The following is a 56,621-nucleotide window of genomic DNA, read 5'->3' on the forward strand; positions in this document are numbered from 1 at the left end:
AGCCTCTTTTTTTGATATAATCAAGAGGCATTGATTTCGTCCCTTTATCAATTTGATAAAAAGCGATCAAGTCTTTGGCAGGCAGAAGGTAGGTTTCCTTAAGCGTCGAGAAGTGAAGTAGCACGAAGCAGATCCCATCTTGACTGATGACCTGAGACATGTGCTCAATTTGATGCGCATGAAAGTTTTTCATAGGCATGGATGTCTTTTGTCGTGTCTCTTTGGCTTCAAAATCAATGTAGTATCCTTTGTAAACACCAGAGTAGTCGGTAGTAGAGGCTTGTCTAAAGTAAGCTTCTACAATCTTTGCTCGTGAGCGTTTGGGATAATCGACTTTGACAATTTGAACAGGAGTGGGTTTTTTATGAATAACGGCTAAACCACGCGACAAATAGTAATCATTAGTCGCGTTAATAGCAGATTCAAAGCTCATCCCCCGATTGGCAAAGTCAACTCTATTTGATCTTTTAGGACGTACTTGTGCTATCTTACGAGATATCTGATGGGGATAGTTTACCATTTCTTTCCCTTCTTCTTTATAAGATATGCATAAAGACTATTTTATTATACCATAAAATGAACGAGGAAAACAATAATGACATCACTACTGGTAACTGGTTATAAGAGCTTTGAACTCGGTATTTTTAAAGACAAGGACCCTAAAGTAACCATTATCAAGAAAGCAATTAAACGTGATTTTAAGCGTTTCTTGGATGATGGTGTAGATTGGATGATTTTTACCGGCAACCTCGGCTTTGAATTTTGGGCACTAGAAGTAGCCAAAGAACTTCAGCAAGACTATCCTTTGAAGTTAGCGACACTCTTCCCTTTTGAAACTCATGGTCAGAATTGGAATGAAGCGAATCAAACGAAACTAGCAGCCTTTAAGCAGGTTGATTTTGTCAAGTATAGCTTCCCCGCTTACCAATCTCCAGCACAGTTTAAACAATTTAATCAGTTTCTCATTGACAATACAGATCAGGCTTATTTATTTTATGAACCTGAAAATGAAACAAATCTGAAATATTTTTACGGTATGATGATAGAGGCAAGGGATTATCCCGTATTTCGACTGACTTTTGATGACCTCAATGAGGTCATGTCGGAATAGGATATAATTGAGTTTTAAACTTGCATTTTTATCTTTTTTTCTGTATCATAAAAATATTAGACAGTAAAGTATTAGTAAGTTAGATAAGACAAGTATTGGAGAATAAAAATGGCTAAGATTAATTTAACGCCCAAGAAAATCTACGAACAAGAATTTAAAACAAGCATGCGTGGCTACGATAAAAAAGAAGTTGATGAGTTTTTAGATGATGTAATCAAAGATTACGGTGTCTATATTGCTCTAGTTAAGGAATTGCAAGAAGAAAATGCAAAACTTAAGGCTAAAGCTTCATCAGCTCCTGCAAGTCGCCCAGCATACGCAAGCGCGACAAGTGAGCCATCACGTGCGAATGCCAATGTTGCTTCGGCTTCAAACTATGATATCTTAAAACGTATCAGTCGTTTGGAAAAAGAGGTCTTTGGAAAACAAATCGTCGAATAAAACTGGTTTGTGCAATTTTTGGATAATCGCATGGTTGCTAGTCTTCCATGAGGAAAGTCCATGCTAGCACTGGCTGTGATGCCAGTAGTGTTTGTGCTAGGTGAATTAATAAGCCTAGGGACTTGATTTTCAAGTTACGGCGAGTGAACTGGCTAAGTCTTCGGATAGGTTTTAGTAGCTCTGAAAGTGCCACAGTGACGGAGTTTTTAGGGAAACCTAAAAAGTGGAACGCGGTAAACCCCTCAAGCTAGCAACCCAAACTTTGGTAGGGGCATGGGATGGCTGGAAACGAACGGACCATCCTGACTGCTTTGCAGTAGACAGATGATTATCGAAGGAAGTGGTACCTAGTCACTTCTGGAACAAAACATGGCTTATAGAAAATTGCATATAGGTGAGGCTGGGACACATGTCTCAGCCTTCTTTTAGCAAGAATTCTCTCTTTTACAACTATATCTTCTAAAGAAAAGAGTGGAAAAATAAGCCATCAGTTAAAAAAGTTTGTACTCGTAACAATGAGATAAAAGGATGACAATGAAAGAAACATTTACATTAGTAGCAACTGCTGCAGCAGGTCTTGAGGCTGTGGTTGGACGTGAATTACGTGAGTTAGGTTATGACACTCAGGTTGAAAATGGTAAGGTGCGTTTCCAAGGCGGTGTTCGTGCAATTGCTGAGACCAACCTTTGGTTGAGAGCAGCAGACCGTATCAAGATTGTAGTGGGTGAATTTCCAGCACGTACCTTTGAGGAACTCTTTCAGGGAGTTTTTGCCTTAGACTGGGAAAATTATCTTCCGCTAGGTGCAAAGTTCCCAATTTCTAAAGCTAAATGTGTGAAATCAAAGCTTCATAATGAGCCATCTGTTCAGGCGATTTCCAAAAAAGCTGTCGTTAAGAAATTGCAGAAATATTTCCACCGTCCAGAAGGAGTGCCTCTTCAAGAAACAGGAGCAGAATTTAAGATTGAAGTTTCTATTTTAAAGGATAAGGCTACAGTTTTGATTGATACCACAGGTGCTAGTCTCTTTAAGCGTGGCTATCGTACTGATAAAGGTGGGGCACCTATTAAGGAAAATATGGCGGCTGCTATCCTTGAACTTAGTAACTGGTATCCGGATAAACCGTTGATTGACCCGACTTGTGGTTCAGGGACCTTCTGTATTGAGGCTGCAATGATTGGTATGAACATTGCACCAGGATTTAATCGTGATTTTGCCTTTGAAGCATGGAATTGGGTAGATAAAGATTTAGTACAGTCGGTACGTGATGAAGCAGATAGCAAGGCAAACTATGATGTTGAATTAGATATTATGGGTTGTGATATTGATGGCCGTATGGTTGAGATTGCAAAAGCCAATGCTCGTGAGGCAGGTCTTGAAGATGTTATTAAATTGAAACAAATGCGTTTACAGGACCTGAAAACAGATAAAATCAATGGTGTCATTATTTCAAACCCTCCTTATGGTGAGCGTTTGTTGGATGACAAGGCTGTGGATATCTTGTATAATGAAATGGGTCAAACTTTTGCGCCACTTAAAACTTGGAGCAAGTTTATCTTGACCAGCGATGAACAATTTGAAAGCAAATACGGTATGAAAGCCGATAAAAAACGTAAGCTTTATAACGGGACACTCCGTGTTGATTTGTATCAATATTTTGGTGAGCGTGTTCGCCGTTCTGAGGCTAGAAAGGTAAATTAAACGTGTCAGAAGATAAAACACAAAATGGCTATGAAGGTAGCCAAGAGCTAGATTTCCAAGATGCCAAGGAAATGACAGTCGGTGAGGCTGTCCGCAAAGAAGCTGAGATTAATGCTGGTGTAACAGAAACAGATAGCATTTTGGATAAGTATATCAAGCAACACCGCGAAGAAGTTGCCTCACAAAAATTTTCAAAGAAAATTGAAGCTGATGGCGACACATCACCTTTGGATGCTTTTATTCAAAAGCAACGTCAGGAGTTTGCGGATTCAGGTTTGATTGGTCAATCAATGGCTAATGAGTCAATCAACTCAACAGTAGCTACTGAAGAAGTAACACCAGTCACATTTGGTTTTGGTGCTACAGATAACAAGGTTGATGAAACTCAATCTCATATTGACAAGCAGTTGCCGAATGCTCCTGTTGAACCTGAGGTTATTGCAGAACCAGAAAGTCAAAGTTCTGAAGTCATCATTACGTCAACGAATGCTGATCGTTTCATCACGTCAGAAACAGAAAAATTTGACCTGGGTGATGCACTAGCAGATTCAGCTACTTCAACTAATCAGCCAGCGCCAGCCTATAACGATGCATTGGTAGATAATATTGATGATAACAATCCTTTGATTGCTAACATCGATGATCCAGAACCACAAAATCCTGTTGTTGCCAATGTTGACGATACTGAGCCGCAAGCTTCAAAACCATTGTTGGATGATGTTGCTATCTCAGACACTATCGATTTGGCGGCTATTGCCTCAACAGTGGCAGGGGTAACTGGAGCAAAAGCTGACGAAGAAAAGACAACACCAAAAGTGTCTATGGCAGTTAATCGCCCATCTGCAGAAGACAGAATCTCTTCAGAGTCTATTTCACCATCGCATAAGAGTGCCTTTGATGGTGATATTCCAGTTTACCGTCGTAAAGGTGTTGTTATCGGTGCTCTAGCAGTTCTTGCTTTAGCTATTATTGGTGGTAGCTATGCTCTTTATAAAGGAACACATAGCCAATCGGCAAAAACAACAAGCACAGCTTCTTCAGCAGTGACGTCAACATCAAGCAAGGACACGGCAGCTGCTGATAATAAGGCCTTCGAAGAAATGTATAAGAATTTCTTCACAGATGATGAGCAAACAAAACTCGCTAATGATCAATTTGGTAAGCTATCAGATTTGGAAAAACTGCTCAAGAAATTGGAGAAAACCAAGTATTATGATGCAGCTAAGAAAAAATATGATAACTTGAAGAAACAAATTGAAGCTGTACAAAAGATTAACAGTCAGTTTGAGTCAGATGCTCTGGTAGATGGTAGCTATAATGCCTCTATCGCTGTTAAATCCGATGCCAACTTTAATAATCTGCCAGAAAGTGTAACAACAACTGGAAATGCGAGTCTTGATAGCACTATCCAAGAAGCGATTAAGGGTGGTAAGACTCAGCTTGAAGAAAAAGCTAAGGCTGCGAGCGCAACATCTGCAGCGACAGCTGCTGATAGCGCCAATACTGCTAGTCCTGCTGCACCTTCAGGTGATAACACGTCTGGAGCAGCTTCTACTGGTGGTGGTGCGGCTGCATCAAATACATCTGGAGCGCAAAATGGAGCAGCTAACTCAGCAGGTTCAACAGGTTTAGCTGGTGCGACTGGAGGAACTACTGGTGGCTCAGCTGCAGCTTCAACAGTTGTAACACGCGGAATCACAAATTATAACCCATCAATCCTTCAACGTGACCGCTCACGTGTGCCTTATAATGCAAACGTAGTAGCAGATACAAGTAACCCAGCTTGGACTTGGGCTGATGGTGTTCTTGATAAGATTATTGAAACATCACACTCACGTGGTTACTTCTCAGGAGATAACTTCATCCTTGAACCAGTTAACATCATCAATGGTAATGGTTACTACAACTTGTACCTTCCAGATGGAACTTACCTCTTCAGTATCAACTGTAAGACAGGTTATTATGTTGGTAATGGTTCAGGTCACTCAGATAAACTTGATTATTAATAATAATCTGCGACACTCCTTCGGGAGTGTTTTTTGTTTTATCTTGGTGAAGGCCTAGTTTATAAGGATTTTGTGCTATAATAGAGGGATAAGATAGGGGTGAATACTATGGCAAAATTGATGCCGGGTAGAGTCCGTAATGAGGGTATTGAACTTTTTGAAAAGGATCTCATTACCATTCATCAGGTCTCAGAAACTCAGTTGGATACAACAGTTGACCAACATCATTTAATTTATGCACTCAATGATTCTGAAATCACGTGTGACTGTGATTATTTCGCTCAAAAAGGCTATTGTCCCCATTTGGCAGCGGTTGAGTATTATCTAAAAAATGATAAAGAAGGCCAGCGTCTCTTGGCAGAACTGGAAGAGGAACAAGAATCCTCTCAAGGCCAAGAGCGAGGTCACTCTTTTGGTGGTTTATTTTTAGAAGGGCTTTCCCTGAATGAAGATGATACCGTTAGATATAGCTTGATGGTAGAGGGAGAGGAATCTACCTTTGGTTCAGAGATTTGGTGGAGTATACGTTTACGTCGCTTACCAGATGAACGTTCTTATGTTATTCGAGATATTCCTGCCTTCCTCAAACTTGTAGAGGCTGAAGGTTATTATCAGATAGGTAAGAACTACTATGAACCCCTATCACTTATTCAATTTGACCAGGCTTCACAGGCATTTTTAGACTTCCTAGGACGGATGATTCCAGATGAAGCCAAGACTAATTTAGACTTTATTTTACCGAATAATGCACGTCACCTTTGTCTCCCTTACGGTTTTTTTGAGGAAGGTTTGAGACGGATGCAAGATTTGGATGGCTTTAGGTTTGAATGGGAAGGAACCGAATATCGCCAACTTTTGGTCGAGGATTTGACTGCTGATGCTCAGCTCTTCTCGTTTGATATTTGTGTCGAGCCTAAGATGATTGAATTGACTGTCGCTGAGAAGAATAGTCAGGCCTTTTTTAATAATCGTATTCTCTTTTATCAAGGTGTTTTTTATCGTCTGAATCGAAAACAACAAAAACTTTTGGTTGGCTTACGCTCTCTTCCAATCGGAAGCGATTTGAATAAGCACGTCAGCTTTAATCTCGATGAACAAGCCATCTTGGCTGCTAGTCTTTTTGATTTTAGGACTATGGGGCCAGTTAAGGCACCAAAAGCTTTTAATATCAAGGATTTCACACCGAGATTTCGCTTTGATCTGAAAGGTGACAGTGAGATTATTCTTACATTAGCCTTTGATTTTGATGGTTTCTTGGTACATGATCGCCAAGAGTTGAGTCATTTAGGATTTACCAGTAACTATCGTCATGAGCAGGCTGTTTTTCGTTTGATGTCTAAGCATGGATTCACCCCTGATTTTCAGTCATCTAAACGATTAAGTAGCAGTCAAGAGCTCTATGATTTCTTTACAAATACTCTACCAGATTTTGAAAATGCAGGAACGGCTCTGATTGGACAGGAGTTACGTGACTTACGGGTTGAGCAGAGTCCACAGGTTCAGGTAGAGCGTCAGGGAAATTTATTAGATATTTCCTTTGATTTTTCAAGTCTTGACGACGAAGATGTGGATCATGCTTTAGCAGCCTTGATGGAAAGCTCGCCCTATTTTATCAATCGTAGTGGTCAGTTGATTGTTTTTGACGAAGCGACGCATCGTATTAGTGAGAGTCTCAAAACTCTAAGAGCTCGTTACTCAGGAAAAGGTCACCTAGAACTCAATCAATTAACTGCCTATCAATTGATGGATGCTCTTTCAGAAAGTGATTCTGTTCGTTTTTCAAAAGATTTCCAACTCTTAACGCAACATTTGAGTAAGCCAGAGACCTTTGATTTGCCAACCTATAAGGTAGAAGCTGGCCTTCGTCCCTACCAGGAAAGAGGTGTTCAGTGGCTATCGATGTTGCATCACTATGGTTTTGGCGGTATCTTGGCCGATGATATGGGGTTGGGGAAAACTTTGCAAACTATTGCCTATCTCTCTGCACATTTAGAAGAAGGACAACGAGTTTTGGTTTTGTCACCATCAAGCCTGATTTACAATTGGCAGGATGAGTTTAAAAAGTTTGCCCCTCAGTTAGATGTAGCGGTTTCTTATGGACTCAAGCCAAAACGTGATGACATCATTGCTGAAGACCACCAGATTATTATTACAAGCTACGCTTCCTTCCGTCAGGATTTTGATGCCTACAAGGCTGGTAAATATGACTATCTCATTCTCGATGAGGCTCAGGTCATGAAGAATACACAGACAAAGATTGCCCAATATCTACGTGATTTTTCTGTTCCACATTGCTTAGCACTATCTGGAACGCCTATTGAAAATCATTTGTTGGAGATTTGGTCTATTTTCCAGATTATTCTACCAGGACTTTTACCAGCTAAGAAAACGTTTCTTAAGTTAACACCTAAGGAAGTGGCTAGGTATATTTCCCCCTTTATTCTAAGACGTAAAAAAGAGGAGGTCCTTCCTGATCTCCCAGATTTGATTGAAATCACTCATCAAAGTGAATTGTCAGATGCTCAAAAGGCTATCTATTTAGCACAATTGCAACAGATGCAACAAGGATTAATTTCGGCAAGTGATCAGGAAATCAACCGTCGTAAGGTGGAAATCTTGTCAGGAATTACCCGCTTACGACAAATCTGTGATACCCCAGCTCTCTTTATGGACTATGCGGGAGATAGCGGAAAATTAGATAGCCTTAGAGAGTTGCTTAGCCAAATTAAGGAGTCAGACCATCGTGTCCTTATCTTTTCACAATTTCGTGGGATGTTAGATATTACAGAGGGGCTCTTACAAGAATTAGGAATTTCCTCATATAAGCTAACAGGGTCAACACCATCTGATAGTCGTCAGGAGATGACCAGAGCCTTCAATCAAGGAAGTCGAGATGCCTTTTTGATTTCTCTGAAAGCAGGAGGAGTGGGACTGAATCTAACTGGTGCTGATACGGTTATTCTGATTGACCTTTGGTGGAATCCAGCGGTAGAAATGCAGGCTATTAGTCGTGCGCATCGTATAGGTCAGGAACAAAATGTCGAAGTTTACCGTTTGATTACAAGAGGGACTATTGAAGAGAAAATTCTTGAGCTTCAAGAAGGCAAGAAAAACCTGGTAACAACCGTCTTGGATGGCAATGAAAGCCGTGCCAGCATGACCGTTGAGGATATTAAAGAAATTCTTGGTATTGCAATATCTTAATTTGTTATATTTGATATTGGAATACTAAGAGGTGAAAATGCTACTAGGCAAATCTTTTGAATTAGGTTATAATAGAATATTGCAAGACGTATCTTCCCATTCCCGATTATTTATATTAAGATACGCATCATCTCGAAAATGAAAGGAAGTCTTTTATGCATCGCCAAAGACGACAATTTCCGCTGATTCCAGACGGGGAACCTTGCTTGCAAGAACCGGTCTCTATGCGCCTATACGAAAATGAAGATTTAATCACAAATATCCGTGGCCCTTACCAAGATAAGGACTACAATGATTTGTTGCCGAACTATGATTTCTTGTCAGCTAAGCCTAGCAATCGTAAGCAGGCTCCAAAACGAGTGGAGACACAAGAAGCTGGCATGACTTATGCTGAGGAAGCCCGTGAAAAGGCTAAGCGTGATGTACGTGAGAAACGCCAAAAATTCCTCCGCCAAGAAGTTCAACAAACCAAGCATACTAATAGCCGTCAACTGACTACTAAGCCTAAGGTAGAAGCTAAACCAAGCTTTGAGGCTACTGTTGAACCAGCTGCTGTAACAACGGATAAAGGACCAGTGACAGCTTCTATCTTGGGAGCTCCTGTAAGTGCTATCAAGCGAACTTTAGCACCTAATGGGAAGCACTCAAAGATCCATCACTTGGCAAATCGTCTGCAACAAGATTCTTACATCTTGGCAGAAGTGGCCCCAACCTATCAACAGCCTAGTAACCCATCTCGTAAGAACGTCAAGAAAAATAGCTATGACTTCTTGAAACGTAGCCAGGTTTATAATTACCCAGAACGTCAAACTTACCGTGAACACCGAGTTGCTCAAGAATTAAATTTGACGCATTTAGAAGACGCAAACTAATCGCAGTGCGATTGTAAGGAGAAACTATGTCAAAAACTTATCATTTTATTGGAATTAAAGGATCTGGTATGTCAGCTTTGGCTTTGATGCTCCACCAAATGGGACACAAGGTTCAAGGTTCAGATGTGGAAAAATATTACTTCACTCAACGTGGTCTTGAGCAAGCAGGTATCCCTATTCTTCCTTTCGATGAAAAAAACATCACAGAAGATGTTGAATTGATTGCTGGAAATGCCTTTCGTGAAGATAACAACGTTGAAGTTGCTTATGCGATTAAAAATGGCTACAGCTTTAAGCGTTACCACGAGTTCTTGGGTCACTTCATGGATCAATTCACTAGCTTTGGTGTGGCAGGTGCACATGGTAAGACTTCTACAACAGGTCTCTTGTCACATGTTATGAAAAATATCACAGACACGTCATATCTTATTGGTGACGGAACTGGGCGAGGTTCTGCTAATGCGCAATACTTTGTCTTTGAGTCTGATGAATATGAACGTCATTTCATGCCATACCACCCAGCATACTCAATCATCACTAACATTGACTTTGACCATCCTGATTACTTTACAAGTATCGATGATGTGTTCTCTGCCTTTGATGACTATGCTAAGCAAGTGCAAAAAGGACTCTTTGTTTACGGTGAGGATCCACACCTTCGTAAGATTACAGCCAATGCGCCAATCTATTACTATGGTTTCGAAGAAAATGATGACTTTATAGCAACAGACATTGTGCGTACAACGACAGGGTCTAATTTTAAGGTGAAACATGATGGACAAATCCTTGGAGAATTCCATGTGCCAGCCTATGGTCGTCACAATATCTTGAATGCAACTGCGGTTATTGGGAACCTCTATGTAGCCGGTTTTGACATGGGCTTGGTTGCGGAACACCTTAAAACCTTCTCAGGTGTTAAACGCCGTTTCACAGAGAAAATTATCAGTGGTACTGTTGTCATCGATGACTTTGCCCACCATCCAACTGAAATTATTGCAACGCTTGATGCAGCACGTCAAAAGTACCCATCTAAAGAGATTGTTGCTATTTTCCAACCACATACCTTCACACGTACCATCGCCCTTCTTGATGAATTTGCTGAAGCTTTGAACGAAGCAGATGCTGTTTATTTGGCACAAATTTACGGTTCAGCGCGTGAGGTTGACCATGGTGATGTTAAGGTTGAAGATCTTGCTGCTAAGATCAATAAACCTGCCAAAGTGGTTACAGTTGAAAATGTCTCACCTCTCCTTGACCATGACAATGCTGTCTATGTCTTTATGGGAGCTGGAGATATCCAACTTTACGAACGCTCGTTTGAAGAGCTCCTAGCAAGCTTGCAAACACACATGTAATATATTAAGGGCTGTAGCGATTTCGCTCAGCTCTTTCTCTTAATAGAAAGGAATTTGATATGCTTATTCGACATGCCCGAAAGGATGATTGGGCTGATGTTGTTCGTATCGAACAAGAAAATTTTTCGCCTGAAGAGGCTGCAACTCCAGAGGCTATTGCAGAGCGTTTAGAGACGATTTGTGATACCTTTCTAATTGCTGAAATTGATGGCGTTGTAGTTGGTTACATCGAAGGACCTGTGATTGCGGAACGTTATCTCACAGATGACCTGTTCCATAAGGTGGCTCCTAATGCTAGTCAAGGAGGTTTTATTGCAGTTACTAGTTTGTCTATCTCCAAAGATTTTAAAGGGCAAGGTATTGGAACAGCCTTGATTGCAGCGCTTAAAGATCTGGCTATTGCTCAAAAACGCCAAGGTATTAGCTTGACTTGTCATGATTACTTGATTGCCTACTATGAGATGAATGGTTTTACTGATGAGGGAGAATCAGAATCAAAGCATGGTGGAAGCTCTTGGTATAATATGGTCTGGGAGAACCCAGAAACCCATTGATTTCAGTGTTACGTTACTGTGACAAAGGACCAATTGATTTGCATTAACTGACTTTTTAAGATATAATGGCGTTTGTTACTATAGAGGAGGTATGCCTTGACGGACAAGTTTAATGAACACTCGGAAGCTTCTGAAGATAGCCTAAGCTTCAAAGATCAGATTCTCCGAGACTTACAAGAAGCGACACGGCTCCGTTCTCTTCGTGAGGAGGAGCATAATAAAAGTGCAACTATGCCCGAGACACCACTTTCAACGTCAGCTGAGAGCGCTACAACTCGTAGTGATTCAGCGTCTAATAAAGTAAGTAACCAAGATTTTAGTTCACATTCTGTTTCACACAGTGCCTTTGCTAAATCTATGACTTCTGAGACAGCCCAAGATTCTCAACAAGATAGTCTTGGCTTGTTTTCAGATTCTCAAGAGGAGTCTTTAGTATCTGATGCTCATTCAAACCTAGCGTCTATTCCTAAAGAGCCAATTGAGGAGGAGACAAAGGTAAATATTCCTCAGGAGACTGAAACGTCGAAACGTCGTTTTAAACGTCCAGTTTGGGAAACTAGCCTTAACGAAGCATCTGAAGAGGAGTATATTCCTGCAGATGTTGCCAAGGAGCTCATTGAAGCTAAGTCTAACGAAGCTATTTATACAGATCCTAAAGAATTGGAGGCCAAATTGACCTCAGAACGTCAAAAAGAAGCATTCTTGCAGGAACATCATGCAACAAGTGACCAAGCGTCGCAAGAAAAGGTTCAATCAGAGCTAGTAGCTGATGGTAATGAGGATGATGAGAGTATTTCTCTAGAACCCTCTGGAAAACCTAAGAAAAAGAAAGGCAAGAAAGTGAAGAAGAAAAAGTCTTCGCCAAAAGATGGTAAACAGGCTGACATTGTCGACGAAGAGCCGATTTTACGTTCTAACCGAAATCACAAACGCAATAAAAATAACCGTCGTGCTGGTAAAATTGCAAGAAACATTATCATCTTCTTGCTACTTATCTTGTCAGTAGCTACATTCTTTGGTTATCGCTATGTTAGTGATGCTGTTGGCGCAAAAGATGTTAATTCAACTAAGTTTGTTAGTGTTGAAATTCCTGAAAATTCAGGTAGCAGTTATATCGGCCAACTCTTGGAATCAGCTGGTGTTATTAAGTCTGGTAAGGTCTTTAATTACTATACCAAGTTTAAAAACATCTCAAATCTGAAAAGTGGTTACTACAACCTTCAGGCTAGCATGACCATGGATGAAATTATTGAGGCACTTCAGAAAAAAGGAAGTGATAAACCTCAGGAGCCATCTCTTGGTACGGTCTTAGTCAAAGAAGGATATACCATTGATCAAATTGCCAAGGCAGTTGAAGTTAATTCTTCAGCTAAAAAAGGCAAAAAATCATCAACTGGACTTAAGGCGAAAGATTTCTTGAAATTGATGAAGGATGATGCTTTCATTACAAAGATGAAAGCGAAGTACCCAACCTTGTTGGCAAACCTTCCAAATTCTACGGATGCTAAGTATGTCCTAGAGGGTTATCTGTTCCCAGCGACTTATAACATTCATGATGATACGACGGTGGAGTCTTTGGCAGAGGAAATGTTGTCAACGATGGATACCTACCTATCACCTTACTATGCGACGATTTCATCTAGTGGACACAATGTTAATGAGATTTTGACCCTAGCTTCTCTTGTTGAAAAAGAAGGAGCTACAGATGACGACCGTAAAAATATTGCTAGCGTCTTCTATAATCGTCTAAACTCAGACATGGCTCTACAAAGTAATATCGCAGTTCTTTATGCTCTTGGAAAACTAGGTCAGGAAACGACCTTGAAAGAAGATGCAACTATTGACACAAACATTGACTCCCCTTATAATGATTATGTTCATAAGGGGTTGATACCAGGTCCTGTGGATAGTCCTAGTCTGTCTGCGATTGAAGCGGTTATCAATCCATCATCTACCAAGTACATGTACTTTGTGGCAGATGTAACCACTGGTAATGTCTATTTTGCTGAAAGCTATGAAGAGCATCAGCATAACGTTGAAACTTACATTAACAGTAAACTAAAAGATAAATAGTCTGATTGGTTCATTAAAATCAAGCAAACGAATAGTGGTTTTGATGATACAGCCAACGGCTCAAAAAATAGAAAAGAGAAAAAAATGGCAGAAAAAACATATGTAATGACACAAGCAGAGAAAGAACAACTTGAAGCGGAATTGGAGGAGTACAAACTCGTCCGTCGTCCAGAAGTTGTAGAACGTATTAAGATTGCACGTTCTTATGGTGACCTTTCAGAAAACTCTGAGTATGAAGCAGCCAAAGACGAGCAAGCCTTTGTTGAAGGACAAATTCAGATTCTTGAAACAAAAATTCGTTATGCAGAAATCGTTGATAGTGATGCTGTTGCTAATGACGAGGTTGCAATTGGTAAAACAGTTGTTGTTCAAGAAGTTGGTACAAACGACAAAGATACTTATCATATCGTTGGTGCAGCCGGTGCTGATATCTTCTCAGGTAAAATTTCAAATGAAAGCCCAATTGCTCAAGCCTTGATTGGTAAGAAAGTTGGCGACAAAGTCGCTATCGAATCACCAGCAGGTAGCTACTCTGTAGAAATCCTTAGTGTAGAAAAAACAGCCTAAGTGACTGTTGGCATTAAGGTGTCCAATATTTGAAACTAGTGGGAGTGAGACAAAACAGTTGTTCTGTCTCACTCCCTTTTTGCTTACCGGCGCTATTAGGAGTTAGGCTGGTCTGAATTAATCTATAAGAAAAGCACTCTTGGCATTTGCCAAGAGTGCTTTGTAGCTTATTTACGATTTTGCTTACCGGCATTACGGTTTTTCTTTGGTTTACTTGCAATTGCTTGAGTATTTTTTGGTGTTACATCTTTACGCTTGATTGGTGTAGTACGAGGTGCTTTTGGAGGGTTCTTTTTGAACTCTTCAGCAACTTTTTCTTTCAAGCGAGGTTTGATGATGTAGTTGGTAATCAACTGTTGGATAATAGAGAAGATACCACCAACGAACCAGTAGAGGATTACGGCTGCAGGTGAGCTAATACCAAAGAAAATCATCATGATTGGCATACTGTACATCGTCGCTGCCATTTGTTTACGTTGCTCTTCAGGAACTTGTTGAATAGACAACCAAGATTGGAAGTAGTAAAGAGCTGCGATGATGATAATCAATGGGAAGTCACGGTGACCAAGGTTAAACCAGAGGAAGTTATCTTGGAGTACACCAGGAGTGTAACGTGCTGCGTAGTAGAGTGCTGAGAAGAATGGGAACTGAATCAATAGAGGAAGACAGCCGACACCACCCATCAAGCTTAGACCGTTTTCACGCTGAGCTTGCATGAGTTCAGACTGGGCAGCCATTTTTTCCTCTTGAGTTTCGGCGTTACGCAAACGTTCGTTGATTGGTTCCAAGATAGGCGCAAGGTACTCACGTTTTGCTGATTGGTAGGCTGCGCTACGAGATTGGTGAAGACCAAGTGGCAAGATAATCAAACGAACAATGATGGTAACAAAGATAATACCAAGACCAAAGCCGAGACCAAGATTATCAGCGAAGTAGGTGATGACGTGGCTCATAGGGCGACCAAGGAGGTTCCAGACCCAACCAGTAGGATTACCAGACTTATCAAGGCTCACACATCCTGATAGGAAGAAAAGCATGCTGGCAGCAAGCCCCATCAGGGCTAGACGTTTTTGATTTTTATTCACAATATCATTCCTTTTGTTTTTTAGTTATACTTGTCTATTTTACCTTTTTTTAAGAAAGAGAACAAGCTAAAAACGGTGGCTTCCTCTTAATTAGCCATCCGAAAATCGCTGTAATTTGAGAAGTTTGCCATGGTCACATCGACATAGGTTACTTTAGACCATTTTGAAGGTCCTTTTCGAACTTCTTGAATAAATTTAGCTAACTTAGCAGGATTGTCTGACTGAGCTAGGATTTCAACAGTTCCGTCGTCATTATTCCAAACCCGACCGTATATATCTCCAATATCTAGTGCTAGAGCATAGGTTGAATAACGAAAACCAACACCTTGGACTCTTCCTGAGACTAATAATCGTACTTTTTGCATGATCCACGACCTCCTTTTGAAAGCTCTTTCTTTTAGTATAATCCTTGCTATAAAGTCGGTCAAGTCCAAGATTTATCAAGGAATTTCTGCTATAATGAGTGTATGGAAATCATTCAATCAAAGCAAAATGCTAGCATTAAGTCTGCTAGAAAATTATTGCAGCGCAAGCACCGTAAAACTAGTTATCTTTTAGAAGGATGGCATCTTTTTGAGGAAGCAAAGGCAAGTGGTGCTGAGATTCTTCAAGTTTTCGTGCTTGAGGAAATGGCTGATTGTGTGGCTAATATGGCTAAGGTGAAGTTGGTTAGTCCAGAGGTGCTCAAGGAGCTCTGTGAAACTCAGACCCCCCAAGGGATTGTGGCAGAAGTTGCTAAACAATCTCAAGCCTTGCCAGAGTCTCTCTCAGGTAAGTACCTTCTCTTGGAGGATGTTCAGGATCCTGGCAATGTAGGAACAATGATTCGCACAGCGGATGCCGCAGGTTACGATGGAGTTTTTTTGTCAGACAGATCAGCTGATATTTATAATCAGAAGACCTTGCGTTCTATGCAGGGAAGTCATTTCCATCTTCCAATCTATCGTGGACCTATTCTTGACATGGTTGAGGCTTGCAGAAAGCAAGGGGTACCCGTCTTGGCAACGACTCTCTCAGATGTCTCGGTTGACTATAAAGCAGTTAAGACAGATGGTAATTTTGCCTTAGTGATGGGAAATGAAGGTCAAGGAATTAGTCAGGAAATGGCTGAGTCTGCTGATCAACTTGTACATATTAGCATGCCAGGTCAGGCGGAGAGTCTGAATGTTGCTGTGGCAGCAGGAATTCTCATGTTTAGTCTCTAGGTCTCAAGGATGATTTTAGGAGAAAACAACTGACTTTTAAAGTAATTTTAAGCACTAGTGGTATAATGAAGAAGCATTAGAAACATTAATGAGGTATTATTATGAAACGACCAGAAGATGATAAAGAATTCATGGAAGTTGTGGGACATTTGATTTCACACCCACGTTTTCAAAAATTGGATGGGATTGTACAACACCATCATTCGACACGTTTAGAACACTCGGTTAATGTTAGTTACACCAGCTATAAGATTGCTAAAAAATTTGGCTGGGATGCCAAGAGTACTGCTCGAGGCGGTCTCTTACATGACTTTTTCTATTATGATTGGCGAGTGACTAAATTTAATAAGAGTCATGCTTGGGTACACCCACGTATTGCTGTTCGTAATGCTAGAAAGCTTGTTAATCTAAATAAAAAAGAAGAGGATATTATCCTCAAGCATATGTGGGGAGCAACGATTGCACCGCCGAAGTATAAGGAATCTTATATTGTTACTATGGTGGATAAGTATTGGGCGGTTAAAGAAGCGGCGACACCCTTACGAAACCGAATTAAAAATCGTAAGTTTTTCCGTCGTAAGACCCTACAAAGCCACCACCAATAATTCATTATTTTTAGGAGATAACTATGGAATCAAATGCAATTTATACGACTAGTGATGCGGGCTTAAGCCGCTTTTTCGGAAAGATTTATGGCCTTGTTGGTATGGGAGTGGGACTTTCAGCAGTCATTTCTTATCTGATGCTCTTCCCTCTCTCGCATGTTTTTGTCAATATTCTCATGAATTATTCTTGGGTTTACATGGCAGCCCTCTTTTTAGAGTTTGGTTTGGTCTTTTTGGCTAGCGGTGCTGCACGAAGAAATACACCTGCAGCCCTACCTTTATTTTTGGTTTATTCCGCTTTGAATGGATTTACACTTAGTTTTATCATCGTTCAATACACGCAAGCTATAGTTTTTCAAGCTTTCCTTAGCACTGCCATTGTTTTCTTTATCATGGCCCTTATCGGAGTTAGTATTAAGCGAGATCTATCAGGCATGGCTAAGTTCCTTATGGCAGCCTTGATTGGGATTATTGTGGCTAGCTTGATTAATATTTTCTTTGCAAGTAGCATGATGAGTTTTGTGATTAGTATTGTATCAATTCTTATTTTCTCTGGTTTAATTGCCTATGATAACCAGATGATTAAAAAGGTTTACTACGGTACCAATGGTCAGGTCACAGATGGATGGGCAGTTTCTATGGCACTTAGTCTTTACTTGGATTTCATTAACTTATTCTTGAATATCTTGCGACTCTTTGCTAGACGTAATTAGTAAAAAGAATCAGCCACCTGGCTGATTTTTTAATGTCTAATAGTTTTTTGTAAGTGTCCCTTGCTGGCCTGTGTAAGCGTAGAAGAGTGGGTAGTATTCCCATTTTCCGACATAGCTATCTTTATCTGGGAAGGCCCACTTGTCGTCTTTTTTAGTAAGTTCGACTGAGTAATTATCAAAGATATTTGTTCCTTCTGTCTTTGGTGCTGATGGGCTTACTTCTTTGATTGAATTCGGTAGGTAAGTTTCCATGTAGTATTGTCTTGTTAGTTGATCGACATTTCCAGCGTTGGCACCATTGCTTTGTAGGTAGTTTTTAAGGTCATCTGTGAGATTTGGGTGATTAGCACCATAGGCATCGTCTGCAGCTTTCATACTGATAGTTGACATGCTGACATTGAATTCTGCCTTATCTTTAGCGACAATAATGTTATCAACAGTATAGCTACCGCGTTCACGGTTAGCAGTTTGGACCCAACCAAAAACTTTTGGAATTTCATCACCGGTTGGTTTGATATGATCAGTATCATCATAGCTGTATTGAAGGCTATCTGAGAAATATTGGTTAAGTTCGCCCTTGGCTTTGTCCAAGTCGTTAGAAACAAATTTACTGTAGTCTTTGCTTTCACCACCTAGAAGAACTGCATTGAAATAAGCATCAACAGCCTTTTTAACATTGGTAGTTGTTTTACCATCGAAATCTTTTAGGCTAGTAGAAACTGTTTGTCCCTCTGTTTTCTCATCTTTTGATTCAAAATAGAGTTTATAGCTTTCGTCGTTGTTAACTTCGAAAAAGAGTGAGACAGTCTTGTAGTCGTCAGCTTCAAGCTTTCCAAAGTCATCTGTAGCGTCCTCTACGTTCTTATTTTTATTGAAGAGAGTAGGTAGGTCGCCCTTGTCGAGCTTGCTTGCTGTGACTTTTTTACCATCTTTATCTTTGAGGTAGAATTGTTTAGCAGATGTTTTAAGCTCATTTTCCATATCTTCCGAAGTATTCTCGAGTTTGAATGAAACTTCGACTAGGGTTTGGTCATCCTTGAGCTTGAGGTCGCTTCCTGACATATAGACAATATCGTTAACAGAAAGCTTGGCATCAAGTTTTGGCTTGGCACATGCTGAGAGCGTTAAGATGGCTGCTAGAGCAAGAGCCCCAGAGTAAAGATATTTTTTCATAAATAATCCCCCATTATTTTATTAGGTTGTAGGTCTATTGTATCATGAAATATGCCTTGAGATTATTAGAAAATTGGGTTTCAAGCCTTTTCTTATGCTATAATAGGATTACTATTGTAAAAAAATGGAGAATCAAATGACAAAAACACCTTTTATTACGGCTGATAAACTTGAACAAATCACTGCAGAATTTCCAACACCTTTCCATCTTTACGATGAAAAAGGTATTCGTGAAACAGCGCGTGCAGTTAATGCAGCCTTTTCGTGGAATCCAGGTTTTAAAGAATTCTTTGCTGTAAAAGCTACACCTAATCCAGCAATCCTCAAAATCTTGAAGGAAGAAGGGTGTGGTGTCGATTGTGCGACCGATACAGAGCTTGTCATGAGTAAGAAAATTGGTTTTGATAGTAGCGCCATTAGCTTTACATCTAATGATACACGTGCAGAAGAGTTTGTTTACGCGCGTGATATTAATGCGACAATTAACCTTGATGCTTACGAAGATATCTTTTTCTTGGAAGAGGCTGCAGGGCTTCCTGAAACCCTTTCTTTGCGCTTTAACCCAGGGGGCGTCTTCTCTCTTGGTACTGATATCATGGATCATCCTGAAGAATCAAAATTTGGGATGACTAAGGAACAGCTCTTCAAAGGTTATGCCTACCTTAAAGAAAAAGGAGTGAAATCATTCGGTTTGCATGCTTTCTTAGCGTCAAATACAGTAACGAATGAGTATTACCCAACCTTGGCTGCTCAACTGTTTGAATTGGCGGTAGAAATCAAGAATGAACTTGGTGTTAGTCTTGACTTTATCAACTTATCAGGTGGTGTTGGAGTGGACTACACACCAGCCAATAAACAAAATGATATTGCCGTTATCGGTGAAGGCGTTCATGCTAAATTTGATGAAATCCTTGTTCCGAATGGTCTTGGACACATCAGTATTTACACTGAGCTTGGGCGTTTCATGACAGCACCTCATGGCCTTGTCGTTACTAAGGTTCTTCATATTAAGGACACTTATCGTCGCTATGTTGGTGTAGATGCTTCTGCGGTTAACTTGCTCCGTCCAGCTATGTACGATGCCTACCACCACATCACGAATATGACTAATCCAGATGGTGACATTCAAGTAGTTGATGTGACAGGTTCGCTTTGTGAAAATAATGATAAGTTTGCTAAGAACCGTGAATTGCCAGAAGCTCGTATTGGAGATACATTGGTTATCCACGACACAGGTGCTCATGGTTTCTCAATGGGTTACAACTATAATGGACGCCTTCGTTCTGCAGAAATTCTCTACCAAGAAGATGGCACAGCTCGTATGATTCGCCGTGCAGAGACGATGAATGATTACTTTGCCACTCTTGATGGTTTTGATTTTGACATTTAACAAAAAATAAGCTAGGCCTTAAAGGCTCTAGCTTATTTTACTTTAATGATGACAGCTTCAAGAATGATATCGGCTAATTCCTCAGGGGATTCGATACAGCCTTCTTTGAGCCAGATTGTCAAAATGGTAACAATAGTGCTAACATAAACTTCCAATGAATATTTGGCAGGGATATGATAGCTTTGTTCCATGAGCTCTGTAACATTTTCAATATCAGAGTTAAGGATAGTCTCGATAATGAATTCACGAATCATCTCATTGATGTTTGGAATGTGTGTCATCAAGGTGAGACAGAGTTTTTGATTTTCCTTAAGATATCGTAGCATTTCAGTGACAACACCTTCTTGGTAGGTCATGTCTTCCTGAAGAATACTTGAGATTTTATCTAAAATCTTTGAGAAGGTTGTTTCAACCAAATCTTCCTTATTTGAATAGTAGTAGTAGAAGGTCGGTCTGCTGAGATTTGCCTTCTTGATGATATCTGTGATGCTGATTTGTTCGAGTGAACTCTCCTCTAAGAGTTCAATAAATGCGTTGACAATTTTTCGTTCGGAAATAGTTGCTTCCTTGAGCATAAATAAACCCCTTTATATAAACATAATAATAATTCCACAACTTATATAATAACCTATTTTTTTTCTAGAAATCTTACAAGTCCTTTACAGTTGTAAGTGAAAAATACTGAAACTCTCATTTTATCAGTATTTTAAACGAAAAAACTATTTTTCTAGACGTTTTTAAGAATCAACGTCTTATTTGTCAGTAGGGGCCATTTTTGCTATAATATAAGGTAAATCAACGTTATAGGAGAATTGAATTTATGAACACCGTCCTTTGGATTATTCTTGTTTTTGTAGCCCTTTTGGGTGGTTTTTATGGAGGCGCTTACTTTGCCCGCAAACAAATGGAGAAAGAATTGGCTGAAAATCCTCGTTTGAATGTGGACGCTGTTCGTACCATGATGTCAGCTGCGGGTCAAAAACCAAATGAAGCAAAAGTGCGTCAAACATATAACCAAATTATCAAACAACAAAAACAAGCACTTGCAGATAGCAAGAAAAAGAAAAAATAATGGTGGGGAGCTGGGACGTGAATCTCAGCTTTTTACATGTAACCTAGGGGATAAGGAGGCAAGATGGATAATCGACCTATAGGATTTTTAGATTCTGGTGTCGGAGGACTGACGGTAGTACGTGAACTTAAACGTCAGTTGCCTCACGAGTCTATTGTTTATATTGGTGACTCTGCTAGGGCACCGTATGGTCCTAGACCGGCAGAACAAATCAGAGAGTATACCTGGCAGTTGGTTAAATTCCTTCTGACCAAAGATGTAAAGATGATTGTTATTGCCTGTAATACGGCAACAGCAGTAGTTTGGGAGGAAATCAAAGGAGCCTTGGATATCCCAGTGCTAGGTGTGGTTTTGCCTGGTTCTAGTGCGGCTATTAAGTCTAGCCAATCGGGTCATATTGGTGTCATTGGGACTCCAATGACGATTGCCTCTAACATCTATGAACAAAAAATTAAGCATTTGGCACCACAAATGAATGTCTTGAGTTTATCTTGTCCTCGTTTTGCCCCTATTGTTGAATCCAATGAAATTAACTCAAGTGTGGCTAAAAAGATTGTTTATGAGAGCATGGCACCTTTAGTCGGTAAGGTAGATACCTTGGTTTTGGGTTGCACCCATTACCCACTTTTACGTCCTATCATCCAAAATGTTATGGGGCCAAGTGTCAAGCTAATTGATAGCGGAGCTGAAACAGTTCGTGATGTTTCTGTTTTGCTCAATTATTTTGAAATTAATCGTAGCCGTGAAGTCGAAGATAAGACGGAAGAATATTACACCACAGCTAGTGTGCTTGGTTTTAAAGAAATCGCAGAACAATGGCTAGGTGAAGAAGTTGCTGTCCAACATGTCGATTTGGACAAGGAGTTAGAAAATGACTAAATCAATTTTTGAATATAAAGACGAACAAGACTGGTATTTGGCTAGTTTTGGAAACTACAATCACTTGACTTGTTTTGGTGGTGATGAGGCCTATGAGCGATTTGTTGACTTTTTCCAAGCTTTGACTAACGTTTTGGCTGTTAGTGGCTTTCAGTTGCATATTGCGAAACATTCTTCAGACCTTCGCTTAGTATCCTTTATTTTGGATTGCTTGAAAGAGGAAACTGGTCGTGACTTAGCTGTTACGCAACATAAAGGGGCTTTGGTAGTTAGTGAAGGAGATAAGCTTGTCTATGTGCATGTGCCTAGAGAAGGTGTTGCCTTGAGTGATTTCTTTGGTTCTGATAATAAATCAGACTTTGGTGATGTCCTATTGATTGCGACACGCAATGAAGGAAAAACCAAGGAATTTCGTAAACTATTTGGAAAACTAGGTATTAAGGTAGAGAATCTTAATGATTATCCAGACCTTCCTGAAGTTGCTGAAACGGGTATGACCTTTGAAGAAAATGCACGCTTGAAGGCGGAAACCATTTCTGAATTAACTGGTAAAATGGTCCTTTCAGATGACTCTGGTTTGCAGGTAGATGTTCTTGGAGGTTTACCAGGAGTTTGGTCTGCTCGCTTTGCTGGTCCTGATGCTACGGATGATGAAAATAATGCTAAATTATTACACGAGCTGGCTATGGTGCTTGATGATAGCAAACGTACTGCGAACTTCCATACAACCCTAGTTGTTGCAGCCCCTGGACGTGATAGTTTGGTTGTTGATGCCGACTGGAAGGGTTATATTGGCCGAGAACCGAAAGGTGACAATGGTTTTGGTTATGATCCACTCTTTTTAGTTGGTAATACGGGTAAAACGGCAGCAGAGCTTTCTGCAGAAGAGAAAAATGAACAATCTCACCGTGGACAAGCTGTTAAGAAACTTATGGAGGTCTTCCCAGCATGGCAGAACAAACAATAATCGTAATGAGCGACTCCCATGGAGAACGTGACATTGTAGTAGATATAAAAAATCGTTATCAGGGGAAGGTAGATGCTATTTTCCATAACGGAGATTCTGAGTTAGAATCAAGTGATCCTGTCTGGAAAGGTATCCATGTGGTTCGTGGCAACTGTGATTATGATTCAGGTTATCCAGAACGTTTGGTCGTAAAACTTGGTGATGTGATTATTGCACAAACACATGGTCATCTTTATGGCATTAATTTTACCTGGGACAAGTTAGATCTTTGGGCGCAACAAGAGGATGCAGATATTTGCCTCTATGGCCACTTGCATGCGGCAGCAGCTTGGCGAAATGGTAAGACAGTGTTTATCAACCCAGGATCTGTTTCACAGCCACGTGGACCTATCCATGAGAAACTTTATGCTAAGGTGATTATAAACAGTTCAAAAATTCGTGTAGAATATTACACACGTGACCATGAACTTTATTCAGAACTTACACAGGAATTTGAACGATGATTGCTAAAGAATTTGAAGATTTTTTGTTGGCTCATTTAGATAATTATTTAATTCCATCAGATCAGGTTGCTATTTTTATTGATAGTCACAACGCTGATCATGTGGTCTTGCTTTTGACAAGCAATGGTTATTCGCGCGTTCCCGTTTTGACTAAGGATAAGCACTATCTTGGGACCATATCTTTGACAGATATTAAGCGTTATCAAGATGAACATAACTTGCAAGAGTGGGAGATGGTTAACCGTGATATCGGACCGATGACATCAGATGTCGTGGAAACAGTGGAAGATAATGCCAATCTAAATGAGGTAATGCATAAGCTAGTTAATAATCCTTTCCTTCCTGTGGTTGACAGCCAAGGTATTTTCAAAGGAATTATCACACGAAAATCGATTCTAAAGGCGGTTAATAGCCTCTTACATGACTTTACACATGACTATATCATCATTCCAAAAACAACTGACAACTCAGATCACTGATTTTCTGGCTACTAAGGTCATTTCGGAGAGTTCAAAGCAAGCTTATGCTTATGATCTTAAGCAGTTTGCAACGTCGATTTCAGGACAAATTGATCAAACCAGTCTCAAGCTCTATGAAAACCAACTGAAGGAATGGAAGCCATCCGTACAAAAGCGTAAGCGCTCTGCGGTCAATCAATTTTTGCTATACCTCTATCAAAAGGGGGAATTAGAGAAATTTTTCAAACTATCAGAGACGGTTACGATACCTTCTCAGGAGGATAAGTTGCGAATACTGGATCTTTCATCGCTTTATGAGGGGCGTGAAGGGGTTGGTAAGCTGTCTTGTCTGCTGATTCTAGAGTTGGGGCTATTACCTTCAGAGATTTTGGAGTTGGACTGGTCCGATATTGACTTGGATTTTGGTGTTGTAACTGTGGCCAAGGGAAGCACTAAGCGTGTTCTCAGACTTGAAGCAGATGTGAAGCAGTATTTGTTGGCTATTAAAGATGTCAACAGCCAGGGCTTGCTTTTGGGTAAGGTCTATACTCGACAATGGCTGTATAAGCAAATCCAGACTTATGTTAGTGACTGTGGCTTATCGAATGTAACTGCTCAAGTCTTGCGTCAGCAATTTATTCTTAGACAGATTGAAAAGGGAACGGGCGCCTTTGAACTTGCTCGTTTACTGGGACTAAAAAGTCCAGTGACCTTGGAGAAATACTATAAAACCTAATGGATATTAAGTTAAAAGATTTTGAGGGGCCACTGGATTTGTTGCTCCATCTGGTTTCTAAGTATGAGGTAGACATTTACGATGTTCCCATTGTTGAAGTTATCGAGCAATACTTGGCTTATTTGGCAACCTTGCAAGCCATGAAGCTTGAAGTTGCTGGGGAATATATGCTTATGGCTAGTCAGCTCATGCTGATTAAGAGTCGTAAGCTTCTGCCCACAGTGGTGGAAGCTGAGCCTGAAGCAGATGATCCTGAACAAGAGCTCTTGAGTCAATTGGAAGAATATGCACGCTTCAAAGCAGCTAGTCAAGAGTTGGCTAAGCAGCATGAGGTACGAGCTCAGTATTTTTCAAAACCAAAAGTTGAATTGGTTTATGAAGATGTGACGCTGAATCAGGATAAGACCATTCAAGATATTTTCTTGGCTTTTTCAAAAATCATGGCTGAAAAGCAGGAAGAAATTCGCCGAAATCACACGACTATTGCGCGTGACGATTATAAAATTGAAGACATGATGCTGATTATTGAGGAAGCATTCGGCTTAAAAAATGAGCTGTATCTGGATGAACTTTTCACAGATGCCAAAGATATGAATCAAGTAATCACCCTCTTTTTGGCAACTCTTGAATTGATTAAGGTACATCGCATATCAGTACAGCAGGAAACAATTTTTGGTACAATCACACTAAGAAAGGAATGGACGAATGAGTAGTCACTTAGCACGATTAGAAGCTTTACTTTTTGTGGCTGGTGAAGATGGTCTTAGTCTACGTACTATGGCGCAGCTTTTGGAAATGCCAGTGACGGGTCTGACTCAGTCCTTGGAGAAATTGCAAGCCAAGTACGCGGCAGATGAGGATTCAGCTCTTTGTTTATTGGAATCGTCAAATACCTATAAGCTGGTGACTAAGCCAGATTTTGCAAGTCTCCTTCGTAACTATTCTAAAACGCCAATCAACCAGAGTCTATCACGAGCGAGTCTCGAGGTCCTCTCTATAGTTGCTTATAAACAGCCTATTACACGTGCTGAAGTCGATGACATTAGAGGTGTTAATTCTAGTGGTGCTATTGCTAAACTTCAGGCCTTTGATCTCATTCAAGAGGCTGGTAAAAAAGATGCTGTCGGTCGTCCTAACCTATATGCGACTACTGATTATTTCCTAGACTTTATGGGGATTAATAGTTTAGAGGAACTTGTTGCTATTGATCAACTAGAACTTGAAGAGCAAGAAACGAGTCTCTTTAGGGAAGATGCTCCAGAGGAGCTTGAGGACTTGGACAATTAAGAGTAAACCTTGTTGAAACTAATCATTAAAAATAAAGAAACATAGCAGAGATGCTAGGTAGAAAGGATACAGCTTAAGCTGTAGAAAAAGAATGCGAATTAATAAATATATTGCCCACGCTGGTGTGGCCAGCCGTCGTAAGGCTGAGGAACTGATTAAAGAAGGTCGTGTGACCCTAAATGGGAAGACCGTTACGGAATTGGCAACTATTGTCAAAAACGGTGATGTCGTTGAGGTAAATGGTAGCCCAATTTATAATGAAGAGAAGGTCTATTATCTTCTTAATAAGCCACGAGGGGTTATTTCTTCGGTATCTGATGAGAAAAATCGTAAGACGGTGATTGACCTCATGCCCCACGTTAAGGAACGTATCTATCCTGTTGGTCGTCTTGACTGGGATACGACTGGCCTACTTATTTTGACTAATGATGGTGACTTTACCGATAAAATGATTCACCCACGTAATGAGATTGACAAGGTTTATTTGGCGCGTGTCAAAGGTATTGCGACCAAGGAGAACCTTCGTCCTTTGACTCGTGGAGTGGTCATTGATGGCAAAAAAACCAAGCCAGCACGTTACAATATTATCAAAGTTGACCATGAAAAGAATCGTTCAGTTGTTGAATTGACAATTCATGAAGGGCGTAACCACCAGGTTAAGAAAATGTTTGAATCAGTGGGCTTGCTCGTTGATAAGTTGTCTCGCACACGTTTTGGGACCCTTGATTTGACAGGTCTTCGTCCAGGTGAATCACGCCGTCTAAATAAGAAAGAAATCAGCCAGCTTCATAACGCTGCTGTCAATAAGGTCAAATAATGAAAAGATTTCTGATTGCCTTGGTCAGGGCTTATCAGAGATGGATTTCTCCCCTATTTCCACCGTCTTGTCGTTTTCGTCCAACTTGTTCGGTTTATATGATCCAAGCAATAGAAAAGCATGGCTTAAAGGGAGTTCTTATGGGAATTGCCCGTATCTTAAGATGTCACCCCCTATCAGAGACTGGAGATGATCCAGTGCCAGATTATTTTAGTCTAAAACGTAATAAAACTCCTTTGGATAAATGAATCCAAAGGAGTTTTTCTATGCTTAAGTTTTTGACCAAGTTTTTGGCAGGAAGAGGAGTAGTAAAGGATAGATTTCCAAACGTCCTGCAATCATAGCAAATCCCATGATAAGCTTAGATAAAGGACTGAAAATAGCAAAGCTATCAGTCGTTCCAAGTAATGGTCCAATGTTGTTAAAGGTTGAAGCAGCAGCACTTGTCACAATCAAGAGGTCTTGATTATCCAGTGACAAAACAGTGACTAAACTTAGTATAATGAGTACATATACAGCTAGGTATTTGAGAACACTGTGCTGCGTTTCTTTATCGAGAACACTTCCATTAATATGAAGTGACAGGATACGATTAGGATAGAGGCTAGCCAGGGTCTGATTTCGTGCAATCTTAGCAATAATCATAGCACGGATAACCTTGAAACCACCAGCCGTAGAACCCGCTGATCCCCCGATAAACATCAGGAGGAGTAGGATATACTGAGAGAAGAGTGGCCATTTGGTAATATCTGTCAGACCAAAACCAGTTGTTGTGATAATGGTTGACACTTCGAAAAATGAGTATTTGAAAGAGTCAGCCAAATTGTGGTAGATTCCAAAAATATTGAGGATAATTAAACCAGTTGAAATAGCCACAATCGCAAAGTAGGTACGTAGTTCTTCATCTTGGAAGAAAAACTTGATTTTGCGAAGGAGGATATAGAAATAAAGGTTGAAGTTAACCCCAAAGAGTAGGGTACCAACAGTAACCACATAGGTAATCAGATCGCTGTGGTAGTGGGCGATAGAGTCATTATAGACAGCAAATCCCCCAGTACCTGCGCCCCCCATAGCAGTGATGATACTATCAAAGATTGGCATACCGCAAAGCCAGAGAATAACAGCAAAAATAACGAACATGGTTAAATAGATGATGTAAAGAATTTGAGCTGTATTTTTGAGCTTGGCCACGACCTTACCAAAAACTGGACCAGGCACCTCTGCACGCATAACCTCATGGTGACCATTTTTACTGTTGTTCATGATGGCTAGGGCAAAGACCAATACCCCCATCCCTCCAATCAAGTGGGCGAAGCTTCGCCAGAAGAGGAGGGAGTGGGTAAGTACACCAGTATCTGTGAGAATAGTAGCCCCCGTGGTTGTAAAACCAGAGCTCATCTCGAAGAAGGCATCAATGACACTTGGAATCTGACCAGCAAAGACGAAGGGCAATCCTCCAAAGAAGGACCAGAGCACCCAACAGAGGGCTACAATAAGCATCCCTTCTTTGGTGTAAATATGGTAGTTTTTCGGTTTAAAGAGAGTACCAAGCACTCCGAGAAAGAGAAGAATCCCCATCGTACCCAAGATGCTGGCAAATACTTTGGCATCTTCTTGATAAATGAGGGCAACGATAAGTGGTACAACCAAGAGAGCAGCCTCAATAAGCAGGAGCTTGGCAATAAGAAAACGGACAATAGATCGATTCATGGCAGCTTACCTCTTCAACAAGTCGTAAATATGAGTTACATTTTGTAAGAGTGTAACGATCACGATTTTATCCCCAATAGCGAGTCTGTCTTCTCCCGTTGGGAAAATAGATTTTCCATTGCGAATAATAGCAGCGATAAGGACACCATTAGCAAATTCAAGCTCAGAAAGTTTCTTCCCAGCAATTTTGTTGTTTTCCTTAATTTGGAATTGCAAGGTTTCGATACGACCATTAGCCACATGGTGAAGGGCATCGAGACTTGAGTCTTTAGCATTATAACGCCCACGGACAAAGTGCATTACAGTGTCAACGGCAATACTCTTAGGTGTGACAATTGTTGTTGTCTCACGTGTATCGATAATCTCTAAAAGACTGGTACGGTTGACTTTAGTAATATTCTTGTGAATACCAAGGCTTTCGAGGAACATAGAGGTGATGATATTTTCTTCATCTACTCCAGTTAGGGTAGCTACGGCATCATAACTGGCTGCACTTTCCTCGAGAAGAAGGTCTTTAGCAGTACCGTCACCTAAGATAACAGAAACTTCAGGGAAGACCTGACTAAAGGTTTGCGCACGGTCCATTTTTTGCTCAATCAATTTGACCTTAATACGATTATTTTTCAAGATATTGAGCAAGTAGTAGGAGATGCGCCCAGCACCAATCAACAAAAGTTTTTTGATGCTTTTTGGTTTGATGTAACTGTGGAAAAGCGCCATATCAACACGTTTACCAGTGACATAAATCTTATCCCCAATTTGCATGGTAGCATTCCCATCTGGAATGATGAGTTCACCTTGACGGTCAATCGTACAAACTAGAATATTGCCGAATTTCTTACGGAATTGCTCCATTGTCATACCAGACAATTGGCTATTTTCAGTGACTTTAAATGCCATAAGAATAACGCGTCCATTAGCAAAAGTCTCAACTGATAGGGCGTTTGGAAATTCAACTGTATTGGCAATATAGCGAGCTGTTAAAAGTTCAGGATTAACCACTAATGAGAATCCAAGAAAGTTCTTGTCTTTGAAATAAGCATTTGAGTATTCTGGGTTACGCACACGAACAATAGTTTCTTTGGCACCCATTTGTTTAGCCAGAACGGCTGAAATCATGTTTACTTCATCTTTATCAGTCATCGCGATAAAGACATCGCAGTTACTAACCTCGGCTTGTTCCAAAATTTTAAAATTAGCCCCATTTCCAGCAAAGCCCATAACATCATAACGTTTGCTGAGGCGTTTGAGGACCTCTTCCTTTTCTTCAATTAAAATAACATCGTGCTTCTCTTCAACAAGAGAACGGCAGAGTGCGGTACCGACTTTACCGGCACCTACGACAATAATACGCATGAGTTACCTCCAAATAATCATTACTATGATACTCTATTTTAGCGGAAAAATCATCCTTTTCAGCTAGCTTTATCAACTATTCCTATTTAAGTGAATAAAGGTGAAATTTTTCTTTAAATAGTCTTGACTTTTAGACCAGAAGTGCTAAAATATATTCAAAGATTCGTTATTTTAAATCTAACCTGTCATGATTTAAGCTAATGAACGTCCACAACCATGTCGTCTGCTGAGCTTGACTCCGGGCGACATGGTATTTTTTATGTCTAGGAGAATTGAGATGTCACGTAATCATATTGTCTTGTTTGAACCTCGTATTCCACAAAACACCGGAAATATAGCACGTACCTGTGCAGCGACTAATAGCCCTCTTCATATCATCCGTCCTATGGGCTTTCCAATTGATGACAAGAAAATGAAACGTGCAGGTCTAGACTACTGGGATAAGCTTGACATCACTTATTATGATAATTTGGCAGATTTCATGTCCAAAAATCAAGATGGACGTTTGCATCTAGTCACCAAGTTTGCGGATAAGACTTATTCAGAAGAGGCCTATGATGATGGTGAGGACCACTATTTTATGTTTGGTCGTGAGGATACAGGCCTACCTGAAGATTTTATGCGTGAGCATCCTGAAAAAGCTATTCGTATTCCGATGAATGATGAACATGTGCGTAGTCTAAATGTGTCCAACACTGTTTGTATGATTGTTTACGAAGCACTTCGTCAGCAACAGTTTGAGGGCTTGGAGCTGAGTCATCGTTATCAGCATGACAAGTTAAAATAGAGGTCTATTTTCTCTTATAAGAGTATCTATAGTCATTGACTATCAACAGATTAGAAATCCATAATTTGAGAACCTTGTCACCAAGGTTTTTTTATGTTATTCTTAAAAGGTCTTCAGGGCAGGGTGAAACTCCCGACCGGCGGTGATTCTATAGATAAGTCCGCGAGCGCAAGCTGATGAGGTGTGATTCCTCAACCGACAGTACAGTCTGGATGGAAGAAGACCAGTCTTTTTGCGTAGGCTTTTTTGGCATAGGCAAATCCATTGGGAACTTCTTTCAAATTGTTAAAATTTGGAGGAATTTTTTTATGACAAACACACGTAAATTGGCTTACATTGCCATTTTATCCGCAGTTTCATTCTTGTTGCTTTATTTTTCGTTTCCATTGATTCCAGCAGCAGACTTTTTGAAGGTTGATTTTTCAATCCTTCCTGTTCTGATTGCCTTGGTTATCTTTGATTTTAAGAGTGCCATTGGTGTTCTCTTGCTTCGTTCATTGTTGAAGCTTTTGCTAAACAATGGTGGTCCAGGATCAATGATTGGACTTCCTATGAATTTCGTTGCTCTAGGAGTCTTTGTTTGGGGCCTAAGCTATTTTTGGAAGAAAAATCAAACAAGCAAGAATTATATTTTTGGTTCTGTTGTAGGAACTGTCTTGCTTACAGTTGCTATGGTTATTCTTAACTATATTTATGCAGTACCACTCTATGCTAAATTTGCCAACTTTGATATTGCGCAATTCATAGGTCTCTATAAATATCTTTTCGCTATGGTAGTACCTTTCAATTTACTTCAAGGATTGATTTTTGCGGTAACCTTTGCTCTGATTTATGCTCCACTTAAGTCTATTCTAGTAAAATTATAAATATGAAACACAAACACACACATTATATTTATGCTTCTTTTGCCTTATTGTTATTTGTTGCTCTCGGTTACATGGTTAAGTTCTACCCTGAAGCCTTGACAGGATTTGATAGCAACATTCAAACTTGGGTTCGAGGAGACTTACCGGCAGGACTGACACGCTTTTTTAAAACGATTACCATACTTGGAAATACGCCCGTACAGGCTATTATTGCAATCGTAGCAGTAATCTGGCTTTATCTACGTCAGTATAAAGCAGAAGCTATCTTTGTAGGTGCCAGTGGGCTTCTCGCTAGTATCTTGATTGTAAGTTTAAAGTATATTTATCAGCGTCAACGCCCATCAATTACGCATTTAGTGCATGCTAGTGGTTATTCTTTCCCTAGTGGTCATTCTTTGGGAACTTTTATGATTCTTGGAGCAATTGCCATTGTTCTTGCTCAGCGTTTGGCGAAAAAAGAATCTAAAATAGCAGTTTATGGTATTACTGGGCTTCTGATTTTCCTTGTTGGACTTTCGCGTATTTATGTGGGTGTTCATTATCTAACAGATGTTTTAGCTGGCTTTACCTTAGCCTTTGGGTTGATTAATGCTATCTATCCAACTTATGACCGCATTCGCTTTGAATGGCGATTCCAAAGTAAACAGAAATAAAACAAACATGTAGTTTTTGAACTGCATGTTTTTTATTTGAAAAAAACATCAAAAATAGCGCAAAAAACTCTTCTTGTGTTATACTGTAATTGAGATTTTTTAAATTTTTGGTGTTAGAACTGTTGCCTCAGTCCTAGCACTTTTTCTTTGTCGTATTCTTGGTGTGTTGCGAGAATTTTGTAAATGATACGAAGTAGCTTATGTGCGCAATCAATGACGGCTTTCATCTTACTTCCTCTTTGGGAAATTTTGCTATAAAAAGATGAAAACGCATTGTCTTTAGAGTGAGCCGCAATCAATCCCGACATGGTCAAAGCCTGTTTGATATATCGATTTCCTTGCGTGATATGTGAGGATTTTTTAATGCCAGCACTTTCATAAGATCCTGGGCAGAGCCCAGCCCAAGAAGCTAAGTGTGCGTCCGATTGAAAAGCCTTCACATCTGGTCCAATCTCAGCTAAAATAGTGGCTGCACAAGTTTCACTCACACCAGGAATCATTTGAAGTAATCTATTTTCTTCAGGGAAACTCCTTTTCGATATAAGCTATTATTTCACTCCTTAATTTATTCATGAGTTTTTGATACAATTGATATTCTTCTAGGCTTTGCTCCAAGAGAAATCGATCCTCCAGTGACAACTTCCCATTCATGGCCTCCATTAATTCTTCGGGACTTGCTTTGACATGCTTGTGAATACAAGCTGTCACATTGTCATAATCAATGAGTTCCCCATTGATAAAGAGCGTTAAAAGAGACTGTCCTGTCTTAGAGAAGATATCAGAAAGATAGCTGGTTAGTTTGATATTAGCACGTTGTAAGAGGTTATGAATCTCATTCTTTATTTGAGTTTGACGTTGTTTGTAAGAACGTAACCTACGAGTGAGTAAACGTAACTGCATCACTTCAGGGCTTGGAATGTAAGATGGCTCAATAAGTCCACAACGTCCGAGCTGTGCAATCCATTCGGCATCTTTCATGTCTGTTTTTCGACCAGGCACATTCTTAATATGTTGGGGGTTAGCTAATATCAAATTGAGTTCTGAGTCTGAGAATATATTAAAGAGTGGTACCCAATATTGGCCAGTGCTTTCAAAAAAGACATGTGTGACGTGATTTTCCAATAACCAATCTAAGGCGTTTTGGAGAGCTATAGTTGTTGTACCAAATTTTTTCTGAATCTTTTTAGGTTTATTGCTTTCTAGTGGACCATCTAGAATACAACAAACGATAGACTTTTGGTGGACATCAATTCCACAACAAGTTTCAATCATAACTTCCATTACAAAAACCTCCTGTTAACTATTGAACAATAGAACAAGAGGCTATTAGTAATTTTATTTTCATGCTCAAGGCATATTCGAGTTATCTCATGACTCTTGTTCATCCAGTTTTTGATACAGGCTAGGCAAAGCCCTATTAAAGACAACGGATTGGTATTGTTCACCTTCATTATAAGCCGAACTTTCTTTTCTGTCATGAGTTAGCAGGCTAAGCCTGCTTAGAGTTTTTGATGCAAAGGAAGGGTCTTCTTATATAAAATGTATAAAAATAGCTTTTTTTGACTATTATTCTGTTAAAATCATATTAACTGTATATTAATTATATTATAATTATGATATAATATTTTTAAACTTTTGAATAAAGGAGAGTCTCTTGAACATAAAAGACAGCATTGGACTAAGAATCAAAACTGAGCGTGAACGTCAGCAGATGTCACGTGAAGTACTATGTTTAGATGGTGCGGAGTTGACTGTTCGCCAGTTAATTCGCATTGAAAAAGGGGAATCTCTCCCGTCTTTAGATAGACTATCTTACATCGCAAAACGTCTAGGAAAAAATATGGCCGATCTATTGGATCATGACAATATTACTATCCCTGATGAATATTATGAGATGAAGAATCGTTTGATTAAGTTTCCAACGTACAGAAACCCAGAAAGAATAAAGGATAAACTTGCCTTAATTGAGGAAGTCTATGAGAAATTCTTTGAACTTCTTCCAGAAGAAGAACTATTAACTCTAGATATTTTGGAAAATATATTAAGTTTCACTAGTTGGGAGGAGAGTCCAAAGGTTGAGGAAATATATGAAGATTTATTTGAACAGGTCAAAAGGAAGAAGAAATTCTCAACTAACGATTTATTAGTTATTGACTATTATTTCTTCCATCTTTATGGAAGAAAACAGTATGACAAAAAACTTTTTGAAAAAATCGTAAAGAGAGTATTAAATCAGGAAATTTGGACAGATGATGTCCATAATATTGTTTTATTTAATGATTTGATGGCTATTGCTGCTTTGAAGATTTTTCACAATTCCTTTTCAGACTTCTTAACAGTTGTGGATAAAGCATTAGCCGTTATAGAAAAATCACAATTCTATAGCTATAAACCTAGTGTTTTTGTTCTCAAAGCTAAATATGAACTTCTGCATAAGGGAAATAAGAAAAAGGCTACAGAGAATTACGATAAGGCCATAATGTTTGCTTCCGTTTTAGAAGACTCGGTTTTAGAAGAAAGTATAAAAGCAGGGAAAGCGGCAGATGGTTTATAGAAATGGTGGTGACATAAATGTCACTACTTTTTTAATGGTTAAATGTTTACTATAGAAACATAAATAACAGTTAAAAGGAGTTTTATTTTGAAAAAACTAAATTTATTTACACTATTCTCACTACTTATCACTATCTTGCCTTATTTCACAGGTTGTCTTTAATAAGGAGTCACCATGTCAAAATATCCATATATTTCACAGATTGATCAGCGTGATTGTGGTGTCGCTGCCTTGGCCATGATTCTTAAACACTATGGTTCATCTTATAGTTTAGCTTATTTGCGGGAGTTGGCTCAGACTTCTCGTGAAGGCACTTCTGCGCTTGGTTTGGTTGAAGTGGCCAAGCAGTTGGGCCTTGAAACTCAGGCTATTCGTGCGGATTTAGACTTGTTTAAACAAGAAAGCCTATCTTATCCTTTTATTGCACATGTGGTTAAAGAAGGTGGATTGCAACATTATTATACGGTGTTTGGTCAAATCAAGGGGAAGCTTGTTATTGGTGATCCAGATCCTAGCAAGAAGGTCATTAAAATGCCCTTAGAGGAGTTTGCCAAAGAGTGGACGGGAGTTGCTCTCTTTTTTGTTCCAGGAGAAACTTACACTAAATACAAAGAAGATGTGCCTGGGCTTCTTTCATTTTTACCAATTTTGTTTCGTCGTAAGGGTTTGATTGCAGTTATTGTCTTGTTAAGTTTTCTAGTGACCCTTGTTAATATTATTGGTTCTTATTATTTGCAATCTATTATTGACCGCTTGATTCCTCAGGAGGCCTACACTCTTCTAACCATGATTTCGCTAGGCCTATGTATCTCTTATCTAGCTCAACAAGTATTTACTTTTTTCAAAGATTATCTTCTACATCGATTGGGGAATTACTTGTCCATTGCTGTCATTCTTCCTTATATTAAGCATGTCCTTTCCTTACCTATTAGTTTCTTTAGTTCACGTCGTACTGGTGAAATAACGTCACGTTTTGGCGATGCTAACACTATTATCGATGCTCTAGCTTCAACGATTTTATCGATTTTCCTAGATGTGACCATTGTGATGACTCTAGCTGTGGCTCTTATTTTACAAAATCAGTCACTTTTTGTGATGACTCTCACGGTAGTGCCTCTTTATGTTTTAATCATTTTGGCCTTCTATAAGCTTTTTGAAAAGGAAAATTATCAATTGATGGAGGCAAATAGTCAGGTCAATACCGCTGTTATTGATGATTTGCGAGGCATTGAAACCTTAAAATCCTTGAGAGTTGAAGAAAGACGCTATCAGGAAATTGAGGTGAAATTCCATGACTATTTGAAGAAGTCTTTGTCTAAGGCCAAGTGGCAATTAACACAGGATGGTTTAAAGACAGGGGTTCAGTTAGTTTCCAATGTCTTTATCCTATGGTATGGGGCACAATTGGTCATGGAAGGACAGCTATCTGCAGGTCAGTTGATTACCTATAATATGTTGCTGAATTATTTTACAACTCCTTTAATTAATATTATCAATCTCCAATCTAAAATTCAGCAAGCCAAAGTAGCCAATAATCGTCTTCAAGAAGTTTATGTTGTGGATAAGGAAGAAAAAGGAAAACTTAAAGAGTTATCCTTTAAACAACTTGCTCTTAAGGGTGTTAGTCACCGTTTTAGTTATCAGCAAGAGACGCTTAGTAAGATTGATTTAACGATTCATAAGGGGGAGAAAATCGCCCTCATGGGTAAAAGTGGATCTGGGAAAACGACCTTGGCTAAAATGTTGTCGGGTTATTACACAAAATCTAGTGGTCATGTAACCCTAGATAAAGATGCTATTAGCCATGCGGAGCTGCGTCAAATGGTGACTTACGTTCCCCAGCAGACCTATGTGTTTACAGGCACTATTTTAGAAAATCTGCTATTAGGATTTGAAGGAGAAGTTGACGAGAAAAAGCTTCTTAAAGTTTGCCAACAAGCTGATATCTTAGAGGATATTCAAAAAATGCCACTAGGTTTTCAGACCCAAGTATCTGAAGATGGTGGTCTATCTGGTGGTCAAAAACAACGCTTGGCGATAGCGAGAGCCCTCTTGTCCCAGCAGCCTATCTTGATTTTTGACGAAGCTACCAGTGGTCTCGATAGTGATACTGAAAGCAGGGTCATGGCTAATCTTGCTAAGATTAAACGAACAATGATTTTTATTGCTCACCGCAATAGTGTTCGTCAACATGTCGGTCGTGTGGTGACCATGGTGAGTGGCCAGATTGAGTCGGACAGTCCTAATTTCAATCCATTCCAGTTTATTTAAAATAATCTTCCTATTATATATGTAGAAAACTTAAGTAGTCTAAATATTCACATCTTGCACCTATCTCCTTAATATAGTATACTGGTAGCATACTATTAAGAGGTGTAAACATGTTAGAGGCATATAAAAATTTTTGGTTAGGCTATATTGATTTTTATGGTCGTACAAAACGATCAGACTATTGGTGGGTTGTCTTGATTAATGGAGTTATTGGTACTTTAATTTTCCTACTGATGGACTTCCTTGGAGAAACAAAGGCTGCTGGCTTTACATTAACAGCTTTCATTTTATTTATAGCAGCAACGGCGCTTCCTACCATTTCTATGCAGATTCGTCGTCTACGTGATGCCAATTTCAATGTTGCATGGATTGTATTAAAAGCGACACCACTCCTGGTAGTGCTTTGGGTGATGTATGCCTTTCCTACAAGAGATTCAAAATAACTTCAATATAAAAAGAGTGAAACTAGTTAATCTAGTTACACTCTTTTTTTCTTATAAAATAAAGCTACCTAAGAGGCTAACGAGGGTGAAGCTGATAGTTGCATAAAATACAGCGAGACGAGTTGCCTGAATAGGTTTATAAAGTCGAATTAGTGTTAGGACACACCAAATAAAGAGTACTGTGACAAACCAACCTGACAGTAAGCGACGTGGCGTCACACCGTAGAGTGCCATATAAACACCAAAGAGTTTCCAGCCAGCGATAAGGGCAAAGAGGCTAGCAAAAGTAAAGAGTAGGGTGCTTAAGAAACGAAGCCCTTTGTGGGTGAAGAAATTTTCTTTAGAAAAAATGTAAAGTCCAGCTAGGATTCCTAAGTTGAGGGTAGAAACTCGAACCAATTGCCAGAAGCCTTGAACCGCAATATGTGAGGCTTGATGGGCTGGAATGCTGGCTTGGTTGAGAGAAAGGAGTTCTCCCATTTGACTAGTGGCAGTTAATATGAATAGGGCATAAGTGAAGCAGAGGCTTCCGAGTACGATATAAGCTGCTACTTTTGGGAACTGACGGGTCGCTTTAAGATGGCCTTCAAATCGTTTTTGACTGAGTGGCTTTTCTTTTGCCAAATAGGTTGCAGCGAGTTGAGCAAAAAGTCCTAGAGCCAGAGGGATACTGCTTATTAAACGAGAGAACAATAATCCGTTGTCCTTGAAGGTGAGGGTGAAATCAAGTAGAGAAGTTAGTGTCTGGAAGAACTGTCGCCAAAGTTGTCCGAAAGCAGGTAAGACCTGACTAAGCTGACTAGCAGCGAATACAGTTAGTACCAAGGCAATCATGATACTAATGAGAATCATCCATTTGTGGTTCTTGATTACGTGTTTTTCTTCTTCGGAGAGTTCTTGTTTAGGTGCTGTTTTATATAGGAGTGTCCAGGCTCCGATAAAGAAATATTTTAGCGGGAAGATGCAGCTGGTGTATATGAGGTCTAGCCAAACCATAATTCCTAAACGATCTTGACTACTTTGTCCAGTGCGTGCCATTAAGTAAAGGAGGATACTTGCATGAAGGCAAAGAATCTGAGCGCTGCCCCAGTTGTCGTGCAGACCCCAGAGACTAATTTGCAAGCCTTGGAGGAGACTAGTGACCATAAATATTCCCGATTCAAGTCGCATTCCCTTTGCTTTTCCACCTAATAGGCGACAGCCTAGCTCAATCGTACTGATCAAGACAAGGGTTGCTGGAAAGGCAAAGGAAAAATGGGTCAAGTAAGTGACATACAGGAAGCAGGACACAAGACAGGCGACAATCAGTCCCTTAATTTTCCAAATGTCTTTTGGTGAAAAATGTTCCAAGAATTTCTTGGTTTTGGTTTGAAGACTAGTCTTTTCGTCGGAATATTCCTGGGAGACTAGCTGTAAATCAGTAGTGTAGTTATTTGTTTCCATCATAATTCTCCTTTTGGATTTTTGTCCAAAAAAGACTTTATCATAAAAAACGTTTGACTTTGTTACCCAACTGTAAAATTACTAAAAATAGGTCTATGGACTTAGGTCTGGAGAATGAGTTGGAAAAATAGGCGAGAAAAAAATATAATGCTCACATTGGATGATAGATTGTACGGACTATATTGTCAGAAACAGTCAAATACTAAAGGAAGCTTTTTATAGATTAACTGTTTATTTATCTGGGATTAAGCAAAGGACTCCTATTGAGAATTACCAAATGTAATGTCATTTTTTGACACCACATGTTAGCTTGACTAATATGTAAATGTTGCAAAATTTCTGAAAATTCGTTGACATGTGTTGTCAAAGTAGTATGATATTAACATAAAAAACTTAGGAGGTTCTTATGTTAGGTGTCATCCTACTCTATGTTGGTATGGTTTTGATGAGTAATGGACTCCATCGTTTAGAGGGTATTCCTGATAAATCAAATGTTGTCATGAATATCTTTACGGGTGGTTTGGGTTTGATTCTCAACATTATTGTCATTGCTTATGGAGCTTGTACAGGGCAAGGCGCTGAATGGTTTTATGGTAGCGCCACAGGTCTTTTATTTGCCTTCACCTACCTTTACTCAGCTATCAATACGATTTTCGATTTTGATCAACGTTTGTATGGGTGGTTTAGTTTATTTGTGGCAATTAATACGCTACCAGCAGGGATTCTTTGCTTAACATCTGGATACGGTGGTAATGCTTGGTATGGTATTATTTGGTTCTTGTGGGGTATTCTATGGCTAACTGCCTTTATTGAAATTAACCTTAAGAAGAACCTAGGAAAATTTGTCCCTTACCTAGCTATTTTTGAAGGAATTGTAACAGCTTGGATTCCGGGGCTTTTGATGCTTTGGGGCAAGTGGTAAGCATTGATTTAAGGAGGAAAAACGATGCAATTGACAATGCGTGAGCAGGAAAAAATGATGATTAGCCTTGCGGCTATGATTGCTCAACGACGTAAAGATAAAGGAATCAAATTGAATCATCCAGAAGCGGTTGCTTTGATTACAGACTATGTGCTTGAAGGTGCAAGAGAAGGTAAAACGGTTGCCCAATTGATGGATGAAGCTCGCAATCTTTTAACACGTGAAGATGTTATGGAAGGTATTGCGGAAATGATTCCAATGATTCAAGTTGAAGCTACTTTTACGGACAGTACAAAACTGGTTACTGTTCATGATCCTATTCAGTAAGGAGAAATGTAATGATTCCAGGTGAATACCATGTGGCGAGTGAGCCAATTGATTATAACGGTGGTTACGAAGCCATTAGTCTTGAAGTGAAAAATGTGGGTGACCGTGCTGCTCAAGTGGGCTCTCACTACCATTTTTATGAAGCAAACGAAGCTGGTCTTCAGTTTGATCGTGAAAAGGCGCGAGGCAAACGTCTAGATATTCCAGCAGGTACAGCCATTCGTTTTGAGCCAGGTGAAACGAAAACAGTACAACTTATTGACTTTGGAGGGAAACGTCGTATTTTTGGTTTCAATAACAAGGTCAATGGTTTCTTAGACTAGAAAGAGGACAAATCGATGAGTTTTAAAATGGATCGTGAAGAGTATGCTCAACACTATGGACCAACTGTAGGTGATAGCGTACGTCTTGGAGATACCAATCTTTTTGCAGCCATTGAAAAAGACTTTACTGTTTATGGACAGGAATCTAAGTTCGGTGGCGGTAAAGTTTTGCGTGATGGTATGGGTGTTAGTGCTACGGAAACACGTGACAATCCATCAGTTGTTGATACCATTATTACAGGTGCAACCATCATTGACTATACAGGTATTATTAAAGCAGATATCGGTATTCGTGATGGTAAGATTGTTGCTATCGGTCGCGGTGGTAACCCAGATACAATGGACAATGTGGACTTTGTTGTGGGTGCTAGTACAGAAGCCATTGCTGCTGAAGGTTTGATTGTGACTGCTGGTGGTATTGACCTTCACGTGCACTATATTTCTGCCGACCTTCCTGAATTTGGTTTGGATAACGGGATTACTACCCTCTTTGGTGGTGGTACTGGTCCTGCTGATGGAAGTAATGCGACAACTTGTACACCAGGTAAATTCCATATTACTCGTATGTTGCAAGCTGTTGATGATATGCCTGCTAACTTTGGTTTCCTTGCCAAAGGTGTTGGTTCTGAGACTGAAGTGGTTGAAGAGCAAATTAAGGCCGGTGCAGCAGGAATTAAAACACACGAGGACTGGGGTGCGACTTACGCAGGTATTGATAATTCCCTTAAAGTTGCGGATAAATACGATGTTTCCTTTGCGGTTCACACTGACTCTTTGAATGAGGGTGGATTTATGGAAAATACTTTGGAATCCTTCCAAGGTCGTACTGTTCATACCTTCCACACCGAAGGTTCAGGTGGTGGACATGCTCCAGATATCATGGTTTTTGCTGGTAAGGAAAATATTTTGCCATCATCAACTAACCCAACCAACCCATACACCACAAATGCTATTGGTGAGTTGTTAGATATGGTTATGGTTTGCCACCACTTGGATCCAAAAATTCCAGAAGACGTCTCTTTTGCTGAATCACGTGTACGTAAACAAACTGTAGCTGCAGAAGACGTTCTTCACGATATGGGTGCCCTTAGTATCATGACTTCAGATGCCATGGCAATGGGACGTGTCGGTGAAGTGGCCATGCGTTGTTGGCAACTGGCTGATAAGATGAAGGCTCAGCGTGGTCCACTTGAAGGGGATTCAGAGTTTAACGATAATAACCGTATCAAACGTTACGTGGCTAAATATACAATTAACCCTGCCATCACCAATGGTATTGCAGACTATATCGGTTCTGTAGAAGTTGGTAAATTTGCAGATTTGGTTATCTGGGAACCAGCTCAATTTGGTGCAAAACCTAAGTTGGTGCTTAAGGGTGGTATGCTAACTTATGGTGTTATGGGTGACGCTGGTTCAAGTCTTCCAACACCTCAACCACGTATCATGCGTAAATTATATGGTGCTTACGGTCAAGCGGTTCATGAAACAAATCTTACATTTGTTTCTCAATATGCTTATGATCACGGTATCAAAGAAGAAATTGGTTTGAATAAGATTGTTCTTCCTGTTAAGAATACGCGTAACTTGACTAAGCGTGATATGAAGCTTAATGACTACGCTCCAAAAACAATCCGTATCGATCCACAGACCTTTGATGTCTTTATTGATGATGAGTTGGTTACTTGTGAACCAATCCATACGACATCATTGTCTCAACGTTATTTCTTGTTCTAAGGAAGACGCTATATAAATGAGGCTGGAATTTTTCCTCCAACCTCTTTTGTATTTTATAGCCATAACGTTTTTAGTGCTTTATTAAGTTGCTATATGAGTTTGATGCTAGATTTTTAAAATGTAATAGAAAAGGAAAAAGTATGATTTTTACAAAAGTAGATGCTCTTGTTAAAGATATCGATGTGGACAAATACCATATTGAAACAGTCATTCTTTCGAGCGATGACCTTAACAAAAAAATTATTCGTGTGAAGAGTGATCATGGGAATGAATTTGGTATTCGTCTTGATAAGGGACAAAAATTGCAAAATGGCTCTGCCTTTTTTATCGATGATCACCATGTCCTAGCTATTGGTGTTGAGTCACAGGATTTGATTGTCATTTCACCTAAAGATATGGATGAAATGGGAATCACAGCTCACATTCTTGGGAATACTCATAAACCGATTGAGGTGAAAGACGCCAAGATTTATTTAGAGGTTGATCCAGTTGTAGAGCAAGTCTTGACTCAAAAAGAGATTGCCTACACGATTGAAGAAGTGGTCCTTGATAAGCCCCTACGCCATGTGAATTTAACTGCCCATGAACATTAATCCCTTTGCTAATGTGTCTTTGCAAGATTATCTTGAAATTGTGCAAATTGTCGATTCAACCTTTCCAATTGGATCATTTAACCACTCTTTTGGGATGGAAAATTATCTGCGCGAAGACACTGTAACAGATGATAAAGGTTACGAGGAGTGGCAAGAAGCCTATTTAGCTAGTCAGTTTAAATATGGTGAAGGTCTTGTAATCAAATTGGTTTATGATGCTATGGCTACAGACAACTTAGAGCAGGTTTGGCATTATGATAAGGTCTTGACAGTTTCGACGCAAGCGCGTGAAACAAGACAGGGGACTAAAATGATTGCTAAACAAATGCTTCGACTTATTCAAAGGCTCCATGCTATTCCGGTATTGGATGACTATCAGTCCAAAATACGTAAGGGTGAGGTCTTCGGCAATCCAGCTATTGTCTTTGCACTCTATGTGTTTAACAAGGGCTTGGGATGTAGTGAAGCTATTGCACTTTATGGCTATAGCGTGATTTCGACGATGGTTCAAAATGCTGTTCGTGCCATTCCACTTGGACAGTTTGCTGGACAAGAGATTGTTTTACGTAGCTTTTCACAATTAGAAAAAATGACACAAGAAATTCAAGAACTGGATGCGTCCTACCTTGGGGCCAATACGCCTGGTCTTGAATTAGCTCAGATGAAACATGAAACACAGGTATTCCGCCTATTCATGTCCTAAAATATCAACAAGGTTGAGAGGAAAAAACAATGACAAAACGTACTGTAATTATTGGAGTTGGTGGACCTGTTGGTTCAGGTAAAACCCTTTTGCTTGAGCGTCTTACACGACGTATGTCCGACTTAAATTTAGCAGTTATTACTAACGATATCTATACAAAAGAAGATGCTCTTTTCTTGGCTAAAAATTCAAGCTTAGATGAAGACCGTATCATTGGTGTAGAAACTGGTGGATGTCCTCATACTGCTATTCGTGAAGATGCCTCTATGAACTTTGAAGCGATTGAAACTCTTCAAGAGCGCTTTAACCATGATTTGGATGTTATTTTCCTTGAAAGTGGTGGGGATAACTTGGCTGCGACCTTCAGTCCTGATTTGGTTGATTTCACCATTTATATTATTGACGTTGCTCAGGGTGAAAAAATCCCACGTAAGGCTGGTCAAGGGATGATTAAGAGTGATTTGTTCTTGATCAATAAGACTGACCTTGCTCCTTATGTTGGAGCCAACCTAGACCGTATGCGTGAAGATACCCTTCATTTCCGTAACGAAGATTCTTTCATTTTCACAAATTTGAATAATGATGACAATGTTAAGGAAGTGGAAGAATGGATTCGTAAGAATTTCCTACTAGAGGACTTGTAAGATGACACAAGCATACGATGGCTTTGTCCATCTTGGATTTTCAAACCGAAATGGTCGTACAATTTCCCACAAGAAATACCAAGAAGGCAACTCTCGAGTATCGGCGGATAATTCAGATGCCAACGGTGTTCCTTACTATTTCCTCATTAATATGGGTGGGGGATTTGTCGAGGGTGAGCAGTATCAAGTGACCATTGATGTTAATAAAGATGCTCATGCCTTGGTAACAACCCAAACACCTACCTATGTTTACAAGTGTGAGAAAGGACAGTTGACACATCAGAATACGTCCATCACACTTGAAGAAAATAGCTATTTGGAGTACATGGCTGATGAAGTCATTCCCTATTTAAAATCACGCTATTTCCAAACAAGTCGTATTGATATGGATAAGTCTGCCCACTTGATTTATTCAGATGGTGTGACGGCAGGTTGGTCTCATGAGGATTTGCCGTTTCAATACCATTATTTTCGTAATTTGACACAAATCTACCAAGATGATGAGCTTGTTTATAGCGATCAGACCCTCTTAGAGCCTCAGAAACAAGATATGTTTAAACTTGGTTATTTTGAAGGCTGGCGTAATTATAATAGTTTGGTAATGGTGTCACCAAATATTGACGAGGCTTTTGTTAAGGCTTTGCAGAAGCACTTAGAAAATCTGAATTTAGAGTCTGATTTTGCTATTTCATCCTTAGATATCCCGGGTCTGGTGTTACGTATCTTAGGAAAAACTGCTGAGGATAATCGTCGCGTCATTTATTCTTGTGCAGACTATTTTAGACAAGAAATACATGGATTAACCCCTTTGAATTTGAGAAAAAATGATATGAGGAGATAAAAAATGCATATTCCTGAAAATTACTTAAGCCCTATGACTTGTGCGGCAATGGGGGCAGTTATGTTGCCTATTTGGTATAAGGCTGTCAAGGAAGTGAAGGTAAAGGTTGACACTGATAAAAAAACGATTCCTATGTTGGGAATCGGGACTTCCTTGTCCTTCCTTATCATGATGTTTAATCTTCCAGCCCCAGGTGGAACGAGTGCCCATGCTGTTGGGGCAGTGCTAATTGCTATATTATTAGGACCTTGGGCCTCCTGTTTAGCAGTTAGTGTGGCTCTAGCTATGCAGGCTTTGCTATTTGGTGATGGTGGGATTTTGGCCTTTGGTGCGAATGCCTTTTGTATGGCTGTTGTCATGCCATTTGTGGGTTATGCTGTTTATAAACTCTTGAATAAGTGGACGAAGAACAGGATAATTGCTAGCTTTTTTGGAGGTTATATTGGAATTGTAGTTGCGGCCCTAACTGTTGCGGTTTTACTAGGAATTCAACCGATTCTCTTTAAAGATAGCAGTGGTAATCCGCTTTACAATCCATACCCTTTGAGAGTGACGCTTCCAGTAATGGGCTTGACTCACCTGCTTATCGGCTTGGTAGAAGGATTTTTCACAGCCGGTGTTCAAGAATTCATTGAACGTTTGAATATTGATAATACTCAGGAAATAACGACTAAAAAACTACGTCCTTTATTGCTCTTTATCCTAGCCTTAATTATCCTAACGCCACTTGGTTTATTGGCGACGGGAACAGCTTTTGCAGAATGGGATGTCAAAGAGTTGGTAGAAAAATTGTCTCATTACCATGTGGAAGCCCAAGCGCCAAAAGGAATGTTGAATGGTTTTTCATTCAATGCCCTCTTCCCAGATTATAGTATCGCAGGCATTCCAGAAGTTTTGGGTTATATCCTGAGCGCTGCCTCTGCTGTTTTGATTTTCTTCATCCTCTATCGCTTGATTTTCGGTAGAAAGGTTGAAAAATGATTCTGCCAGATTGGATGTCGGAAGAGCGCCCAGTAGTCACTAAAGTCGGTAGAAATAACTTTCTTATCCGGAATCGTCACCATCTGGAAGCTCTTCTTCAAAAGTTTGAAACGCATCCTTTAAAAGTAGCATCAGTTTTTCATCCAACAGCTAAGGTTTTACTTCTCTTTTTCTTACTTGTTTCAGTGGGAATTAGCCGAAATCTCACAGTTTTGTGGATTGTAGCCTTGTTTTTAGGAGCTGGCGTGGCTTTTTTACCGCATTCTGTTTTAGTAAGAACTTTGAAAAAAACTGTAGTGTTGTTGATCTTCCCTTTAGTTCTTTATCTACCGCATCTCTTACTTAGCGGAGGTCAATCGCTCTTTCTTTTTAGACTTCCTTTGATTGCTGTAGCCATTGCTTATTATTCAGAAACGAGTACAATAAGTGAGATGTTGGCGGCATTAAAAGGATTGCATTTTCCTGATCTTGTTCTGCTCCAGTTAGATATCACCATAAAATATATTGATGTCTTTGGAAAACAATTGATGGATTTGCTCAAAGGGATTGAAGCGCGAAGTTTTGGTGGCAATCATCGTTTCCGGATTGGAAGTAATATCTGGGGAATTTTATACCTTAAAGCCATACGCTATGGTGAGGAACTGACTCAAGCCATGGAAGCACGTTGCTTTGTTGGTGAGTATGTCAAGTCATCACAGTCATTCACATGGAAAGACTGGCTGGCCTTGATAAGTCTAGTAGCAGTGATTTTAGGACAGATTCTGTTAGGAGGATGAGATGTTTCAATTGAATCAAGTGGCCTGTGCCTATGAACAAAAAAAGGTCTTTACTGGTCTTGATTTGGAGATTAGACAAGGACAATATGTGATGTTGATGGGGGAAAATGGGACTGGGAAATCAAGTCTTATCAGTTTATTAACTGGCTTCAAGCAGGAAGAATCTGGACGTATTCTTTTCTTAGGGAAGGACCTCAAAGAATGGTTGAAGGACAAACGTCAAAAACGAGATTTTTATAGCCGCCTCGGAATCCTCTTTCAGGATGTGGATAGTCAATTATTTAATAGTACTGTCTATGATGAGATTGCTTTTGGTCCTCGTCAGCTAGGTCTGACCGAAGAAGAGGTCTCACAGCGGGTCCAAGACACACTGTCCCTGCTTAAAATTGAAGATTTAAGGGATCGCGTTCCCTATCAACTGTCTGGTGGAGAAAAGAAGAAAGTGGCCTTTGCCAGTATCATGGTAACGAATCCAGATGTGTATATTCTTGATGAACCCTTCAATAATCTTTCTAAAGAATATGAAGAATTTTTTAGGGAACTTCTACATGAACTTCATTCAGCTGGGAAAACTATTATCATGTCTGCTCATCACTTTAAGCACCTTCATCATGAAAAGGCTGATGTTCTTCTTTTTGAAGATGGCAAGGCTGATTTCTTTCCTGCCCAGGAAGTGCTCAATAACCAGCAAGTGATTGAGCGTTTGTCACATTATTAATAAGGAGAAGTAGGAAATCGTTATTGGTTTTCTACTTTTTCTTTGTCAAACAATTGATATTTTTAGGTGATAGTATTTTCTTATCACCTTGATTATGTTTAAGTATTAGTTAAGCTTAGTGAATTCTGTTACAATAAAAACAATCAATCTCAAAGGAGAATATTATGAAACTTAAAAAAATTCTTGGAATCACAGGTGTAGCCATTGCTTCAGTAGCTTTGCTTGCTGCATGTTCATCTAAATCATCAAAAGAAGCATCTAAATCTTCAGGTGCTAAAGAAACAATTAACTTTGCCACAGTTGGGACAACAGCACCGTTCTCATATGAAGAAAACGGTGAATTGACTGGTTACGATGTGGAAGTGGCTAAAGCAGTCTTCAAAGACTCTGACAAATATGAAGTGAAATTCCAAAAAACAGAATGGTCTTCAGTCTTCACAGGTCTTGACTCAGCTAAATACCAAATGGCTGGGAACAATATCTCTTATTCTGAAGAACGTGACCAAAAATATCTCTTCTCATATCCAATTGGTACCACACCAGCTGTTTTGACTGTTCCAAAAGATAGTAATATTAAGAAATATGATGATATTGCTGGACACTCAACGCAGGTTGTTCAAGGAACATCGACAGCTACTCAATTGACAGAGTTTAACGATAAACATTCAGACAAGCCAGTTGAACTTAACTACACAAATGAAAATATTACACAAATGTTGACAAGTTTGAATGAAGGCAAGTACGACTTCAAGATTTTTGATGCACCAACTGTTAATGCAATCATCAAAAACAATAAATTGAGCAACTTGAAGACGATTGAACTTAAATCTGATGAACAACCATACATCTACTTCTTGTTCGCAGATAACCAAAAAGACCTTCAAAAATTTGTAAACAAACGTTTGGAAGAACTCCAAAAAGATGGTACTTTGGCTAAGTTGGCTGAAAAATTCCTTGGAAATAAAGATTATATTCCAACTAAAGATGCTTTGAAAGTTCCTAGTAAAAAATAATAAGGAAGGCTGGGAGTGATTCTCAGCTTTTTCATATAATTAAAATCTAGGACGCGTTATAGTTAAAAACTATAGATATATACAATTATAAACAATTTGATACAATTCTCATCCTATGGGATAATAATTTTATACTTAAAACAATTAAAGGGAGTTCGTTATGAAACTTAAAAAAATTCTCGGAATTACAGGATTGGCAGTCGCTTCAACAGTCGCTTTGGCTGCTTGTGGTGCTGGTGGTAATAAATCAGCTAAAGATGATAAAACTTTGACAGTTGGTATCATGACTTTGGATGATACAACTGAGCCATTGTGGGATAAAGTCAAAGAATTGGCTAAAGACAAGGGTGTTACTATCGAGTTGAAAGAGTTCACAGACTACAACCAACCAAATGAAGCTCTTAAAAACGGTGAAATCGATGTTAATGCTTTCCAACACATTTATTTCTTGAACAACTGGAACAAAGAAAATAAAGGTGATGTTGTTGCAGCAGCTGACACACTTCTTAGCCCAATCCACCTTTTCTCAGGTACTGAAAACGGAAAAGCTAAGTATAAAGATGTTAAAGAGCTTCCAGAAGGAGCTACAATCTCAGTACCTAACGATGGTACAAACGAAAGCCGTGCTTTGACACTTCTTCAAACAGCTGGTTTGATTAAGTTGGATGTTAAAGATGGTGAATTGGCAACTATCAAGAACATTTCTGAGAATCCAAAGAAATTGGATATCAAAGAAATCTCAGCTGAACAAGCTGCCCAAACTCTCTCATCAGTAGATGCAGCGGTTGTTAATAACTCATACGCACAACAACAAAACGTTAACTATGATACAACTCTCTTCCAAGAAGAACCAAGTCAAGATTTGAAAGATTGGGTTAACATCATTGCAGCTAATAAAGATTGGGAAAAATCAAATAAAGCTGATGCTATCAAGACTTTGATTAAAGCCTACCAAAACGATGAAGTAGCACAAATCATCTATGATGCATCTAACAAGGTTGACCTTCCAGCATGGAAGGGTGCCCCAACACAAGATCAATTGAAAGCTAATTCAAAGAAATAAGCTAAAGACAGAGGGCGTGTGAGAGCACGCCATTTTGTCGTGTATGAAGGAGACGATTTGATGGCATTTTCAAGTGAAGAAGAGCAGTTACGAAAATTTCGTAACGATGAAATTGCTCAGCACTATTTTGAAGTTTTGCGGACTTTGATTTCTAAAAAATCTATTTTTGCTCAAAATATTGGTCTCTATGATGTGGCTGCTTACCTTGGTGAGATTTTCTCTGGTGTTGGCGCAGAGGTGACAATTGACGAGACCTATACGGCACCTTTTGTCTTGGCAAAATTCAAGAGTCCAAATCCAGATGCGAAAACAATTATTTTCTATCAACACTATGATACGGTTCCTGCGGATAATGATCAGCCATGGACAGATGAACCTTTCCGTCTGACAGTTCGTAAGGGCTACATGTATGGTCGTGGTGTTGATGATGATAAGGGGCATATTACAGCTCGTTTGACAGCCCTGCGGAAATATATTCGAGAGGTTGGCGACCTTCCTGTAAATATTACGTTTATGATGGAAGGGGCTGAAGAATCTGCATCAACTGACCTTGAAAAGTATTTGGAAAAATACCGAGATGACCTGCTTCCAGCAGACCTATTGGTTTGGGAGCAAGGAAATCGAAATAGCAAAGGTCAATTGGAAATCACAGGGGGCAACAAGGGAATTATTACCTTTGACTTGTCTGTCGAGAGTGCTGATGTTGATATTCATTCTAAATTTGGTGCCGTGATTGAATCGGCTTCATGGTATTTGCTCAATGCTATCTCAAGCATGAGAGATGATCAGGGACGTATCCTTATTGACGGCATCTATGAAAAGATTGTCCAACCAAACGAACGAGAGATGGATCTTATCGAAACTTATGCCATTGAAAATGCAGATAGTCTTCGTAAGATTTACGGCTTAAAACTACCCATTTTAGAAAGTGACCGCCGAGCTTTCTTAAAAACTTACTATTTTGAACCTGCCCTTTCCATTGAAGGTATTTCAACAGGTTATCAGGGGCAAGGGGTTAAGACTATCTTACCAGCTCAAGCTAGAGCTAAGATGGAAATGCGTTTGGTCCCTGGCTTGACGCCTGAGTACGTTTTGGAGTGTATCAAGACTCACCTCAAAAAAGAAGGATTTGACCGTATCAAGGTGACCTTCACTCTTGGTGAAGAAAGTTATCGTAGTGATATGTCTGATCCAGCTATTGTCAATGTTATTGAGTTAGCAAAAGGCTTTTATGAAGAAGGCGTTGCTGTGCTTCCAACGGCAGCAGGTACAGGGCCTATGCATATGATTCATCAGGCTTTGGGTGTTCCTATGGCAGCCTTTGGTATAGGAAATGCCAACAGTCGTGACCATGGTGGGGATGAAAATGTCAGCTTAGCAGATTACTACACCCACATTGAACTAATTAAGGAGTTAATTGCAAGTTATGAGTAATGTCATTATTGATTTGAAAAATATTGATATCACCTTTACGCAGAAACGCCGCACTATTCAAGCGGTTAAGGATGTGTCTATCCAGATTGAAAAAGGTGATATTTACGGAATTGTTGGTTATTCAGGGGCTGGTAAATCTACCCTTGTGCGTGCTATCAATCTTTTGCAAGTGCCTACAGCTGGTAAAATCACTATCGGTAAAGATGTGACTTTTGCAGATGGTAAGGTCCAATTGTCGACAAAAGAATTGCGTCAGAAACGTCAAATGATTGGGATGATTTTCCAACACTTTAACCTTATGGCTCAAAAGACGGCTTATGAAAATGTAGCCTTTGCTCTTCGTCATTCTAAACTAAGCAATGAAGAGAAAGACAAAAAAATTCGTGGTCTTTTGGAATTGGTTGATTTGGCTGATCGTGCGGAAAACTATCCTGCACAATTGTCAGGTGGTCAAAAACAACGTGTAGCGATTGCCCGTGCCTTGGCTAATGATCCTGAAATCTTGATTTCAGATGAGTCTACATCAGCCCTTGACCCTAAAACAACTAAGCAAATTCTTTCACTTTTGCAGGATTTGAATAAAAAACTTGGCTTGACAGTGGTTATGATTACCCATGAAATGCAAATTGTTAAAGATATTTGTAACCGTGTTGCCGTTATGCAAAATGGTCAACTTTTGGAAGAGGGCAGTGTCCTTGATATCTTCTCAAATCCTCAAGAAGATTTGACACAAGAATTTATTGAAACTGCATCAGGGATTGAAGATGCCTTGGCTAAGATTAATGCACAACCTTTGGTGAAAAACTTACCAAGCTCAGCCCTTCTCGTTCAACTTAAATATGCTGGTTCTTCAACAGATGAGCCACTCTTGACCGAACTTTTCAAAGAGTACGGCGTTTCAAGTAACATCCTTTATGGTAACGTTGAGATTCTAGGTGATACTCCTGTTGGTGAATTGGTCGTTGTCTTGGATGGTGAAGCGGATCAGGTTCTTGCTGCTCAAAAAGCGATTGAAAATGCAGGTGTCAGCTTACAAGTACTTAAGAAAGGAGCACAATAATGGCAGATTGGATTCAACAAAACTTTCCAGATATTTATCGTATCGGTATGCAGGGGGTTAACTCTTGGCCAGACGCCATCTATGCGACTCTCTACATGACGGTTATTTCCTTCATCATTGGGGGACTTCTTGGTCTTGTTATGGGGCTCTTCTTGGTATTGACAGGTCCTCGTGGAGTCATTGAAAATAAATTTGTTTTCCAAATCTTGGATAAAATCACTTCAATCTTTCGTGCCATTCCTTTCATCATCCTCTTGGCGATTTTGAAAGGGTTCACTTACTTTATCGTAGGGACTAACCTCGGTATGACGGCAGCCTTGGTTCCATTGTCAGCTGCAACCTTCCCATTCTTTGCACGTCAAGTACAGGTGGTACTTGCAGATCTTGACCGTGGCGTTATTGAAGCAGCACAAGCTAGTGGTGCGACACTTTGGGATACGATTAAGGTTTACCTTGGTGAAGGTCTACCTGAGTTGGTTCGTGTATCAACCGTAACTCTGATTTCCCTAGTCGGTGAAACTGCAATGGCTGGTGCTATCGGTGCCGGTGGTCTTGGTTACATCGCCATCTATTATGGATATAACCGTTCTAGTACATCAGTTACCATTTTGGCAACTTTCTTGATTTTGATTTTGATTTTCCTTATCCAATTCTTGGGTGATTTCTTGACACGTAAATTGAGTCATAAATAGGATTTGAGAGCCTGTTTGCCACAGGCTTTTCTCATGTCTTGACGATTTCAGATATTTATCATAGTATGGAAGCTATCGAATGCTTTATGGTTGACTAACCATAAAAAAGGAGTTAATAAGTTATGAAACGTTTTATTTCAACTTGGAATAGAACCAGTCTAATTAAGCGTATTGCCATTGGTGTGGTAGTGGGTGCTGTGCTTGGTTTGCTTGTTCCTAAGTTTACGGTTATTGGTCTCTTAGGAGACATGTTTGTTGGTGGTTTGAAGGCAATTGCCCCACTTTTGGTCTTTGCCTTGGTTGCCAATGCCCTTTCCCAAACGCGAGAAGGGCAACAAAGCAACATGAAGACAGTTATTGTTCTTTATCTCTTTGGGACCTTTGCGGCAGCTTTGACGGCTGTTATTTCTCACTATATTTTTCCAATTTCTTTGAAGTTGGGAGCAGCTGCAGCGACTAAAGCGACAGCACCTCAAGGTGTGGGAGAAGTCTTTAAAGATTTATTGCTTAAGATGGTGGATAACCCTGTCAATGCCTTGGCTCAAGCTAACTATATTGGTGTTTTGGTATGGGCAGTTGTCTTTGGTTTTGCCATGCGAGCAGCTAGCAATCACACGAAGGATTTGCTTAATACCTTGGCAGAAGTGACTTCACAAATCGTTCGTTGGATTATCAACTTGGCCCCATTTGGTATCCTTGGTCTTGTCTTTAATACTATTTCTGAGAATGGTGTTGGTGTTTTGGCAGATTATGGGGTCCTAATCCTTGTTTTAGTGGGAACAATGGCCTTTGTTGCCTTGGTTGTTAATCCAATCATTGCTTTTGTGATGATGGGCAAAAATCCTTTCCCACTAGTTTTCCGTTGTTTGAAAGACTCTGGGATTACAGCCTTCTTTACTCGCTCGTCAGCAGCCAATATTCCAGTTAACCTTCAACTTTGTAAGGATCTTGGTTTGAATCCTGATACCTATTCGGTTTCTATCCCTTTGGGGTCAACTATTAATATGGCTGGAGCAGCCGTGACAATCAATGTCTTAACGCTTGCTGCAGTAACGACTTTGGGGATTCAGGTCGACTTTGCGACAGCACTCATTCTTAGTGTGGTTTCAGCTATTTCTGCTTGTGGTGCCTCAGGTATTGCTGGAGGATCCCTCCTATTAGTGCCGGTAGCATGTAGCCTCTTTGGTATCTCAAATGATTTGGCCATGCAGGTTGTCGGTGTCGGCTTTATCGTAGGTGTCATCCAAGACTCTTGTGAAACAGCCCTTAATTCTTCAACAGACGTTCTCTTTACAGCAGTAGCAGAAAAGAGCCGTTGGAAGAAAGCATAGCTAATTGTATAAGGTCGGCCTATTTGGCTGGCTTTTTGATTTTAGAGAAAACATAGTCAAAGACTATAGCTAGCTCAAGAATCTATCATCTTTGTATGTGCATAAATCTTTGATGAAACAAGATTATCTTGTCATCGTGTCAGCTATTCTTTTATTGGGAATTAGTATAGGATTAATCTTCCTAAATCATGGTCGTTTTTACAATCCATGGGAATGATATTCTTGGTTTTTAGTAAAAGTATGCTATTAAGCACAACTAAAAACGTTCCAGTCTTGTCCATATGAACGAGATTGGAACGTTTTTTATTATTTTAAATATCCTAAATAATCAAATTTTTCTAGTGTTCGATTGTCAGCGACCACTAGGATGATTCCTTCGTCAGGTAGTTTCTTACTTGGGTCAAAGTGAGTGTTTAACTTGCCATTTTTCTCATCTCTAAAACCAATAACATTGACGTTATAATTTTGTCTTAGATTTAAAGTATGCAAGGACTTTCCAGCCCATTCACTAGGAATTTTAAGTTCAATTAAAGCTACGTCATCCTCTAAATGAAAAACATTTGATATGTTATAGCGGAGGATATTTGAAGCCAATTCTTTTGCTGTGCTACGTTCGGGAGTGATGACCCAGTTAGCACCCATTCCGTAAAGGACTTCCTCATAATTGTTATTCGTAGCTTTGGCAATAATATTCTTAATACCAAGTTTTTTGCACTGCAAGAGCGCTAGCGCAGATGATTCTAGGTGTTCTCCAGTTGCAATAATGACTGAGTCGCAAGTATCGATACCAGCAGAACGTAGAAATTCAATGTCAGTAATGTCGCCAACAGCAGCCTTGGTCACCTGATCAGCAAGGGAATCAATTGTTGTAGCATTATTATCTAAGGCAATAACATCTTGTCCAAAAGAAGAGAGTTCGGTTGCAATAGTTTGTCCAAAGATTCCCAGACCGAGGACCCCAATAATTTGTGTTTTCATATACAATCCTTTCAGAATATTGTCAATTAATAAAATAGTTTAGCCGACTGAAATGTCAGTTGGGGCATAAGAGATATGTTTTTCTTTTTTGGTCATCAAGCTCAAGAGAACAGTGATAGGTCCGACACGGCCAATGAACATCAGAGCCATGATAACGAGGCGTCCTAGGGTATTTAGATTAGGGGTCAAATCCATTGAAACACCAACGGTAGCAATGGCTGATACGCTCTCAAAAAGTAGGCCTAGTGGTGAGAGAGTAGGATTAGTTTCCAGCAAAATAACATAGCCGACAAAGAGCATCGTTAGGAAAAAGAGTATAACTGTGAATGCTTGCAAAATGGTTTTGTTAGATATAATACGGTTTCGAAAAACCACGCTCGAGTTACCAGATAGCTCTGACTTAAAAAGTAGGAACATGATAGAGGCAGTTGTCACCTTGATACCACCCGCAGTTCCTCCAGGACCACCCCCAATAATCATTTGAATCATAAAAAGAAGATTTGTGGAGAAATCTGCATTGGTATAGGAAATAGTTGCAAAGCCAGCGGTACGCATGGTTACAGTCTGAAAGAAACTTACCAGAAGTTGTTGCCAGACATTGAGAGTACCGATTGTCTTAGAGTTATCCATTTCCAGTAACCAAGCAAGCAGTGTTCCTCCTAATAGGAGACAACCCGTACTTATAAGCACAAGACGGCTTTGATTACTGAAAGGTCTCCAAGCTAATTTCCAATTCCTTGGACGATCTTTAATATAACGTCTTATTAGTTGAATCAAATCAATCCAAACTGCAAATCCCAAGCTTCCAGACATGATGAGAAAAGCTACAGCAAGGTTAATGGTTGGATTGGTTGCATAATCTTGTAAACTGTTAGAACCTAAGTTATCAAATCCAGCATTACAAAAGGCAGAGACAGCTAGAAAGAGACTATTAAAGATGCCATGACCAAGTCCAAAACGAGGAATGAAGTCAGTCATAATCACGAGTGCTGCTAAAGCTTCAATAGAAAAAGTTATTTTATAGACCATAAAAAGATAAGCCTTCAAATCTTTTTGGTTATCCCTACTAAGTGCGGATTGAAGGAGATCTTGATCGCTCAGTCCTAATTTATTTTTAAGGGTATAGGTACTAAAGGCTATAAGAGAGACTAGTCCAAGTCCTCCCGTCTGCATGAGAAGCATAGAGAGAATTTGACCAAGACCATTGTATGCCTTACTGACCGGGACAACAGAAAGTCCAGTTACACAGACCATTGACACAGTATTGAAGAGATGGTCTAGGTAGCTTGTTTCTGGACTGTTAGCATAGTGGCTTATGGGAAGGCTAAGTAAAATACTCCCCACTATAATGACAAAGACAAAGCTGAGCACAAGCTTTTGCGTGACAGAAAGACGATTTATCAATGAAAACCTCCGAGTTATCATAAGAATAAATAATAATCCAAGGAGCAAGAAACATCCTTGGATAAACGTTATAACGGCTTCTTGTTAGGCATCCCAGCACGACGTGGGTACTTATTTGGGGTTTCTTTTTTCTTATCGACAATGGTGATATTACGTCCATCCCCATTTGGCAGTTTATAGTTCTCGTTGAGAACAGGCTTGGCAAAAAGCAAGTTCAAGGCATTTTT

60 protein-coding genes, 1 other RNA gene, 1 pseudogene and 1 riboswitch (2 of these 63 only partly in view) are annotated in these 56,621 nt (G+C 39.7%); of the genes and pseudogenes, 49 read left to right on the plus strand and 13 right to left on the minus strand.

Annotated elements, in window-relative coordinates:
• Positions 1-520: the 5' portion of a Holliday junction resolvase RecU gene (recU, locus tag NSQ79_RS01240; RefSeq protein WP_175061017.1), read on the minus strand. The gene continues 77 nt to the left of window position 1, outside the view; only the first 520 of its 597 coding nucleotides appear in the window; it begins with the start codon at positions 518-520; its stop codon lies beyond the left edge, outside the window.
• A 75-nt stretch (positions 521-595) separates the two neighbouring features.
• Here recU and NSQ79_RS01245 point away from each other — a divergent pair, with 75 nt between their 5' ends.
• The 11 genes from NSQ79_RS01245 to greA all read left to right on the plus strand — a co-directional run bounded on the left by NSQ79_RS01245 (position 596) and on the right by greA (position 13,884).
• Positions 596-1,111: a DUF1273 domain-containing protein gene (locus tag NSQ79_RS01245; protein WP_002883685.1), complete on the plus strand. Its 516-nt coding sequence runs from the start codon at positions 596-598 to the stop codon at positions 1,109-1,111.
• A gap of 108 nt (positions 1,112-1,219) precedes the next feature.
• Positions 1,220-1,552 carry a cell division regulator GpsB gene (gpsB, locus tag NSQ79_RS01250; RefSeq protein WP_045769238.1) on the plus strand — a complete coding sequence of 111 codons (333 nt, stop codon included), beginning with the start codon at positions 1,220-1,222 and terminating at the stop codon, positions 1,550-1,552.
• Between the two features lie 14 nt (positions 1,553-1,566).
• Positions 1,567-1,934, plus strand: an RNA gene (gene rnpB, locus NSQ79_RS01255) — RNase P RNA component class B.
• 152 nt (positions 1,935-2,086) lie between these two features.
• Positions 2,087-3,253, plus strand: a complete 1,167-nt coding sequence (locus NSQ79_RS01260; protein ID WP_014633857.1) for a class I SAM-dependent RNA methyltransferase — start codon at positions 2,087-2,089, stop codon at positions 3,251-3,253.
• Between the two features lie 2 nt (positions 3,254-3,255).
• A complete protein-coding gene (locus tag NSQ79_RS01265; protein WP_175061018.1) occupies positions 3,256-5,259 on the plus strand; it encodes a cell division site-positioning protein MapZ family protein in 2,004 nt (667 codons plus the stop codon).
• 108 nt (positions 5,260-5,367) lie between these two features.
• The gene (locus NSQ79_RS01270; RefSeq protein WP_175062538.1) at positions 5,368-8,463 is read left to right on the plus strand and encodes a DEAD/DEAH box helicase; all 3,096 of its coding nucleotides are present in this window, start codon (positions 5,368-5,370) and stop codon (positions 8,461-8,463) included.
• 155 nt (positions 8,464-8,618) lie between these two features.
• Positions 8,619-9,335 carry a hypothetical protein gene (locus tag NSQ79_RS01275; RefSeq protein ID WP_045769241.1) on the plus strand — a complete coding sequence of 239 codons (717 nt, stop codon included), beginning with the start codon at positions 8,619-8,621 and terminating at the stop codon, positions 9,333-9,335.
• A 26-nt stretch (positions 9,336-9,361) separates the two neighbouring features.
• Positions 9,362-10,690 carry a UDP-N-acetylmuramate--L-alanine ligase gene (gene murC, locus NSQ79_RS01280; RefSeq protein ID WP_014633623.1) on the plus strand — a complete coding sequence of 443 codons (1,329 nt, stop codon included), beginning with the start codon at positions 9,362-9,364 and terminating at the stop codon, positions 10,688-10,690.
• Between the two features lie 59 nt (positions 10,691-10,749).
• The gene (locus NSQ79_RS01285) at positions 10,750-11,244 is read left to right on the plus strand and encodes a GNAT family N-acetyltransferase (RefSeq protein ID WP_013990021.1); all 495 of its coding nucleotides are present in this window, start codon (positions 10,750-10,752) and stop codon (positions 11,242-11,244) included.
• Positions 11,245-11,340: 96 nt separating this feature from the next.
• Positions 11,341-13,317: an endolytic transglycosylase MltG gene (gene mltG / locus NSQ79_RS01290; protein ID WP_049553984.1), complete on the plus strand. Its 1,977-nt coding sequence runs from the start codon at positions 11,341-11,343 to the stop codon at positions 13,315-13,317.
• A gap of 84 nt (positions 13,318-13,401) precedes the next feature.
• Positions 13,402-13,884: a transcription elongation factor GreA gene (gene greA / locus NSQ79_RS01295; protein WP_002883697.1), complete on the plus strand. Its 483-nt coding sequence runs from the start codon at positions 13,402-13,404 to the stop codon at positions 13,882-13,884.
• 167 nt (positions 13,885-14,051) lie between these two features.
• Here the strand turns inward: greA and yidC are convergent, their stop codons facing one another.
• Together yidC and NSQ79_RS01305 are read right to left on the minus strand one after the other, a co-directional pair.
• Complete coding sequence (gene yidC, locus NSQ79_RS01300) at positions 14,052-14,969, minus strand: membrane protein insertase YidC (RefSeq protein ID WP_002883649.1); 918 nt, start codon at positions 14,967-14,969, stop codon at positions 14,052-14,054.
• Between the two features lie 86 nt (positions 14,970-15,055).
• Complete coding sequence (locus tag NSQ79_RS01305; RefSeq protein ID WP_013990023.1) at positions 15,056-15,334, minus strand: acylphosphatase; 279 nt, start codon at positions 15,332-15,334, stop codon at positions 15,056-15,058.
• Positions 15,335-15,436: 102 nt separating this feature from the next.
• Between NSQ79_RS01305 and NSQ79_RS01310 the strand changes: the two genes are divergently transcribed.
• The 3 genes from NSQ79_RS01310 (at position 15,437) to NSQ79_RS01320 (ending at position 17,492) form a co-directional block, all read left to right on the plus strand.
• Positions 15,437-16,174 (plus strand): RNA methyltransferase, encoded by a 738-nt coding sequence (locus tag NSQ79_RS01310; protein WP_049553983.1) that lies wholly within the window; start codon positions 15,437-15,439, stop codon positions 16,172-16,174.
• A gap of 101 nt (positions 16,175-16,275) precedes the next feature.
• Entirely contained in the window at positions 16,276-16,779 is a 504-nt protein-coding gene (locus tag NSQ79_RS01315; RefSeq protein ID WP_002883682.1) for an HD domain-containing protein, read from the plus strand.
• A gap of 23 nt (positions 16,780-16,802) precedes the next feature.
• Positions 16,803-17,492: a Bax inhibitor-1/YccA family protein gene (locus NSQ79_RS01320; protein WP_002886525.1), complete on the plus strand. Its 690-nt coding sequence runs from the start codon at positions 16,803-16,805 to the stop codon at positions 17,490-17,492.
• A 36-nt stretch (positions 17,493-17,528) separates the two neighbouring features.
• Here the strand turns inward: NSQ79_RS01320 and NSQ79_RS01325 are convergent, their stop codons facing one another.
• Positions 17,529-18,665, minus strand: coding sequence for a DUF5105 domain-containing protein (locus NSQ79_RS01325; RefSeq protein ID WP_013990025.1), 1,137 nt, complete (start codon positions 18,663-18,665; stop codon positions 17,529-17,531).
• A 136-nt stretch (positions 18,666-18,801) separates the two neighbouring features.
• Between NSQ79_RS01325 and NSQ79_RS01330 the strand changes: the two genes are divergently transcribed.
• The gene (locus tag NSQ79_RS01330) at positions 18,802-20,055 is read left to right on the plus strand and encodes a diaminopimelate decarboxylase (protein WP_002886527.1); all 1,254 of its coding nucleotides are present in this window, start codon (positions 18,802-18,804) and stop codon (positions 20,053-20,055) included.
• A gap of 32 nt (positions 20,056-20,087) precedes the next feature.
• On the opposite strand, the gene NSQ79_RS01335 is transcribed toward NSQ79_RS01330, so the two are convergent.
• Positions 20,088-20,630, minus strand: coding sequence for a TetR/AcrR family transcriptional regulator (locus NSQ79_RS01335; protein ID WP_002886528.1), 543 nt, complete (start codon positions 20,628-20,630; stop codon positions 20,088-20,090).
• Between the two features lie 245 nt (positions 20,631-20,875).
• On the opposite strand from NSQ79_RS01335, the gene NSQ79_RS01340 reads away from it, so the two are divergent.
• The 10 genes from NSQ79_RS01340 to yidD all read left to right on the plus strand — a co-directional run bounded on the left by NSQ79_RS01340 (position 20,876) and on the right by yidD (position 27,022).
• Complete coding sequence (locus NSQ79_RS01340) at positions 20,876-21,127, plus strand: YneF family protein (protein ID WP_002883695.1); 252 nt, start codon at positions 20,876-20,878, stop codon at positions 21,125-21,127.
• 63 nt (positions 21,128-21,190) lie between these two features.
• Positions 21,191-22,006, plus strand: a complete 816-nt coding sequence (gene racE / locus NSQ79_RS01345; RefSeq protein ID WP_037598968.1) for a glutamate racemase — start codon at positions 21,191-21,193, stop codon at positions 22,004-22,006.
• Positions 21,999-22,973 (plus strand): nucleoside-triphosphate diphosphatase, encoded by a 975-nt coding sequence (locus NSQ79_RS01350; RefSeq protein ID WP_049529106.1) that lies wholly within the window; start codon positions 21,999-22,001, stop codon positions 22,971-22,973. The genes racE and NSQ79_RS01350 overlap by 8 nt, the downstream gene beginning before the upstream one ends.
• Entirely contained in the window at positions 22,955-23,476 is a 522-nt protein-coding gene (locus NSQ79_RS01355) for a metallophosphoesterase (RefSeq protein ID WP_164332148.1), read from the plus strand. The genes NSQ79_RS01350 and NSQ79_RS01355 overlap by 19 nt, the downstream gene beginning before the upstream one ends.
• Positions 23,473-23,955 carry a cyclic-di-AMP-binding protein CbpB gene (gene cbpB / locus NSQ79_RS01360; RefSeq protein WP_002883680.1) on the plus strand — a complete coding sequence of 161 codons (483 nt, stop codon included), beginning with the start codon at positions 23,473-23,475 and terminating at the stop codon, positions 23,953-23,955. Before NSQ79_RS01355 ends, cbpB begins: the two co-directional genes overlap by 4 nt.
• Positions 23,909-24,670, plus strand: coding sequence for a site-specific tyrosine recombinase XerD (xerD, locus tag NSQ79_RS01365; RefSeq protein ID WP_013990030.1), 762 nt, complete (start codon positions 23,909-23,911; stop codon positions 24,668-24,670). The genes cbpB and xerD overlap by 47 nt, the downstream gene beginning before the upstream one ends.
• Positions 24,670-25,383 carry a segregation/condensation protein A gene (locus tag NSQ79_RS01370; RefSeq protein WP_049553982.1) on the plus strand — a complete coding sequence of 238 codons (714 nt, stop codon included), beginning with the start codon at positions 24,670-24,672 and terminating at the stop codon, positions 25,381-25,383. Before xerD ends, NSQ79_RS01370 begins: the two co-directional genes overlap by 1 nt.
• Positions 25,376-25,957 carry an SMC-Scp complex subunit ScpB gene (scpB, locus tag NSQ79_RS01375; protein WP_049553981.1) on the plus strand — a complete coding sequence of 194 codons (582 nt, stop codon included), beginning with the start codon at positions 25,376-25,378 and terminating at the stop codon, positions 25,955-25,957. Before NSQ79_RS01370 ends, scpB begins: the two co-directional genes overlap by 8 nt.
• A 91-nt stretch (positions 25,958-26,048) precedes the next feature.
• The gene (locus NSQ79_RS01380) at positions 26,049-26,774 is read left to right on the plus strand and encodes a pseudouridine synthase (RefSeq protein WP_049529103.1); all 726 of its coding nucleotides are present in this window, start codon (positions 26,049-26,051) and stop codon (positions 26,772-26,774) included.
• Complete coding sequence (gene yidD, locus NSQ79_RS01385; protein ID WP_013990033.1) at positions 26,774-27,022, plus strand: membrane protein insertion efficiency factor YidD; 249 nt, start codon at positions 26,774-26,776, stop codon at positions 27,020-27,022. Before NSQ79_RS01380 ends, yidD begins: the two co-directional genes overlap by 1 nt.
• 22 nt (positions 27,023-27,044) lie before the next feature.
• Here the strand turns inward: yidD and NSQ79_RS01390 are convergent, their stop codons facing one another.
• Positions 27,045-28,484 carry a TrkH family potassium uptake protein gene (locus NSQ79_RS01390; protein ID WP_045769250.1) on the minus strand — a complete coding sequence of 480 codons (1,440 nt, stop codon included), beginning with the start codon at positions 28,482-28,484 and terminating at the stop codon, positions 27,045-27,047.
• A gap of 6 nt (positions 28,485-28,490) precedes the next feature.
• On the minus strand, positions 28,491-29,840 hold the full coding sequence (trkA, locus tag NSQ79_RS01395) for a Trk system potassium transporter TrkA (RefSeq protein ID WP_014633874.1): 1,350 nt from the start codon (positions 29,838-29,840) through the stop codon (positions 28,491-28,493).
• A gap of 277 nt (positions 29,841-30,117) precedes the next feature.
• Here trkA and NSQ79_RS01400 point away from each other — a divergent pair, with 277 nt between their 5' ends.
• The 3 genes from NSQ79_RS01400 to NSQ79_RS01410 all read left to right on the plus strand — a co-directional run bounded on the left by NSQ79_RS01400 (position 30,118) and on the right by NSQ79_RS01410 (position 32,146).
• Complete coding sequence (locus NSQ79_RS01400; RefSeq protein WP_049529100.1) at positions 30,118-30,627, plus strand: tRNA (cytidine(34)-2'-O)-methyltransferase; 510 nt, start codon at positions 30,118-30,120, stop codon at positions 30,625-30,627.
• 105 nt (positions 30,628-30,732) lie between these two features.
• Positions 30,733-30,855, plus strand: a riboswitch (FMN riboswitch).
• Positions 30,856-30,935: 80 nt separating this feature from the next.
• Positions 30,936-31,493: an ECF transporter S component gene (locus NSQ79_RS01405; RefSeq protein WP_049529098.1), complete on the plus strand. Its 558-nt coding sequence runs from the start codon at positions 30,936-30,938 to the stop codon at positions 31,491-31,493.
• Between the two features lie 2 nt (positions 31,494-31,495).
• The gene (locus NSQ79_RS01410) at positions 31,496-32,146 is read left to right on the plus strand and encodes a phosphatase PAP2 family protein (protein WP_045001950.1); all 651 of its coding nucleotides are present in this window, start codon (positions 31,496-31,498) and stop codon (positions 32,144-32,146) included.
• 113 nt (positions 32,147-32,259) lie between these two features.
• Here NSQ79_RS01410 and NSQ79_RS01415 read toward each other — a convergent pair whose 3' ends face one another.
• Positions 32,260-32,646 carry an IS110 family transposase gene (locus NSQ79_RS01415; RefSeq protein WP_002886743.1) on the minus strand — a complete coding sequence of 129 codons (387 nt, stop codon included), beginning with the start codon at positions 32,644-32,646 and terminating at the stop codon, positions 32,260-32,262.
• Positions 32,647-32,665: 19 nt separating this feature from the next.
• Positions 32,666-33,427, minus strand: coding sequence for an IS110 family transposase (locus NSQ79_RS01420; protein ID WP_002886742.1), 762 nt, complete (start codon positions 33,425-33,427; stop codon positions 32,666-32,668).
• A 373-nt stretch (positions 33,428-33,800) separates the two neighbouring features.
• Here NSQ79_RS01420 and NSQ79_RS01425 point away from each other — a divergent pair, with 373 nt between their 5' ends.
• The 3 genes from NSQ79_RS01425 to NSQ79_RS01435 all read left to right on the plus strand — a co-directional run bounded on the left by NSQ79_RS01425 (position 33,801) and on the right by NSQ79_RS01435 (position 37,414).
• Entirely contained in the window at positions 33,801-34,700 is a 900-nt protein-coding gene (locus NSQ79_RS01425) for a helix-turn-helix transcriptional regulator (protein ID WP_049529071.1), read from the plus strand.
• 174 nt (positions 34,701-34,874) lie between these two features.
• Positions 34,875-36,971, plus strand: coding sequence for a peptide cleavage/export ABC transporter (locus NSQ79_RS01430; protein ID WP_164332310.1), 2,097 nt, complete (start codon positions 34,875-34,877; stop codon positions 36,969-36,971).
• Positions 36,972-37,081: 110 nt separating this feature from the next.
• Positions 37,082-37,414 carry a DUF805 domain-containing protein gene (locus NSQ79_RS01435; protein WP_014633880.1) on the plus strand — a complete coding sequence of 111 codons (333 nt, stop codon included), beginning with the start codon at positions 37,082-37,084 and terminating at the stop codon, positions 37,412-37,414.
• 51 nt (positions 37,415-37,465) lie between these two features.
• Here NSQ79_RS01435 and NSQ79_RS01440 read toward each other — a convergent pair whose 3' ends face one another.
• Positions 37,466-38,857, minus strand: coding sequence for a DUF4153 domain-containing protein (locus tag NSQ79_RS01440; RefSeq protein WP_014633611.1), 1,392 nt, complete (start codon positions 38,855-38,857; stop codon positions 37,466-37,468).
• Between the two features lie 406 nt (positions 38,858-39,263).
• Between NSQ79_RS01440 and NSQ79_RS01445 the strand changes: the two genes are divergently transcribed.
• From NSQ79_RS01445 to NSQ79_RS01530, 18 genes and pseudogenes are all read left to right on the plus strand, one after another.
• Positions 39,264-39,779, plus strand: a complete 516-nt coding sequence (locus NSQ79_RS01445) for an AmiS/UreI family transporter (protein WP_002886548.1) — start codon at positions 39,264-39,266, stop codon at positions 39,777-39,779.
• Positions 39,780-39,803: 24 nt separating this feature from the next.
• Positions 39,804-40,106 carry an urease subunit gamma gene (locus tag NSQ79_RS01450; RefSeq protein ID WP_002886558.1) on the plus strand — a complete coding sequence of 101 codons (303 nt, stop codon included), beginning with the start codon at positions 39,804-39,806 and terminating at the stop codon, positions 40,104-40,106.
• A gap of 11 nt (positions 40,107-40,117) precedes the next feature.
• The gene (locus NSQ79_RS01455; RefSeq protein ID WP_002886559.1) at positions 40,118-40,429 is read left to right on the plus strand and encodes an urease subunit beta; all 312 of its coding nucleotides are present in this window, start codon (positions 40,118-40,120) and stop codon (positions 40,427-40,429) included.
• 15 nt (positions 40,430-40,444) lie between these two features.
• A complete protein-coding gene (gene ureC / locus NSQ79_RS01460; protein WP_002886560.1) occupies positions 40,445-42,163 on the plus strand; it encodes an urease subunit alpha in 1,719 nt (572 codons plus the stop codon).
• A 140-nt stretch (positions 42,164-42,303) separates the two neighbouring features.
• Positions 42,304-42,756, plus strand: a complete 453-nt coding sequence (ureE, locus tag NSQ79_RS01465; RefSeq protein ID WP_002949549.1) for an urease accessory protein UreE — start codon at positions 42,304-42,306, stop codon at positions 42,754-42,756.
• On the plus strand, positions 42,746-43,459 hold the full coding sequence (locus NSQ79_RS01470; protein WP_002886562.1) for an urease accessory protein UreF: 714 nt from the start codon (positions 42,746-42,748) through the stop codon (positions 43,457-43,459). The genes ureE and NSQ79_RS01470 overlap by 11 nt, the downstream gene beginning before the upstream one ends.
• Positions 43,460-43,488: 29 nt before the next feature.
• On the plus strand, positions 43,489-44,103 hold the full coding sequence (ureG, locus tag NSQ79_RS01475; protein WP_002889928.1) for an urease accessory protein UreG: 615 nt from the start codon (positions 43,489-43,491) through the stop codon (positions 44,101-44,103).
• Between the two features lies 1 nt (position 44,104).
• Complete coding sequence (locus NSQ79_RS01480) at positions 44,105-44,944, plus strand: urease accessory protein UreD (RefSeq protein WP_037599000.1); 840 nt, start codon at positions 44,105-44,107, stop codon at positions 44,942-44,944.
• Positions 44,945-44,947: 3 nt separating this feature from the next.
• On the plus strand, positions 44,948-45,925 hold the full coding sequence (cbiM, locus tag NSQ79_RS01485) for a cobalt transporter CbiM (RefSeq protein WP_013990045.1): 978 nt from the start codon (positions 44,948-44,950) through the stop codon (positions 45,923-45,925).
• Positions 45,922-46,701 carry an energy-coupling factor transporter transmembrane component T gene (locus NSQ79_RS01490; protein WP_014633608.1) on the plus strand — a complete coding sequence of 260 codons (780 nt, stop codon included), beginning with the start codon at positions 45,922-45,924 and terminating at the stop codon, positions 46,699-46,701. The genes cbiM and NSQ79_RS01490 overlap by 4 nt, the downstream gene beginning before the upstream one ends.
• 1 nt (position 46,702) lies before the next feature.
• Positions 46,703-47,419: an ABC transporter ATP-binding protein gene (locus NSQ79_RS01495; protein WP_014633885.1), complete on the plus strand. Its 717-nt coding sequence runs from the start codon at positions 46,703-46,705 to the stop codon at positions 47,417-47,419.
• Between the two features lie 164 nt (positions 47,420-47,583).
• Complete coding sequence (locus tag NSQ79_RS01500; protein ID WP_002883793.1) at positions 47,584-48,432, plus strand: amino acid ABC transporter substrate-binding protein; 849 nt, start codon at positions 47,584-47,586, stop codon at positions 48,430-48,432.
• A gap of 160 nt (positions 48,433-48,592) precedes the next feature.
• The gene (locus tag NSQ79_RS01505) at positions 48,593-49,495 is read left to right on the plus strand and encodes a MetQ/NlpA family ABC transporter substrate-binding protein (RefSeq protein ID WP_014633605.1); all 903 of its coding nucleotides are present in this window, start codon (positions 48,593-48,595) and stop codon (positions 49,493-49,495) included.
• 60 nt (positions 49,496-49,555) lie between these two features.
• A complete protein-coding gene (locus tag NSQ79_RS01510) occupies positions 49,556-50,929 on the plus strand; it encodes a M20/M25/M40 family metallo-hydrolase (RefSeq protein ID WP_070579510.1) in 1,374 nt (457 codons plus the stop codon).
• The gene (locus NSQ79_RS01515; protein WP_014633603.1) at positions 50,922-51,989 is read left to right on the plus strand and encodes a methionine ABC transporter ATP-binding protein; all 1,068 of its coding nucleotides are present in this window, start codon (positions 50,922-50,924) and stop codon (positions 51,987-51,989) included. The genes NSQ79_RS01510 and NSQ79_RS01515 overlap by 8 nt, the downstream gene beginning before the upstream one ends.
• Positions 51,989-52,681 carry a methionine ABC transporter permease gene (locus NSQ79_RS01520; protein WP_002883771.1) on the plus strand — a complete coding sequence of 231 codons (693 nt, stop codon included), beginning with the start codon at positions 51,989-51,991 and terminating at the stop codon, positions 52,679-52,681. The genes NSQ79_RS01515 and NSQ79_RS01520 overlap by 1 nt, the downstream gene beginning before the upstream one ends.
• Before the next feature lie 122 nt (positions 52,682-52,803).
• Positions 52,804-54,012: a serine/threonine transporter SstT gene (sstT, locus tag NSQ79_RS01525; RefSeq protein ID WP_002886576.1), complete on the plus strand. Its 1,209-nt coding sequence runs from the start codon at positions 52,804-52,806 to the stop codon at positions 54,010-54,012.
• A gap of 88 nt (positions 54,013-54,100) precedes the next feature.
• Positions 54,101-54,229, plus strand: a pseudogene (locus tag NSQ79_RS01530) (energy-coupling factor transporter transmembrane protein EcfT); the annotation flags it as partial.
• A gap of 89 nt (positions 54,230-54,318) precedes the next feature.
• Here the strand turns inward: NSQ79_RS01530 and NSQ79_RS01535 are convergent.
• The 3 genes from NSQ79_RS01535 to rsmG all read right to left on the minus strand — a co-directional run.
• Positions 54,319-54,990, minus strand: coding sequence for a TrkA family potassium uptake protein (locus NSQ79_RS01535; protein WP_073686620.1), 672 nt, complete (start codon positions 54,988-54,990; stop codon positions 54,319-54,321).
• Between the two features lie 39 nt (positions 54,991-55,029).
• Positions 55,030-56,394: a potassium transporter TrkG gene (locus NSQ79_RS01540; protein WP_111686475.1), complete on the minus strand. Its 1,365-nt coding sequence runs from the start codon at positions 56,392-56,394 to the stop codon at positions 55,030-55,032.
• Positions 56,395-56,462: 68 nt separating this feature from the next.
• Positions 56,463-56,621 carry the 3' portion of a 16S rRNA (guanine(527)-N(7))-methyltransferase RsmG gene (gene rsmG / locus NSQ79_RS01545; RefSeq protein WP_013990060.1) on the minus strand. Its footprint extends 555 nt past the window's final position, so only the last 159 of its 714 coding nucleotides appear in the window; the start codon falls outside the window, past its right edge; the stop codon is at positions 56,463-56,465.

It is taken from the genome of Streptococcus sp. FSL W7-1342, assembly GCF_037966635.1.
GTDB lineage: Bacteria > Bacillota > Bacilli > Lactobacillales > Streptococcaceae > Streptococcus > Streptococcus salivarius_D.

What these genes read in the sequence shown, in the direction of transcription:
- NSQ79_RS01470 (WP_002886562.1), top strand. Translation starts at nt 42,746, where the DNA reads ATGAACATTAATCCCTTTGCTAATGTGTCTTTGCAAGATTATCTTGAA.
- greA (WP_002883697.1), top strand. Translation starts at nt 13,402, where the DNA reads ATGGCAGAAAAAACATATGTAATGACACAAGCAGAGAAAGAACAACTT.
- NSQ79_RS01340 (WP_002883695.1), top strand. Translation starts at nt 20,876, where the DNA reads ATGAACACCGTCCTTTGGATTATTCTTGTTTTTGTAGCCCTTTTGGGT.
- NSQ79_RS01435 (WP_014633880.1), top strand. Translation starts at nt 37,082, where the DNA reads ATGTTAGAGGCATATAAAAATTTTTGGTTAGGCTATATTGATTTTTAT.
- NSQ79_RS01490 (WP_014633608.1), top strand. Translation starts at nt 45,922, where the DNA reads ATGATTCTGCCAGATTGGATGTCGGAAGAGCGCCCAGTAGTCACTAAA.
- cbiM (WP_013990045.1), top strand. Translation starts at nt 44,948, where the DNA reads ATGCATATTCCTGAAAATTACTTAAGCCCTATGACTTGTGCGGCAATG.
- ureE (WP_002949549.1), top strand. Translation starts at nt 42,304, where the DNA reads ATGATTTTTACAAAAGTAGATGCTCTTGTTAAAGATATCGATGTGGAC.
- trkA (WP_014633874.1), bottom strand. Translation starts at nt 29,840, where the DNA reads ATGCGTATTATTGTCGTAGGTGCCGGTAAAGTCGGTACCGCACTCTGC.
- NSQ79_RS01480 (WP_037599000.1), top strand. Translation starts at nt 44,105, where the DNA reads ATGACACAAGCATACGATGGCTTTGTCCATCTTGGATTTTCAAACCGA.
- NSQ79_RS01405 (WP_049529098.1), top strand. Translation starts at nt 30,936, where the DNA reads ATGACAAACACACGTAAATTGGCTTACATTGCCATTTTATCCGCAGTT.
- NSQ79_RS01325 (WP_013990025.1), bottom strand. Translation starts at nt 18,665, where the DNA reads ATGAAAAAATATCTTTACTCTGGGGCTCTTGCTCTAGCAGCCATCTTA.
- NSQ79_RS01500 (WP_002883793.1), top strand. Translation starts at nt 47,584, where the DNA reads ATGAAACTTAAAAAAATTCTTGGAATCACAGGTGTAGCCATTGCTTCA.
- scpB (WP_049553981.1), top strand. Translation starts at nt 25,376, where the DNA reads ATGAGTAGTCACTTAGCACGATTAGAAGCTTTACTTTTTGTGGCTGGT.
- NSQ79_RS01415 (WP_002886743.1), bottom strand. Translation starts at nt 32,646, where the DNA reads ATGATTCCTGGTGTGAGTGAAACTTGTGCAGCCACTATTTTAGCTGAG.
- NSQ79_RS01420 (WP_002886742.1), bottom strand. Translation starts at nt 33,427, where the DNA reads ATGGAAGTTATGATTGAAACTTGTTGTGGAATTGATGTCCACCAAAAG.
- NSQ79_RS01495 (WP_014633885.1), top strand. Translation starts at nt 46,703, where the DNA reads ATGTTTCAATTGAATCAAGTGGCCTGTGCCTATGAACAAAAAAAGGTC.
- NSQ79_RS01315 (WP_002883682.1), top strand. Translation starts at nt 16,276, where the DNA reads ATGAAACGACCAGAAGATGATAAAGAATTCATGGAAGTTGTGGGACAT.
- NSQ79_RS01370 (WP_049553982.1), top strand. Translation starts at nt 24,670, where the DNA reads ATGGATATTAAGTTAAAAGATTTTGAGGGGCCACTGGATTTGTTGCTC.
- NSQ79_RS01430 (WP_164332310.1), top strand. Translation starts at nt 34,875, where the DNA reads ATGTCAAAATATCCATATATTTCACAGATTGATCAGCGTGATTGTGGT.
- NSQ79_RS01510 (WP_070579510.1), top strand. Translation starts at nt 49,556, where the DNA reads ATGGCATTTTCAAGTGAAGAAGAGCAGTTACGAAAATTTCGTAACGAT.
- NSQ79_RS01310 (WP_049553983.1), top strand. Translation starts at nt 15,437, where the DNA reads ATGGAAATCATTCAATCAAAGCAAAATGCTAGCATTAAGTCTGCTAGA.
- NSQ79_RS01330 (WP_002886527.1), top strand. Translation starts at nt 18,802, where the DNA reads ATGACAAAAACACCTTTTATTACGGCTGATAAACTTGAACAAATCACT.
- NSQ79_RS01380 (WP_049529103.1), top strand. Translation starts at nt 26,049, where the DNA reads ATGCGAATTAATAAATATATTGCCCACGCTGGTGTGGCCAGCCGTCGT.
- NSQ79_RS01260 (WP_014633857.1), top strand. Translation starts at nt 2,087, where the DNA reads ATGAAAGAAACATTTACATTAGTAGCAACTGCTGCAGCAGGTCTTGAG.
- NSQ79_RS01285 (WP_013990021.1), top strand. Translation starts at nt 10,750, where the DNA reads ATGCTTATTCGACATGCCCGAAAGGATGATTGGGCTGATGTTGTTCGT.
- NSQ79_RS01410 (WP_045001950.1), top strand. Translation starts at nt 31,496, where the DNA reads ATGAAACACAAACACACACATTATATTTATGCTTCTTTTGCCTTATTG.
- sstT (WP_002886576.1), top strand. Translation starts at nt 52,804, where the DNA reads ATGAAACGTTTTATTTCAACTTGGAATAGAACCAGTCTAATTAAGCGT.
- NSQ79_RS01350 (WP_049529106.1), top strand. Translation starts at nt 21,999, where the DNA reads ATGACTAAATCAATTTTTGAATATAAAGACGAACAAGACTGGTATTTG.
- murC (WP_014633623.1), top strand. Translation starts at nt 9,362, where the DNA reads ATGTCAAAAACTTATCATTTTATTGGAATTAAAGGATCTGGTATGTCA.
- NSQ79_RS01335 (WP_002886528.1), bottom strand. Translation starts at nt 20,630, where the DNA reads ATGCTCAAGGAAGCAACTATTTCCGAACGAAAAATTGTCAACGCATTT.
- NSQ79_RS01505 (WP_014633605.1), top strand. Translation starts at nt 48,593, where the DNA reads ATGAAACTTAAAAAAATTCTCGGAATTACAGGATTGGCAGTCGCTTCA.
- NSQ79_RS01390 (WP_045769250.1), bottom strand. Translation starts at nt 28,484, where the DNA reads ATGAATCGATCTATTGTCCGTTTTCTTATTGCCAAGCTCCTGCTTATT.
- NSQ79_RS01355 (WP_164332148.1), top strand. Translation starts at nt 22,955, where the DNA reads ATGGCAGAACAAACAATAATCGTAATGAGCGACTCCCATGGAGAACGT.
- ureC (WP_002886560.1), top strand. Translation starts at nt 40,445, where the DNA reads ATGAGTTTTAAAATGGATCGTGAAGAGTATGCTCAACACTATGGACCA.
- NSQ79_RS01400 (WP_049529100.1), top strand. Translation starts at nt 30,118, where the DNA reads ATGTCACGTAATCATATTGTCTTGTTTGAACCTCGTATTCCACAAAAC.
- cbpB (WP_002883680.1), top strand. Translation starts at nt 23,473, where the DNA reads ATGATTGCTAAAGAATTTGAAGATTTTTTGTTGGCTCATTTAGATAAT.
- NSQ79_RS01515 (WP_014633603.1), top strand. Translation starts at nt 50,922, where the DNA reads ATGAGTAATGTCATTATTGATTTGAAAAATATTGATATCACCTTTACG.
- xerD (WP_013990030.1), top strand. Translation starts at nt 23,909, where the DNA reads ATGACTATATCATCATTCCAAAAACAACTGACAACTCAGATCACTGAT.
- NSQ79_RS01245 (WP_002883685.1), top strand. Translation starts at nt 596, where the DNA reads ATGACATCACTACTGGTAACTGGTTATAAGAGCTTTGAACTCGGTATT.
- gpsB (WP_045769238.1), top strand. Translation starts at nt 1,220, where the DNA reads ATGGCTAAGATTAATTTAACGCCCAAGAAAATCTACGAACAAGAATTT.
- NSQ79_RS01270 (WP_175062538.1), top strand. Translation starts at nt 5,368, where the DNA reads ATGGCAAAATTGATGCCGGGTAGAGTCCGTAATGAGGGTATTGAACTT.
- yidD (WP_013990033.1), top strand. Translation starts at nt 26,774, where the DNA reads ATGAAAAGATTTCTGATTGCCTTGGTCAGGGCTTATCAGAGATGGATT.
- NSQ79_RS01275 (WP_045769241.1), top strand. Translation starts at nt 8,619, where the DNA reads ATGCATCGCCAAAGACGACAATTTCCGCTGATTCCAGACGGGGAACCT.
- NSQ79_RS01305 (WP_013990023.1), bottom strand. Translation starts at nt 15,334, where the DNA reads ATGCAAAAAGTACGATTATTAGTCTCAGGAAGAGTCCAAGGTGTTGGT.
- NSQ79_RS01440 (WP_014633611.1), bottom strand. Translation starts at nt 38,857, where the DNA reads ATGGAAACAAATAACTACACTACTGATTTACAGCTAGTCTCCCAGGAA.
- NSQ79_RS01535 (WP_073686620.1), bottom strand. Translation starts at nt 54,990, where the DNA reads ATGAAAACACAAATTATTGGGGTCCTCGGTCTGGGAATCTTTGGACAA.
- ureG (WP_002889928.1), top strand. Translation starts at nt 43,489, where the DNA reads ATGACAAAACGTACTGTAATTATTGGAGTTGGTGGACCTGTTGGTTCA.
- racE (WP_037598968.1), top strand. Translation starts at nt 21,191, where the DNA reads ATGGATAATCGACCTATAGGATTTTTAGATTCTGGTGTCGGAGGACTG.
- NSQ79_RS01520 (WP_002883771.1), top strand. Translation starts at nt 51,989, where the DNA reads ATGGCAGATTGGATTCAACAAAACTTTCCAGATATTTATCGTATCGGT.
- NSQ79_RS01450 (WP_002886558.1), top strand. Translation starts at nt 39,804, where the DNA reads ATGCAATTGACAATGCGTGAGCAGGAAAAAATGATGATTAGCCTTGCG.
- NSQ79_RS01455 (WP_002886559.1), top strand. Translation starts at nt 40,118, where the DNA reads ATGATTCCAGGTGAATACCATGTGGCGAGTGAGCCAATTGATTATAAC.
- NSQ79_RS01445 (WP_002886548.1), top strand. Translation starts at nt 39,264, where the DNA reads ATGTTAGGTGTCATCCTACTCTATGTTGGTATGGTTTTGATGAGTAAT.
- NSQ79_RS01320 (WP_002886525.1), top strand. Translation starts at nt 16,803, where the DNA reads ATGGAATCAAATGCAATTTATACGACTAGTGATGCGGGCTTAAGCCGC.